Consider the following 57671-nt stretch of genomic DNA (forward strand, 5'->3'; position numbering starts at 1 on the left):
GCTGAAATCGTGGAAAAGGGGCTATCGAATCGTGAATAAACGTGCATTAATCAGTGTGTCTGACAAAGAAGGACTCGTACCATTTGTCCAAGAATTGACCAATTTAGGATTTGAGATTATCTCAACTGGCGGGACAAAAACGGCCTTGGAACAAGCGGGGCTTCAACCGATCGGCATCGAATCGGTCACAGAATTTCCTGAAATGATGGATGGTAGGGTCAAGACGCTACATCCACGGGTGCATGGTGGTCTGTTAGGACGGCGTGATCTGCCTTCTCATATGGAGGCAATGGCTGAGCATGGCATTTTACCGATCGACCTTGTTGTCGTCAATCTTTATCCATTTAAAGAAACCATCAGTAAGCTTGACGTCACAGAAGCCGACGCAATCGAAAATATCGACATCGGCGGACCAAGCATGCTACGTTCTGCGGCGAAAAATCATGCCTCAGTAACTGTTGTCGTTGATCCCGAGGATTACGACTGGGTTTTAACTGAGCTGAAGGAAGGCAATACGACGTTGGCATCAAGAAAGAAATTAGCTGCCAAAGTCTTCCGCCATACCGCCGCTTACGATGCCTTGATTGGTGAATACTTGACCAAAGCGGTGGCTGAAACAGAAACAGAGACCTTGACGAAAACCTATGTTTTGAAACAAACATTGCGTTATGGTGAAAATAGTCATCAGAAAGCTTCCTTCTATCAAGATGCATTACCCGTGCCCTATTCGATTGCCAGCGCAAAACAAATCCACGGCAAAGAATTGTCTTACAACAACATTAAAGATGCTGACGCTGCCTTGCGGATCGCAGAAGAATTTACAGAGCCAACTGCAGTAGCCCTCAAGCACATGAATCCCTGTGGAATCGGAAGTGGAGAAACGATTGCTGAAGCTTTCCAAGAAGCTTACGAAGCAGACCCAGTGTCGATTTTTGGCGGGATCATTGTTTTGAATCGTCCAGTTGATGTGGCAACTGCGGAGCAACTGCAGCGGATTTTTCTTGAGATCATTATTGCACCTGCATTTGAAGAAGAAGCACTAGAAATCTTAACGAAGAAAAAAAATCTGCGCCTGCTGGTTGTTGATTTCGAAAAAGCAGCCAAACAGCCAGAAGTTGTCTCTGTCCTTGGAGGCTTATTGGTGCAAGAACCAGATGATCAAATGGAAACACCAGAAGATTGGACCGTGGTGACAAAGAGAAAGCCAACAACAGAAGAAAGCGCAGCTTTGGCTTTTGCTTGGAAAGCGGTGAAACACGTGAAATCTAATGCCATCGTTTTAGCCAATCAACAGCAAACCGTCGGGATCGGCGCTGGTCAAATGAACCGCGTGGGTTCGGTGAAAATCGCCGTCGAACAAGCCCGTGAAAACAATAAACTGGCTGGTTCAGTGCTGGCAAGCGACGCCTTTTTCCCAATGGATGACAGTGTTGAATATGCAGCGCAACAAGGAATCAAAGCGATTATTCAACCTGGTGGCAGTATCAAAGATCAAGAGTCGATCGACATGGCAGATAAATACGGTGTGGCGATGGTCTTTACTGGTGTTCGTCATTTTAAACACTAAGAAATAGGAGAAGACGATGAAAATACTTGTTATTGGTAGTGGCGGTAGAGAGCATGCCGTCGCAAAAAAGTTTCTGCAGGATCCTCAAGTGGAAACAGTCTTTTGTGCGAAGGGCAATCCCGGTATGCGAAAAGACGGGATTAAGACAGTCGCAATTGAAGAGTCCGATCATGAAAGTCTAATTGCTTTTGCTCAAGAGCAGGAGGTTGATTGGACCTTCGTTGGTCCGGAAGTTCCGTTGCTAAATGGCATCGTAGATGATTTTCAGGGGGCGGGCTTGGAAATTTTTGGCCCCAATCGCCAAGCAGCGATGATTGAAGGATCAAAAGAGTTTGCCAAAGAATTGATGCGAACCAATCACATTCCAACAGCAGACTATCAAAGCTTTACAGATAGTGCCCAGGCAAAAGCCTATATCCAACGTAAAGGTGCGCCAATCGTCATCAAAGCAGATGGTTTAGCGGCGGGCAAAGGCGTGGTTGTCGCGGAAACCATTGAAGAAGCAAACGCAGCAGTCGAAGCGATGCTGGAGCAAAATGCTTTCGGTGAAAGTGGTGCAAAAGTGGTGATCGAAGAGTTTTTGGCTGGCGAGGAGTTTTCGCTATTGGCATTTGTGAAGGGCGAAGCCGTCTATCCAATGGTCATTGCCCAAGACCATAAACGTGCCTTCGATGGCGATTTAGGTCCGAATACAGGAGGTATGGGGGCTTATACGCCGGTACCGCAGATTCCGCAAGAAATGGTCGATCAAGCGGTAGCAGAAGTTTTACTTCCTGCAGCAAAAGGGATGATTCGCAACAATACACCGTTTACGGGGATTCTCTATGCAGGTCTGATTGCTACCAATGATGGACCGAAAGTCATCGAATTCAATGCGCGTTTCGGCGATCCAGAAACACAAGTCGTGTTAAGTCGTTTAGAAAGCAGTCTAGCCCAGATCATTGATGATCTCTTACAGGACCAAGTACCTACGATCCAATGGAATCAATCGGCTTCGATCGGTGTCGTGATTGCATCGCAAGGATATCCTGGCAAGTATCAGCAAGGAATGCTTGTTCCATCTCCTCAAGGAGAAGGAACACAATTCTTTTATGCAGGAGTGGAGGAGACTGCTGATCAAGGCGATTTGACGGCAGCTGGTGGGCGCGTTTTTCTTGTGGAAGCTTCAGCTGAGGATTTAGCTACTGCACAAAAGAACGTCTATGAAGCAATCAGCAAGTTGTCGTTATCTGGCTTGTATTATCGAAACGATATCGGTGATAAAGTCTTGCAAAATAGCAACTCATCAAAGGCGATGAAGTAAAGAACCTTTCTGTGTGTAACGCAAACTGTAATGATAGGAGGACTGCCAGTAGAACCGATCGGTTGTGCTGGTGGTTTTCGTTTTATGGGAGGTTTTTTTGACGTTGGTATAGCGTTTTCATCTTGTTGTGCTAAAATAGGAGTGTAGTTTAAATAAGGAGGAACTTTACGTGAAAAAAATTAAATTCGGTCCCACTGATTTAGAAGTATCTAGCGTGATTTTAGGCTTGATGCGAATCAACAATGCCAAAGATCCTGTGAAGGTCTTGACGACTGCGATTGAAAATGACATTACCTTTTTTGACCATGCCGATATCTATGGACGCGGGGAGTGTGAAACGATTTTTGCGGAAGCATTAGCAAAAACGGATGCCAAAAGAGAAGAGTTGTTCATTCAATCAAAATGTGGCATCGTTCCTGGTGAAATGTTTGATTTTTCGAAAGAGCATATTATCTCTTCTGTGGAAGGCAGTTTGCAACGATTGAAAACTGATCATTTAGATGCGTTATTATTGCATCGCCCTGACACTTTGTTTGAACCAGAAGAAGTGGCAGCAGCCTTTGACCAATTAGAAAAAGACGGTAAAGTGAAATACTTCGGTGTCAGCAATCAAAAACCTGGTCAAATCGAGCTATTGAAAAAATATGTTTCGCAACCTTTAGTAGCGAATCAACTGCAATTCGGGATCATGCATACAGGGATGATCGATCAAGGGATTCATGTCAATATGACGGATGCTGGCAGTGTCGACCATGATGGAGAAATTTTGGAATATTCTCGTTTGCATGAGATGACGATCCAAGCTTGGTCTCCGTATCAGTATGGTTTCTTTGAAGGGGTCTTTATCGGCAACGAGAAATTCCCAGAGTTAAACGAAAAATTAACCGAACTAGCGAACAAGTATCAAACAACGCCGACTGGCATCGCATCTGCGTGGATCTTACGTCATCCAGCAAATATGCAAGTGATTGCCGGAACGATGACCCCGCATCGAATTGAAGAAATTGCGCAAGCTTCTTCGATCGTATTGACCCGCCATGAATGGTATGAAGTGTATAAAGCAGCAGGGAACATCTTACCTTAATTTATACGTAAATTCCGTTTTATTCAGTTGTTATAAGGATGAATGTTCGCGAAAGACGAACATTCATCCTTTTTTTTCAAAAAGTATTTCTAAAAAGCTTGTATTTCATTTCCAGGTGGTTTAAATTGTTGTGGGCGTTAAAAATAGGCTGATGCCATTTGATGCTTGCTTCACTCTTAGTAAGATTTGGAGGATATTTTTATGTTTGACATGAAAGTTTTTGATTACGAAGATATACAACTGATTCCTAACAAGTGTATCGTGAACAGCCGTTCAGAATGTGATACCACGGTGACATTAGGCGGACACTCGTTTAAAATGCCTGTTGTTCCTGCAAATATGCAAACAATTATTGATGATTCAATCGCAGAATTTTTAGCTGAAAATGGCTATTTTTATATTATGCACCGCTTTGATGAAGAAGCACGGATTCCATTCATCAAAAAAATGAAAAGCCGCGGCTTGATTGCTTCTATCAGCGTGGGTGTCAAAGAAAATGAATATGCCTTTGTAGAAGAACTAGCTGAGAAAGAGCTTGTTCCTGATTTTATCACGATCGATATTGCCCATGGTCACTCAAACGCCGTGATCAATATGATTCAACACATCAAGAAGCATTTACCAGCAACGTTTGTGATCGCTGGAAATGTTGGAACGCCAGAAGCAGTTCGTGAATTGGAAAACGCTGGCGCAGATGCAACAAAAGTCGGTATTGGACCAGGGAAAGTTTGTATCACAAAAATCAAAACTGGTTTCGGGACTGGCGGATGGCAATTGGCAGCATTACGCTGGTGTGCCAAAGCTGCTCGCAAACCAATCATTGCAGATGGTGGCATTCGGACACACGGCGATATCGCTAAATCTGTCCGCTTTGGTGCAACCATGGTCATGATCGGTTCATTGTTTGCAGGTCATGAAGAATCACCAGGGGAAACCAAGGTAGAAAATGGCGTTGTAATGAAAGAATACTTTGGTTCTGCATCAGAATTTCAAAAAGGTGAAAAGAAAAACGTAGAAGGAAAGAAAATTTGGATTCAATACAAAGGTTCTTTAAAAGATACATTAGTTGAAATGCAGCAAGACTTGCAGTCATCGATCTCTTATGCAGGTGGAAAAGATTTAGAATCGATTCGTAAAGTGGATTACGTAATCGTGAAAAATTCGATTTTCAATGGAGATACTATTTAAGCTGGATACTGAAGAAACGGCCTTTTAGCGGTCGTTTCTTTTTTTGTTGGAACAACCATTTTGTTTTTCTGTTTTCTTCGTTATAATAGAAGCAATGAGAAGTAGAGGAGCGGGTGACCAAATGACAATCAAAGTGATGTCTGTGTTCGGTACCAGACCGGAAGCCATCAAAATGGCGCCACTAGTAAAGGAATTGGAAAACGACCCGCGTTTTGAATCGATCGTTGTGGTGACGGCGCAGCATCGAGAAATGTTGGATCAAGTTTTAACGGTTTTTGAAATCATACCAGATTATGATCTGGATATTATGACTTTAGGGCAAACTTTGACAGGAATCACTACCAAAGTTTTGCTGGATCTGGAACCTATCTTGCAAAAAGAAACCCCTGATATCGTACTCGTTCACGGGGATACGACCACAGCTTATGCAGCCGCGACGGCAGCTTTCTATCAGCAGATTCCTGTGGGGCATGTGGAAGCCGGTTTGCGTACATGGAACAAAAAATCTCCTTATCCGGAGGAAGCCAATCGTCAGCTGATCGATGTATTAGCGGATTTTTATTTTGCGCCAACTGTCCAAAGCAAAGAAAATTTATTAGCGGAAAATCGCAATAAAGCTGCAATTTTTGTAACGGGAAATACCGCCATTGATGCGATGCGTTATACGATCTCGGAGGACTATCAGCATCCAGAACTTTCTGCAGCAGATCAAACCATGATTCTTCTGACAATGCACCGTCGCGAGAACTTAGGTGTTCCGATGCAGCAAGTCTTCCGCGCTTTAGCGAAGATCGCTAAGGAGAAACCAACCATCAAAGTGGTTTTTCCTATGCATAAAAATCCTCAAGTCCGAGGGATTGCTTTGGAGATACTTGGGGAACTAGAAAATGTCACGCTGATTGAGCCTTTAGATGTCATTGATTTTCACAATGTTGCCAATCAAAGCACATTGATTTTGACGGATTCTGGTGGTGTCCAAGAAGAAGCACCGTCGTTAGGCGTTCCTGTTTTGGTCTTGCGAGATACAACAGAGCGCCCAGAAGGAATTGCTGCAGGTACGTTAAAACTGATCGGTACGTCTGAAGCTGCGGTTTATCAAGAAACGAAGCGACTACTAGAGGATCCAGAAGCTTACAATGCCATGGCACATGCAGAAAATCCCTATGGCGATGGGAAAGCTAGTCGGCGAATCTTGAAAATTTTAGCAGATCATTTTTCGTGAGAGCTGGATCGAAAGAATATAGAAAAAATCATTTTTCAGAATCGGATATGAAAGAGAAATAGGCAGCTGTTTATTTAAATGGCTGTCTATTTTTTATTCGAGTTCGGAAATTTATTACATTCTCTCCTTCAATGGGATAGCCGAAGTGACTTGATGAATTCTGGGTTTTGCCCTGAGAGGATTTCTCTCTATCTGTTCGTGTAAAAAAAGTTTTGTCACATATAAAATCACACCAGTTCTTTAACGTTGTTATTTTATTGTAAGACCTTTCATTTGAAAACCAACGAAAATCTATGAAAAAAGGGTGCTTTTTTCCATTGTTGCGGTTGACATTGGCTAGGATAGCAGTTATTATGTGGGTAGTTGGAAGATAGACTTCCGGCGAACTGACATTTTATACAAATAATTGTTAGGTGAGGCTCCTATATGGACACAAGCTGCTGCCGCAAAAGTATCGAGAGATACTTAGTTGGTAGGACAGGTCTAATCGTGAAGGTTAAACCCAAAGTAGCTGATAGCAGATTTGCTATCTACGCCCTATAGTGCTAAAGCTCTACAATGATCATGAGTTTTTTACGCATGCTTATTGGGAGCGTGCGTTTTTTTGTGTCTTTTACGCATGTTCCACAGTGACTTACCTAATAAAAAGAAAGGAAGATTCACATGGAATACCCCAGTCCCCAGATGAAACAGCGGAGTAATTATCGAATCGCTAGGGGTGGCGTAAGCAACTCCTAAGTGCTAGGAGGAAAAAAAGATGTTAAAAAAACTATCGAAAGATCAAGAACTAAAATTACTGGCAAAATTGACCGAAAGAGAACTGCTGATGGAAATGCGGACATCCTTCCAAGGGTTATCGGAAGAAGATGCTGCAGAACGTTTGGCAGAGTATGGTCCAAACAAAGTAGATGCGCAAAAACCAACACCTGCTTGGTTGATGATCCTAGGTGCTTTCAAAGATCCTTTTGTGTTAGTTTTGGCATTATTAATGGTTATTTCTTTTGTAACAGGCGATATTGAAGCAGTGATCGTGATGGGAATCATGATTTTAGCCAGTGTCATGATTACTTTCGTCCAAGAATACCGTTCCCAAAAAGCAAGCTTAGCGTTAAAAGAACTTATTGAAAATACTTGTTCCGTCACTCGAGATGGAATCACGAGAGAAATTCCAATGGATGAAGTCGTTCCAGGAGACATCGTCACCTTAGCAACAGGCGATATGATTCCTGCGGATGCGATCTTGATTTGGACCAAAGATTTATTTATCAATCAATCTTCATTAACAGGCGAATCAATGCCAGTTGAAAAATTTGTCGATGCTGGGATCAAAGAAAGCGATGAACAAATTTCTGCACTAGATATGCAAGATCTTGTTTTCATGGGTACCGATGTCTTAAGTGGTCAAGGGAAAGCCATTATTTTGAAAACCGGTCAAAGTACTTTCTTCGGTGATATTGCCAAAAATGCGACCACGAAACGGGGCAAAACAACCTTTGAAGATGGCTTAACAAAAGTCAGCAAGCTATTGTTGCGAATGGTTATGGTTCTTTTCCCAATCGTTTTATTGATCAATGGTTTGACCAAGGGTGATTGGGGCGAAGCGTTGTTCTTCGCGATTGCAGTAGCAGTTGGTTTGACGCCAGAAATGCTACCAATGATCGTCACCAGTAACTTAGCCAAAGGGGCGATCTCTTTATCAAAAGAAAAAGTGATCGTCAAAGAATTGCCTTCGATTCAAAACTTAGGTGCAATGGATGTACTATGTACCGATAAAACGGGTACGATCACCGAAGATCGTGTTGTACTGGTACAGCATTTAAACCCATTTGGCGTAGAAGATAAACAAGTCCTTGATATGACGTATTTAAATTCTTACTATCAAACAGGGTGGAAAAACCTGATGGATATTGCTGTCTTAAACTACTATGAAGAAGAAGGCTTGGCAGCGCCATTTAACGATGTGACAAAAATCGATGAGATTCCGTTTGACTTCTCACGTCGCCGCTTGACGGTTGTTGTCAATGCAGATGGTCATCAACTGATGGTCACTAAAGGTGCCGCCGAGGAAATGGAACAAGTCTGCAAGTACGTAGAAGTTGATGGCAAAGTGATGGAATTGACTCCTCAATTGAGAAAACAATTGCGTCAAGTGAATTTGCGCTTGAACAAACAAGGAATGCGCGTATTGACTGTTGCTGTAAAACGAGATGCCCACGCAGATGCCGTTTATTCTGTAGAAGATGAACAAGATATGATCATGATTGGCTTTATGGGCTTCTTAGATCCAGCAAAAGAAACAGCAAAAACAGCGATTGCTTCTTTACACGGTCATGGCATCAATGTCAAAGTGTTAACGGGAGATAATGCGATCGTTGCGCAAAAAGTTTGTCGAGATGTTGGTATTGATGCAGATGAATACTTGTTAGGAACCGATATAGATCATCTGTCAGATGAAGAGTTAGCAGAGAAAGCTGCAAAAACTAATCTGTTTGCAAAATTAAATCCAATGCAAAAATCCCGAATCATTGAAACCATTCAAGCGGCAGGCCATACGGTCGGCTTTATGGGAGATGGCATCAACGACGCGCCTGCTTTACGTACAGCAGATGTTGGTATCTCGGTTGATACCGCAGCAGATATCACCAAAGATGCCAGCTCGATCATTTTATTAGAAAAAAGTTTGAATGTCCTTGATAAAGGGGTCATCGAAGGCCGCAAAGTATTTACCAATATGATGAAGTACATCAAAATGACTTTGAGTTCGAATTTCGGGAATGTGTTCTCGATCTTAGTTGCTAGTGCCTTTTTACCTTTCTTACCAATGTTGTCCATTCAACTGTTGGTTCAAAACTTGGTGTACGATATGGCCCAATTGACGATCCCATGGGACAACGTAGATAAAGAAGAGTTAGAAAAACCAGTTAAATGGCAAGTGGGTGGACTATTGAAGTTTACCGTCGGCATTGGACCTGTCAGCAGCATCTTCGATATTTTGACTTTCTTTATGATGTGGCATGTCTTTAGTGCAAATACCATCCAAGAGCAAGCCTTGTTCCAAGCAGGATGGTTTATGATTGGCTTGACGACACAAACCTTAGTCGTTCACATGATCAGAACGAGAAAATTACCATTTATCAAAAGTATCGCATCACCTGCAGTTTTGATTTCAAGTGTTCTAGCGATTGCAGTTGGCTTCTTGGTCATCTTGACGCCATTGCATACCGTCTTTGATTTTGCAGCACTGCCATCAAGTTACTGGCCATGGTATGTCGGTATCAATCTAGCTTATTTAGTAACAGTTGAGTTTGCGAAACGCATTTACATTCATGTCACGAGAGAATGGATTTAAAAAAACAGGTCGGCGTTCTTCCTAACAGGGGGAGAATCGCCGATCTGTTTCTTTTTATCCGTTCTCTGTATTATTTTTTTCTCATATTAAGAAATTTCTCTTTGATTCAAGTCGAATCCTTCACAAGTGATAAAAGGAGGTTAATGATAAATCTGTTTAGCGGAATGGTGGATGCTGTACTATTCTTAAATAAAAAAAAGAATCTGAAAAGAAAAAATTGAAGAAAGCGATTGCTTTAATGTGATTAATTTCACTAATGTTTTCTTAAGAGTTGCTACAGTGGGAATTCTTTTATTAAAAAAAATACCCTTTTCACTTGTCATTTTCGAAGTTAAATGATAATTTATAAGAGTAAATGAAATTTCGATAGTACAGATTTAAACCCTGTTACATACGAAAGTGAATTTTTATATCAGAGAGGAAAGTGTGTCAAGATGGCAAAAAAACAAAAAGCACTTGATTTCCAAGCGATTTTGGAGCAAGTCAATGCGGATTTTCCAACTTACCAAGCTTTGGACAAAGACGGGAAAATTGTAAATCAAGAGTTAGTACCAGATTTAAGTGACGACGAATTAGTTGAATTGATGACTCGTATGGTATGGTCTCGTGTATTAGACCAACGCTCAACTGCGTTAAACCGTCAAGGTCGTCTAGGTTTCTTCGCGCCAACTGCTGGACAAGAAGCAAGCCAATTAGCAAGTCAATTTGCTTTTGAAAAAGAAGACGTTTTATTACCTGGTTACCGTGATGTACCACAATTGATCCAACACGGTCTGCCATTGAAAGAAGCTTTCTTATGGTCACGTGGCCACGTTGCTGGGAACCTTTATCCAGAAGATTTAAAAGCATTGCCACCACAAATCATTATTGGTGCACAATACGTCCAAGCAGCCGGCGTTGCTTTAGGATTGAAAAAACGCAACAAGAAAAATGTTGTATTCACTTATACAGGTGATGGCGGTTCTTCACAAGGGGACTTCTATGAAGCAATCAACTTTGCAGGGGCTTACCATGCAAACGCTGTATTCTATATCCAAAACAATGGTTTTGCGATCTCTACACCTCGTGAAGTACAAAGTGCGGCACCAACATTGGCACAAAAAGCTGCAGCAGCTGGGATCCCTGGTATCCAAGTTGACGGTATGGATCCATTGGCAGTGTACTATGTTTCTAAAGCAGCTCGTGAATGGGCAGCAAACGGCAACGGTCCTGTATTGATTGAAACCTTGACTTACCGTTACGGTCCACATACATTGTCTGGTGATGATCCAACCCGTTACCGTTCAAAAGACATGGACAGCGAATGGCAACAAAAAGATCCATTGGTACGTTTCCGTACTTACCTAACTGAAAAAGGACTTTGGTCTGAAGAAAAAGAAGAACAAGTCATTGAACAAACAAAAGAAGAAATCAAAGCAGCGATCGCTGAAGCGGACCGCGTGCCAAAACAAAAAGTTTCAGATTTCTTGAAAAACATGTTTGAAGTACAACCACAAAACATTAAAGAACAAATTGCAACTTACGAAGCGAAGGAGTCGAAATAGTCATGGCACAAAAAACAATGATTCAAGCAATTACAGATGCCTTAGCTGTTGAAATGGAAAATGACAAAGAGATTTTAGTCTTTGGTGAAGATGTCGGTAAAAACGGCGGGGTTTTCCGTGCAACAGAAGGTTTACAAGAAAAATTCGGCGAAGATCGTGTCTTCGATACCCCTCTTGCTGAATCTGGTATCGGCGGCTTGGCTTTCGGTTTAGCATTAGAAGGTTTCCGTCCAGTTCCAGAAATCCAATTCTTTGGTTTCGTATTTGAAACATTTGACGAAATCGTTGGTCAAATGGCGCGTACTCGTTACCGTATGGGTGGTACACGTAATTTACCAATCACTATTCGTTCACCATTTGGTGGCGGTGTGCACACACCAGAATTGCACTCAGATAACTTGGAAGGATTGATCGCTCAATCACCTGGTATCCGTGTCGTTATTCCATCAAACCCATATGATGCAAAAGGATTATTGATTGCTTCTATCCGCAGCAATGACCCAGTTGTTTTCTTAGAGCACATGAAACTTTACCGTTCATTCCGTGAAGAAGTGCCAGAAGAAGCATACGAAGTTCCTTTAGACAAAGCAGCAGTAACTCGTGAAGGTTCTGATGTTTCAATCATCACTTATGGTGCAATGGTTCGTGAAGCAATCAAAGCTGCTGACAACTTAGCGAAAGAAAACATCAACGCTGAAATTATCGACTTGCGTACAGTTGCTCCTCTTGATGTTGAAACGATCATCAAATCAGTTGAAAAAACTGGTCGTGTGGTTGTCGTTCAAGAAGCACAAAAACAAGCAGGTGTTGGCGCTCAAGTCGTTTCTGAAATTTCTGAACGTGCGGTTCTATCACTAGAAGCTCCAATCGGACGCGTGTCTGCACCAGATACGATCTTCCCATTCGGTCAAGCTGAAAACATTTGGTTGCCAAATGCAAAAGACATCGAAGACAAAGTGAAAGAAATCGTGAACTTTTAATAGTTGAAGAAGGGAAGAATAGAAAATGGCATTTCAATTTAAATTACCGGATATCGGTGAAGGAATTGCAGAAGGCGAAATCGTAAAATGGTTCGTCAAAGCAGGGGATACCATCAATGAAGATGATACCTTACTAGAAGTTCAAAATGATAAATCAGTGGAAGAAATTCCATCTCCAGTAACAGGAACAGTGAAAAACATCGTTGTCCCTGAAGGTACAGTCGCAAACGTTGGAGATGTCCTTGTTGAGATCGATGCACCAGGACATGAAGACAACGAAGGCGATGCAGGTGTAGCAGCAGAGTCTCAAACACCAGCAAAACCAGCAGCAGAACCTACAACGGAAACGGCTGAAGCATCAGCTGGTTCTTCTGAAGGCGCAGGCGTTTTCCAATTCAAATTACCGGATATCGGTGAAGGAATTGCAGAAGGCGAAATCGTAAAATGGTTCGTTAAAGCAGGAGATACCATCAATGAAGACGATACGTTGCTTGAAGTTCAAAACGACAAATCAGTCGAAGAAATCCCATCTCCAGTAACAGGAACAGTGAAAAACATCGTTGTTGCTGAAGGAACAGTTGCAAATGTTGGTGATGTTTTAGTTGAAATCGACGCACCTGGTCACAACAGTGCGCCTGCTTCATCAAGCGCACCTGCAGAAGCACCAAAAGAAAAAGTGGAAACTTCTGGTTCAGCAAGTGTTGTTGAAGCAGCAGATCCTAACAAACGTGTCTTGGCTATGCCTTCTGTCCGTCAATTCGCTCGCGAAAAAGATGTGGATATTTCCCAAGTATCTGCAACAGGTAAAGGCGGACGTGTAACAAAAGAAGACATCGAAAACTTCCTATCAGGTGGCGGACAAGCTGCAAAAGCTGAAACTCAAGCTCCTGCGAAAGAAGAAACAAAAGCTGCAGCAACTGAAAGCAAACCAGCAGCTCCAGCAAAAGCCTTCAAATCAAACTTAGGTGATTTAGAAGAACGTGTTGCCTTAACACCTACACGTAAAGCAATCGCTAAAGCGATGGTAAACAGCAAACAAACAGCACCTCATGTAACCTTGCATGATGAAGTTGAAGTAACAAACCTTTGGGATAACCGTAAGAAATTCAAAGAAGTTGCTGCTGCAAACGGCACAAAACTTACTTTCTTACCATATGTTGTGAAAGCATTGACTGCAACAGTGAAAAAATTCCCTATCTTGAATGCGTCGATCGATGATGCAAAACAAGAGATTGTATACAAAAACTATTACAACATCGGTATCGCAACAGATACTGACCATGGGTTGTATGTACCAAACGTAAAAGATGCAGATCGTAAAGGCATGTTTGCTATCGCTGATGAAATCAACGAAAAAGCAAAACTTGCTCATGACGGCAAATTGGCTGCAGATGATATGCGTAATGGTACCATCACAATCAGTAACATCGGTTCAGTTGGTGGCGGCTGGTTCACTCCAGTAATCAACTACCCTGAAGTAGCTATTTTGGGTGTAGGTACAATCGCGCAACAACCAATCGTAAACGCTGAAGGCGAAATCGTTGTCGGACGTGTGATGAAACTTTCATTAAGCTTCGACCACCGTATCGTTGATGGCGCAACAGCGCAACAAGCAATGAATAATATCAAACGTCTATTAGCTGATCCAGAGCTATTAATGATGGAAGGATGATTAACAAATGGTAGTTGGAGATTTTGCTGTTGAATTAGATACAGTTGTAATCGGTGCGGGACCTGGCGGCTATGTAGCTGCCATCCGCGCTGCTGAAATGGGACAAAAAGTAGCAATCATTGAAAGAGAATACATCGGCGGCGTTTGTTTGAACGTTGGTTGTATCCCTTCAAAAGCCTTGATCGCTGCAGGTCATCATTATCAAGAATCTTTGGATTCAACAATGTTTGGTGTAACAAGTGAAAATGTTTCCCTTGATTTTACCAAAACTCAAGAATGGAAAGACAACAAAGTCGTTAAAACATTAACTTCAGGTGTTGGTTTCCTATTGAAAAAACACAAAGTAGAAACGATTGAAGGAGAAGCTTTCTTCGTTGATGATCACACATTGCGTGTCATCCACCCAGATTCAGCACAAACATACTCTTTCAACAATGCAATCATCGCAACAGGTTCTCGTCCAATTGAAATCCCTGGTTTCAAATTCGGCGGACGTGTTCTTGATTCAACTGGCGGATTGGCATTAAAAGAAGTTCCTAAAAAATTCGTTGTTATCGGTGGCGGTGTCATCGGTTCTGAACTAGGTGCAGCTTATGCAAACCTAGGGGCAGAAGTAACGATCCTTGAAGGCTCTCCTCAAATCTTGCCAACCTATGAAAAAGACATGGTCAAATTGGTTGAAGAAGACTTTGCGAAAAAAGGTGTAACAGTCGTTACGAACGCAATGGCGAAAGAAGCAATTGACAATGGCGATAGCGTAACTGTCAAATATGCCGTAGATGGTAAAGAAGAATCAGTTACTGCTGATTACGTGATGGTTACTGTTGGTCGTCGTCCAAATACTGATGACATGGGCTTAGAACAAGCAGGTGTTGAAGTAGGCGAACGCGGATTGATCACGGTTGACAAACAAGGCCGTACCAACGTATCAAACATCTACGCAATTGGTGACATCGTTCCTGGTGCTGCGTTAGCACATAAAGCTAGCTACGAAGCAAAAATCGCTGCTGAAGCAATCTCTGGTAAAAAAGTTGCCGTTGATTACAAAGCAATGCCAGCAGTTGCCTTTACTGACCCAGAATTGGCTTCTGTCGGTATGACGATTAAAGATGCCAAAGATGCTGGAATTGAAGCAAAAGCATTCAAATTCCCATTCTCAGGTAACGGTCGTGCGTTATCTCTAGGAAAAACTGAAGGATTCATCCGCTTAGTAACAACGGTTGAAGACAATGTGATCATCGGTGCGCAAATTGCTGGTCTAGGAGCAAGCGATATGGTTTCAGAACTTGCTCTTGCTATTGAATCTGGCATGAACGCAGAAGATATCGCGTTAACGATCCATCCACATCCATCTCTAGGTGAGATCACAATGGATGCTGCTGAGTTAGCTCTAGGATTACCAATCCACATTTAAGCTTTGTGAAACTCGTTCATCATTTGGTGAACGAGTTTTTTTATCACCAGAAATAAAGCGATCCTATGCTATTGACAGAATCTTCTGGAAATGATACGATGCTCTTAATATTTCAACCGTTGATGAGGAAAGTAAATTGATTTGGCAAGCCTAGAGAGTCTTCGTAAGGTGCAAGAAGAACTTGTAGGATCAATCGAAAATGGCCTCTAAGGTGATCTTCTGAACTTGTACGAAAGATAAGGAGATCCGGGTGCGCCCGCTATCGCGTCAGAGTATAACGACGTTTATTTGTCGCGTACTTGCTGAGAAGCATGCTGGAAAGTCTGCTTGAATAAAGGTGGTAACACGTAAACACGTCCTTTGATATCTCGATATCAGAGGGCTTTTTTATTTGCATTATTAAGGAGGAATAGTATGACAGAAAGATTTGAGACGATTCAATTACACGGAGGACAAATACCAGATCCTACCACAGGAAGTCGCGCCGTACCCATTTATCAAACCACATCCTATGTGTTTGATGATGCTGACCAAGCGGCAGCGAGATTTAGTCTTAGTGAGAGCGGCAATATCTATACCCGTATTACCAATCCGACGACCGCGGTTCTAGAAGAGCGATTAGCCCTATTAGAAGGTGGTATCGGTGCGTTAGCTACGGCTTCTGGCTCAGCGGCGATCACCTATGCAATTTTAAATCTCGCGCAAGCAGGAGATCATATCGTTTCTGCTGCTTCAATTTATGGCGGTACCTATAATTTGTTCGCCCATACATTGCCAGATTTTGGCATCACCACAAGCTTTGTCGATAGTGAAGATCTACCAGCACTAAAAGCAGCCATCCAAGAAAATACCAAAGCAGTTTTTCTAGAGTCTTTAGGCAATCCAGATATTGATATTGCCGACTTTAAAAAGATTGCAGCGATTGCTCATGAAGCCGGGATTCCCCTCATCATTGACAACACCTTTGCGACTCCCTATCTGTTTCGAGGGTTTGAGCACGGGGCGGACATCATCGTTTATTCCACGACAAAATACCTCGGTGGTCACGGGGCTGCTTTAGGAGGGGCTATTATTGATAGTGGCAACTTTGATTGGACAAACGGCAAATTTCCCAAGCTGGTCGATCCCGATCATAGTTACCATGGAATCTCATGGGTAGAAGCCGCTGGTAACGCTGCCTATATCACTCGGGCCCGAACGATTCTTTTACGGGATACAGGTGCTGCGATTTCTCCCTTCAATTCATGGGTGTTGCTTTTAGGCATCGAGACCCTCTCGTTGCGGATGGAACGTCATGTAGAAAATGCGCAACAAGTTGCTGAATTTTTAGCCAAGCACCCGGAAGTTTCTTGGGTTCATTTCCCAACCCTGCCGGACAGTCCTTATTTTAAGCGGGCGCAGGAGTATTTCCCCAAAGGGACCAGTTCGGTCCTTTCCTTCGGATTAAAGGGTGGGGCAGAAGCAAGCAAAACCTTTTGTGGCGCAACTAAGCTCTTCTCGCTACTGGCGAACGTTGGCGATGCAAAGTCCTTGATCATCCATCCAGCTTCGACGACCCATTCTCAGCTTAGCGTAGAAGAACTTGCAGCAGCCAAAATTCGTCCAGAGACGATTCGCTTATCCATTGGATTGGAAAACATCGACGATCTATTGGAAGATCTCACGCAAGCCTTCCAACAGCTCTAAATAGTTGAAGCAGTAGGAAAAGCGCAGGATACTATGCTGCGCTTTTTTGTTGTGGGTTAGTGTTTCAAATAAAACTGCGGTTTCTGTTGTTAGAAGGATAGTAAATCCATCGGTTCTATGCTATATTTAGTTGCTAAGGAATATGGATAAGGTGGGGGATGTATGCGTAATCATGCAAGTGACAAGCGGATTCGGTTTTACTACACAAGTTTGCAATTTCTTTATTGGATGATGTTTTGCTCAATCTATGGCTTTGCGACCCTTTTTTTGATTTATTTCAAGGTCGATCCAGCAAAAATTGGCGGTATTTTAGCCTTAGTCAATATTGCGTCTACGATTTTGCAGCCCTTCATCAGTCAAATCATTATCAAAAAAAGTAAAGTACCGCTGATCGTTGTCTTGAAAACGATGACAATCGGCGTGGTCGCGGTGCTCTTAGCAGGTGTGATTTTCCCTGGATTATCAATACTGACCTATGTTTTAGGAGGGATTTTGCTCGTTTCCATGCAGTCCTTTCTCAACGCCTTGGCGTTTGAATACACGAATAGCGGCAACAAAATCAATTTTGGCTTTTCTCGTGCGGGTGGGTCACTAGGATTTGCGGGGACCTCCTTTTTACTGGGGCAGCTCTTGGAGGAGTTTTCGGCAGCCCTTTTGCCAATGATCGCTATCGGGCAGGCCGTTTTGTTTCTCATTATTTTGCTTTTGCTGCCAGCGATCAAGAAGCCAGAAATGCCCGTGATGCTTACAGAACAAAGTCATTCAGGTGCCTTTTTGAAGAAATATCCTTTTCTACTCTTTCTCTTTGTCGGGTTTAGCTTTCTTTTCAGCTTCCACACGATGATCAACAGTTTTTTGGCACAAATTTTTGCCGATATTGGCGGTGGCAGTAAGGAAGTTGGCATCGCCCTGATGATTGCGGCGTTATGCGAATTGCCGGGCATGATTTTCTTTGAACAGTTAGTGAGGATACGGTCTAGCCGTTTTTGGCTGTTGCTGTCCAGTGTTGCCTTTGCCATTCGTGGGGTGCTGATGCTGTTGATCAGCTCCATCATCCTGATGGAAATGAGCCATTTGATGCAAGGGGTTAGTTTTGCCTTGTTTATTCCTGCTTCTGCTTATTTGTTCAACCATAGTTTGGCAGATGAAGACCGGGTTTTTGGACAAACGATTATCATTATCGCTACCACGATCGGTGGCGTGATCGGCAACCTTTTAGGGGGGATGCTGATCCAAAGCTTTGGTGTCTGGGAAATGCTTTTGATTGGGACTGGGTTTGCCGTTTTGGGTGCTACATTGACCTTTATCGGTGTGAAAAAAATCCCTAAAAGCAACAAAAAATTAGCGATCATAAGCGAATGATCGATAGGTAGAAAAAAGAGTTGCGGCCGTATTTCCTTCGGTCGCAACTCTTTTGAATCTGATCAATGGGTACTATTTCTTTTCTAAAACAGCAATAAATTCCCGCATAAAGTCTGGTAGATCTGGGGGACGGCGGCTGGAAACGATATGTCCATCCGTAACCACAGGTGTATCGACCCATGTGGCTCCAGCATTTGTCATATCATCTTTGATGCCTGGTGTACTGGTAACCGTCTTGCCTTGCAGGATATTCGCAGAAATCAAGACCCAGCCTGCATGACAGATTTGTCCAATGATTTTTTGGTCTTTGTCCATCGTTCGCACGAAAGAGATGACCTCTGGGAAACGCCGTAATTTATCAGGTGCCCAACCACCCGGAACTAAGATCGCATCGTAGTCATCGGCGTGAATATCAGAAAAAGCATAGGCTGATTCTGCGGGTACACCATATTTGCCAATATACGTTTTATGCGCTTCTTCACCGACTAAATCGACTTGTGCGCCTTCTTCCCGTAACCGATGGACCGGATACCAAAGTTCTAAATCTTCGAAATCATTGTCGACTAAGGCAATGATTTTTTTGTTTTCTAAACGCAAGAGAATTCCTCCTTTTTCTTGTTATTCTTACTGTAACATCATGCCAAGGGAAACACCAAAAGTATGCTTCCTGAAAAATGCCAAGAAGCTATTCTGAGAATGGTCGTTCAGAGAAATGATATTGATGTAAGCGTTGTAATCATTAGGGGAGTAAGCGATAATAAAAGAAAGCCAAAGGAGGCGAAGATATGGAAGCATTCGAAAAAGCACGAAAATTTATTTACAAAAACGCGCGCCCTTTAGACCTTGCTCGTTGGCAGTACCATTTTGAAAATGGATCTCGCGAGGCTGTATTACAGGCGTTACAAGACTACCAAAATGAAGATGGTGGTTATGGGCATGGTTTGGAACCTGATTATTGGAATCCCAATAGTACACCGATTGCAGTGTGGGAGGCATGTCGAATTTTACGAGAGCTTGAATGCCTTCATTCGTCAAATCCACAAGTCCAAGGGATTCTAAGGTATTTAGCTAGTGGAAAAGAATTTTCTGAAGGGAAATGGCTCAACCAAGTGCCGTCAACGGTATCCTATCCGCATGCGATTTGGTGGGAGAGTCCTGTGGGCGTGCCAGCAGACAACCCAACGGTCAGTCTAGCTGGTACGATCTTAAGAACAGGGGAAACGACCCTCTATCAAAAAGCACAAGAAATCGCCGAAACAGCAGTTGCAAGTTTTCTTAAGGAGCCAACCAGTGAAATGCACACATTAGTCGTCTATCTAGAATTATTACAAGACTGTGAAGAAATCCAGTATCAGCCTGTTTTAGCAAATGACCGCTTTCGCGAGATCTTATTCCAGCAAATTCGCCATACTGTCTCAAACGAGCCAGAAGAGTGGTTCACGTCTTATGTCAGTAAACCTTCAAATTTTTTCTTTACAAGAGAGCAGCTGCTTGGGATCTTTAGTGAAGAATTATGTAAAAAAGAAGCCCAAGAAATTTTAAAATACCAACAAGAAGATGGATCATTTGTCATTCCATGGCAATGGGGAACGGATTATCCAGAGTTTTTCATAAGTAAACAGTGGTGGAAATCAATTACTATCATTAAAAATTTTTTGTTTTTGCGGGCTTTTCTAGACGAACCTTTTTGAAATCGGTCATCTTTTACTAAGCAATCTCGTTGGAAGAAAAAAGGAATTTCCTTCTTATTTGAGATTCACGGATTTCAGCTTTTAAAAATCTCAATAGTTTGTATACAAGAGGTACATTCATTGCTAGGATGTACCTTTTTTGCAGCGGAGGCTCTGACCTATTTTCAATTTTGTGGTACACTGAATAAGATGAATAGGAGTGGTAATATGCGGGATTATCAATATCCTCTTGACTTAGATTGGTCGACAGATGAAATGGTCGTCGTCATGAAGATGTGGGAACGATTAGAACAAGCCTATGAAAAAGGCCTTCCTAGTAGTACGTTTCTTGAGGCGTATCAAGCCTTTAAGAAAGTCGTTCCTAGCATTGGCGAGGAACGCCGTTTAGGCAGAGAATTTGAAGAACTATCAGGCTATTCGCTGTACCATGCTGTGCAGGCAGCGAAAAAGACTGAGGGAAAACTAAAAATGAAAGGGTAGATCAACGAATGCATGAAATCGTTAATGAAGTTCGCCAGTGGATGATCGCTGCAGGTGAAAGGATCAAAGACAATTTAAATAAAGAAGACTTAGTGGTCGAGACAAAATCAGGACGGAAAGACTTAGTGACAGAATTGGATAAAGCCACGCAAGATTTTCTGATTGGTAAGATCCAATCCTATGATCCGGATGCCAAAATTTTAGGTGAAGAAAACGGACTGGACACACTTGCCGACATGAGTGGGCGGGTCTTCATCATTGATCCGATCGATGGAACGATGAATTTCGTGTTAGAAAAAGAAAACTTTTGTATCATGATCGCGATTTACGAAGAGGGCAAAGGGCGCTTTGGCTTTGTCTATAATGTTATGAAAGATGAATTCTTATGGGGTGGTCCAGAGATTGGTGTCTATAACAATGGCGAGAAGATCGAACCGCCGAAAGATATTGCCTTATCCGAAGGTCTCGTTGGCTTGAATTCGCCCATGTTGATCCATAACCGCCACCACGAAACCGAGGTCAGTGACAAAGCATTAGGCATTCGTATGACTGGCTGTGCTGGGGTAGAGCTGATCGCCCTCGCTAAAGGACAAAGAGCAGGCTATCTTTCTCATCTTGCGCCATGGGATTATGCGCCAGGGGGCGTTTTGTTAGAAACCCTTGGATTAAAGATGGCAAACATCAAAGGAGAGCCGCTATCCTTGAATGGACGGGAATTGTTCGTAGGCGGTACACCGAAAGCTTTTGAAGAATTATTGGCGATCGTTAATCAATAAGAAAAAAACCAGATATTTTATTAATATCTGGTTTTTTCTGTAAAAATGAAAACTTTGCACTATATTTCAGAAAGAAATTCTGGTATAATGGCTTGTCGAGTGCAATGTCACCAAAAAAGGAGTTTATAAATTGAATATTAGAAATGATATCCGCAACGTCGCTATTATTGCCCACGTTGACCACGGAAAAACTACATTAGTTGATGAATTATTGAAACAATCCCAAACGTTAGATAGCCATACCCAATTACAAGAACGGGCGATGGATTCAAATGCGATCGAAAAAGAACGTGGCATCACGATCTTAGCGAAAAATACAGCGGTTGAATACAACGGTACAAAAATCAATATCATGGATACCCCAGGACACGCGGACTTTGGTGGTGAAGTAGAGCGGATCATGAAAATGGTCGATGGTGTTGTTTTGGTTGTTGATGCTTATGAAGGAACGATGCCTCAAACACGTTTCGTATTGAAAAAAGCGTTGGAACAACACTTAGTGCCAATCGTAGTTGTCAACAAAATCGACAAACCATCTGCTCGTCCTGAGCATGTTGTCGATGAAGTCTTAGAACTATTTATCGAATTAGGTGCCGACGATGACCAATTGGACTTCCCAGTGATCTACGCTTCTGCGATTAACGGAACTTCAAGTGAATCAGATGATCCTGCTGATCAACAAAAAACGATGGCACCATTGTTTGATACGATCATCGAACATATTCCAGCGCCAATCGACAACAGCGACGAACCATTGCAATTCCAAGTATCATTGCTTGATTACAATGACTACGTTGGACGTATCGGTATTGGCCGTGTCTTCCGCGGATCAATCAAAGTCGGCGACCAAGTTGCATTGATGAAATTAAACGGAGAAGTTAAAAAATTCCGTGTGACGAAACTTTTCGGTTTCTTCGGTTTGAAACGTTTGGAAATCCAAGAAGCCAAAGCCGGTGATTTGATTGCCGTTTCTGGGATGGAAGATATCTTCGTTGGTGAAACTGTTACACCAATCGATCATCAAGATTCATTACCTGTTTTACACATTGATGAACCAACTTTGCAAATGACCTTTATCGTGAACAATTCACCATTTGCGGGTCGCGAAGGAAAATTCGTAACCGCTCGTAAAATTGAAGAACGCTTAATGGCGCAATTGCAAACAGACGTTTCATTGCGTGTGGATCCAATCGGACCTGACTCATGGATCGTTTCTGGACGTGGCGAACTTCATTTGTCAATTTTGATCGAAAATATGCGTCGTGAAGGCTTTGAATTGCAAGTTTCTCGTCCAGAAGTTATCGAACGCGAAATCGATGGCGTGAAATGCGAACCATTTGAACGGGTGCAAATCGATACCCCAGAAGAATACATGGGATCAGTAATCGAATCATTGGGAATGCGTAAAGCAGAAATGCAAGATATGATCAATACAGGGAATGGACAAGTACGGATCATTTTCTTGGCACCAGCTCGTGGCTTGATCGGTTACACGACAGAATTCCTATCAATGACTCGCGGCTACGGCATCATGCACCACACCTTCGATCAATATTTGCCAATGATCCAAGGACAAATTGGTGGCCGTCATCAAGGCGCACTTGTATCGATCGATACAGGAAAAGCAACGACTTACTCGATCATGAGTATTGAAGAACGTGGAACGGTCTTCGTTGAACCAGGTACCGAAGTGTACGAAGGAATGATCATTGGTGAAAACTCTCGTGACAAAGACTTAACGGTCAATATCACGAAAGCAAAACAAATGACCAACGTCCGTTCTGCAAACAAAGACCAAACCTCAGTTATCAAGAAACCTCGTATTCTTTCTTTGGAAGAATCACTGGAATTCTTGAATGATGATGAATACTGTGAAGTAACACCAGAAAGCATTCGTTTAAGAAAACAAATCTTGAACAAGAGCGAACGGGAAAAATCACAGAAAAAGAAAAATAACTGATAACTAAAACAGTGATCAAAAGTTTTAAACACTTCTGATCTGTTCGATTTTCCGAAGGATGGAAAAGGGATTGCTCCTGTGTTGCAGCGGCTCTTCGCCGCAGGACCCAGAAAAAGCAATCAGCCGATTTCCCTCCTTCGGTTCTTTTTTGCTCGAAGTCAAGTTGAACCGTTAGAATAAGCACCGCTTGCAATTTCGGCCATTCCTTTTTAAAATGAAGAAAGCAAGCACAAAGGAGAAATCTATGAAAAATTATCCTGTTAAAAAGAATCAGGAACTTGAAGTTGATATTTTGGATCTTTCCCATGAAGGAAATGGGATCGCCAAAGTCGATGGGTACTTATTATTTATTGAAAACACCCTGCCAAATGAACGTGCCTTAGTCAAAGTGTTGAAAGTCGGCAACAAATTTGGTTTTGCCAAAGTGATGAAATTGTTGCAAGCAAGTCCTGATCGGCAAGAATTGCCGAATGAAGCATTGTTGCGCACCGGTATCGCTCCATTGAGTCATTTGAGCTATGACAAACAATTAGCCTTCAAACAGCAGCAAGTAGAGAATGTTTTGGCTAAAATCGCCAAATTGCCTGAAATCACAGTCAATGCGCCAATCGGAATGGAAAAACCATTTGGTTACCGCAACAAAGCGCAAATCCCTGTGCAAAAAATCCATGGGGAATTAACGACTGGATTTTACCGCAAAAACAGCCATACTCTGGTACCGATCGAAGACTTTTATATTCAAGATCCAAACATCGATCAAGCAATCATCAAAGTCAGAGATATTTTGCAGCGGTTCAATGTCAAAGCCTACAATGAAGAAGCCCATGAAGGGTTCTTACGCCACATTGTCGTTCGTCGTGGGCATCACTCAGGTGAAATGATGGTCGTATTAGTGACACGTAAACCGAAATTCTTCAAAGGAGAAGAAATCGCGGAAGTGATCCACGAAGAGATTCCAGAAGTTGTTTCTGTCATTCAAAACATCAATGAAGAAAAAACCAATGTGATCATGGGGGAATTCGAGCGTGTGTTGTATGGCAAGTCATCGATCGATGATCAATTATTAGGTAAAACCTTCCAAATCTCAGCGAAATCTTTCTACCAAGTCAACACAGCGCAAACAGAAGTCTTGTATCAAACCGCCTTCGAGATGGCGCAACTGTCTGAAAATGATGTCGTTGTGGATGCTTATGCAGGAATCGGAACGATCGGGATTAGTTTGGCTGATCGCGTGAAAGAAGTGTTAGGGATGGAAGTCATTCCTGAAGCAGTGAACGATGCCAAAGCCAATGCCAAAAGAAATGGTGTCGAAAATGTGCATTATTTTATCGGTAAAGCCGAAAAAATCATGCCGCAATGGCTACGCGAAGGCATTCAACCGACAGTCGTCTTCGTTGATCCACCTCGCAAAGGTTTAGATGCTAGCTTTATCGAAACGACTGCTGCGGTTAAACCAGAGCGCATCGTCTACATTTCCTGCAATCCAGCAACCTTGGCTCGTGACCTCGCGTTATTTGCGGAAGAAGGGTATGTGACAAAAGAAGTCCAACCTGTTGATTTGTTCCCACAAACGACCCATGTGGAGTGTGTCGTGTTGTTAGAACGTCGTTAAGAAACAACAAGTTTTTTTTAGCAATTTTGATCTTGAATTCTTTTTATGGTAATTGTCATAAAATCTTACGATAGCAAAGTTATTAGAGAAAGCAAGTCAATTGAGAAATAAGCAACTAAAACCCATCTGTCTATCTAATTACGTCGATTGTGACGTTTAGAATGGATGAAATATAAAACCAGAAACTGGAACTGAAAGATACTCTTTCTGTGCCAGTTTTTTTGTTCTTTCTCACTATTGATGAGCGGGGAAAAAATCAATGCAAAAAGCAGTGAAGCTTCAAATATGCAGACATCCCAATCCTTTAACAAAATGGTTTATCGGCAATTTATAGTTAATGTGTATAAAAATATGGCGTGTGGTGATTAGAAAGTATTATAATAAACGTAGTGAATAGAAAATTTTTGTTAGGAGGGATTACACATGGCAACGATTCGTGCATTTTCACACAAAGAGATTACACCGCAGAATACGCATTTGTCGAGTTTTAAAGTGTTGATAGAGTCAGCTTTTTATGGGAACAATGTCACTTGGATTCATGATCAAGCCACGGCCTATCGCTTAGCAAAAGAATCTTCTGGCGCTATTCTTACGGATATGCCGGTCACACACACCAAGGAGTTAGGACTACCGGAGGATGCTAAAGTCATCGTGTTTAATGACGGAAAAGTTGTTGGACGGACAGCGGCAGCTCGACGCATCATCGGACATCCCGGGATTGATCGAAAATTGTATGAAGGGATTTTAAGAGATGCTTTATTTCAAGGGACACGTAAAAAATTCTATGGCGGTGAAGTTGTTGTAGGGTTAGACGAAGCGTTTATGGTCAAAGCACACCTGTTGCTACCAGAGTACTATGAAACCAATTTTTACTCTTATTTGTTGAATTTTCAAATGCTGACAAAATCATGGCAGGAAAGGTATCAACGTTCCAAAGAATATCCAGAAACGGACATTTTTTTGTACGCTGATCCAGATTGGTCTCATCCTGATTTTCCTTATGGGCTGTCTCTCTTTGATCCTGAACACAATGTTGCGGCAGTCTTAGGCTTAAACTATTTTGGTGAATTGAAAAAAGCGACATTAACTTTGGCTTGGGCTACCGCGCATCGCAATGGCTTTGTGGCGTGTCATGGGGGAATGAAGCAATATCAGTTACCGAATCGAACATTTACGATGGCTGCTTTTGGTCTTTCAGGATCAGGAAAATCGACCATCACATTGGCGGAACATGATGGCAAATATGATATCAAGGTTCTTCATGACGATGCATTTGTGATTAATCAAACAAATGGTGCGTCCACTGCTCTGGAGCCTTCTTATTTTGATAAAACGCAAGACTATCCATTAACCAACCCAAATGTCCGCTACTTTATCACCTGTCAAAATGTTGGGGTTACTTTAGACGAGGAAGGAAAAAAGGTCATCGTCACCCAAGATATTCGTAACGGGAATGGTCGAACCGTCAAATCACGGTATGTCACACCTAACCGGGTGGATCATTTAGATTCGCCGATCGATGCAGTATTTTGGATCATGAAAGATGACACGCTACCTCCTGTAGTAAAAATTGACGATCCGATTTTAGCCGCTGTTTTTGGTTTGACCTTAGCTACGAAGCGCACGACAGCTGAACATGTTGTCGAGACCACGGATATAGATAAACTGGTCATCGAGCCTTATGCCAATCCATTTAGAGTCTATCCTTTAAAAGAAGATTTTGCCCATTTCATGAACTTATTCAAAGAAAACCAAACGGCTTGTTATATTCTAAATACAGGCTTTTACAAAGACAAGAAGGTCACACCTGAAGTCACGCTGACATCGATTGAAAAAATTGTGAAAGGCGAGGCCAATTTTAAGAGGTTTGGTGAAATCACAGAAATGAGTTACCTGCCAGTAACAGGGTTCGAAGTCGATTTTCAAGATGCCTCCTATGTTGCTCATTTAAGAGAGCGGATACAAGGACGGCTGGACTTTATTTTGGCTCAAGAAACAGAAAATGATGGCTATAATAAGTTGCCTAAAGAGGTAGCAAAGGCAATGGGAAATGTGATTTCTACATTAAATGAGCTTCCTGGCTAATCCCATTGAATCAAACTTCCGCAAGCGGCTTTTCTTCCTGAAACACTTATTTTGTTAGCCAGAAAGGAGCGATTATGAACATTCAGTTTCACCATATCCAAATCACAGTCAATGATGTAAAAAAAGCAGAAGGTTTTTATGATCAATTATTTGCACTATTAGGTTTCGACCTTCAGAAGAAATATTCTGGGTATTTAGAACATGCCGATATGGAAGTAGTAGAATATATAGGGGATTCATTTGATTTCGGTATTTGTTCCCCACGAAAAGAATGGAAGAAGGAGAAAATCGATTCAAGAAAACCTGGCTCGGTTCAGCACATGGCGTTTAAGGCGGAAAGCCGCGAAGTAGTAGATGCGATCTTTCCCAAAATAAAAGCCTTAGGGGTAAAGATCCTTCACGATCGACCAATGGAGTACAAAGAGCGCATCGCTCCTAACTACTATGCCTTATTCTTTGAAAGCCCAGAAGGCATTCGTTTTGAACTATTTCATTATGCCTGATTCCTTTAACTAGAAGAGTGTGGCATTAAATTATTGCGTGAGCGCGTTCTTATTAAGGTGATCTTTCATTAAGGGGCTAGCATAATCAGGCGAGTTTAGAGAGAAACTTTTTTAGAACCTGTCATCAGGAAAATCTGAACACTCTTGTTTTAAGTACGTCCATCCTGAAAAACTCGTTGGTTCCTAAAATTTATTTGGACAATTCGAATACAAAAATCTAACTCATGTGTTGAAAAACGTCGATTTTATCTTTCTAGAAGCTGTTGCATTGTGGGTCAATAAGGATTGTTGCGTTGATTGCAGGGCACTTAAGAAATGGAGGAGGAACAATATGGATCAGACGGTTCAGCAAGATATCGAAGCGATCATTTCCCGTCAATATGATCTTGGCGCCGATTTATGGTCGACGCCAGACCATAAATTACTGAAAGGAGCACCCTTTACAACCTTAGAGTGTCCTCATTATTTGCTTGAACTTGGTATGTCGCCTGAGGAGAACTTATTAAAAGAGACCGCTGCATTGATCTTTCAAGGATGGAGAGAAGATGGCAGATTTAAAATTTCGCCATCAGGGGGGATTTATCCCTGTCATACAGCGCTGGCTTTGCGAACGCTGTGTGCTCTTGGTTACGCAAGGGACCCGCGGCTACAACAGACCTTTCACTATTTTCTTGCTACTCAGGAAACAGATGGCGGCTGGAAGTGCAATAAATACAGTTTTGGTCGCGGCCCGGAGACCCGCTATTCAACCCCGATGACGACGTTAACGGTCCTTGATGCCTTTCGATATACTCATGATCGTGAACAGATGGAAACACTTAATCAAGCAATCGAATGCTTGCTTGCTCATTGGGAGATTCGTCAGCCAATCAGTCCCTGTCATTACGGAATGGGCACATTGTTTATGCAGACAGAATACCCCTTTAGAGGGTACAATCTTTTTTATTATCTGTATGTCTTGTCTTTTTATCCTTCTGCCAGAAAAGACGCACGGTTTCTGGAGGCTTTGCAGCAGTTTGAATCGAAAGTTAAAAATGGCAATGTTATTGTAGAACGGGTTGTACCAAAACTGGGGAAACTGAATTTTTGTAAAAAAGGACAAATTAGTTCCTTCGCCACCCGACGGTACCAAGAAATCCTTGCTCACTTAGCAGAAGATTAAGGAAAAAACAGTCCTTTGGAATGTTCCTCCATCTAGACGATTCTTTTTCTTTTCTGGTACACTGTCTCTAAAGAACCGACCGAATAATCAACAGAGGGGAGAAAGACATGCAAAAAATCTATCTGGTTGAAGATGATGCGACGATCGTCTCTGTTTTAGCCGATTATTTGCAGCAGTGGGGATACGAATGCCATTCGGCCAAGAATTTTGCTGAACTCTTGCAAGAGTTTCACGACATCAAACCTGATCTCGTTCTTTTAGATATCTCCTTGCCTTATTACAATGGGTATCATTGGTGCCAAGAAATTCGCAAGGCGTCAGAAGTACCGATCATTTTTCTTTCGTCGATGGATCAGCAGATGAATCAAATCATGGCGATGAACATGGGGGCGGATGATTATTTAACAAAACCCTTTGATTTAGCCTTCGTTTTGGCAAAAATCCAAGCGTTGCTGCGGCGCAGCTATCAGTATAGCCACCAACAAGCGCTGACCTTTGACATAGGGCAAGTAACCTTTTATCCAACAGAAAATATATTAAAAAATCAGGGGGAACAGTTGCCGCTTTCTCCAAATGAAGCTCGGATTCTTTCCTTGCTTTTGCAGCATCGAGGGAAGATCGTAGCCAAAGAGACCATCATTGAAATGCTCTGGAATAGTGAAGAGTTCATCGATAACAATACATTAGCAGTCAATATGACTCGTTTGCGAAAAAAATTGAGCCAGATCGAACTATCCGATTTGATCCAAACGGTAAAGAATAAAGGCTATTTGATAGAAAAGGAACACGCCTATGACTAATGTGAAAGAATATTTCGTGTTGTATGGAAAGTTTTATCTCGTTTACCTGCTATTTAGTGCGGGTCTACTAGGGTTATTCTTTCTTCACAGCCTTCCATTAGAACCCTTCATTGACTATGCGGTTTTTTCAGGGGTGATTTTAGGAGGTCTTTCCCTTTTTCATTATTTTCGTTACGCACAAAAAAGAAAGCAGCTACAGCATTTATTAAGAAAAGAATGTATGACGGAAGCGGCGTTGGCGTTCTTGCCTGCCACTCGAAATCGTTTAGAAGACGAATACCAAGCCCTTCTAAGGCAGCTGGCAAAAGAAAAAACGCTGTCCGATTACAAAGCAACCATGAAAAATGAAGAAATTTATGAAGATTTCGGTTTGTGGCTTCATCAAATCAAAACACCTCTAGCGGCGCTAGATCTTTTGGTGCAAAGCGATTCGTTGTCACCGACGGAGGTCAAAGCGGAATTATTTAAGGTGAATGATTACTTGCAAATGATGTTGAATTATTTACGACAAAATTTAGCCAATGAAGATTTTGTCTTTGAGTCGATTGCTTTAGCGCCCCTTGTTCGTCAAACGATCAAAAAGTATGCCTTGTTTTTCTCGAAAAAGAATCTGCAACTGGACATGGCGGTGGATTTGACGGTGACATCCGATCGAAAGTGGCTCGTTTTTATTTTTGAACAGGTTCTTTTCAACAGCTTGAAGTATACCGAAACCGGTGGCATCAACGTTTTCACTAAAGACAATGCCTTGGTGATCCAAGATAGCGGCATTGGTATTCGTAAGGAAGACTTGCCGCGGGTTTTTGAGAAAGGATATACGGGACAAAATGGTCGCTTTCAGCAACGAGCGAGCGGGCTAGGCTTATATATGAGTCAACAAGCGGCTGAAAAAATCGGCTGCCGTTTAGCGATTGATTCTGAAGTGGGACAGGGAACCATCGTCACACTTCATTTTCCCACCACAAATAACCGATAGCCGCAAACTTTCAACACTGTAAGTTTGCGGTTTTTATTGTAAGTCGCTTTTTTCTGCCAGTCAGCTTATTCTAAAAAGGAAGGAGGGAACAAGATGACACTTTTAAACATTCAACAAGTAAAAAAAATCTATCAAAGCCAGCTGAATGGGCAACCCGTCGAAGCGTTGAAGAATATAACCTTTAAGGTAGAAGAAGGGGAATATGTAGCCATCATGGGGGAATCAGGTTCGGGGAAGAGTACGCTACTGAACTTGATGGCGACGTTAGACCAACCGACAGCGGGTGAGATGCAGCTGAATGGCATCGATTTGGCCACCATCAAAGAAAAAGATGCAGCAAGTTTTCGACGGGATCACTTAGGCTTTGTCTTTCAAGACTTTAATTTATTGGACACTTTTACGGTAAAGGACAATATTTTATTGCCATTAGTTTTATCGAAAGTTTCCGTCAAACAAATGGAATTGCAGCTTCAGCCTATTGTACAAACTTTAGGGATCGCCGATTTATTGCAGCATTACCCGTATGAATTGTCTGGCGGACAAAAGCAACGTGTTGCCGTCGCACGAGCGATCATCACAAAACCAGAACTGCTATTAGCAGATGAGCCAACCGGAGCGCTGGATTCGAAAACCTCTGATCAACTACTGACATTATTTCAGCAGATCAATCAAAACGGACAGACGATCGTGATGGTCACCCACAGTTCGATCGCAGCCAGTCGCGCACAACGCGTCTTGTTTATCAAAGACGGGTATGTATTTCACCAGTTGTATCGAGGAGAACGGAGTGATACCGCTTTTCTAGAAGCAATCGCCGAAACAATGACTGCTGTTTTTGCGAAGGAGGAGTAACGAATGTTCTTTCAAAAAATCGCCTTCTCCAATTTACGTAAAAATGCCAAAGCCTACACACCCTTTTTAGTATCCATGAGTTTCTTGGTAGCTGTTTTGATGATGACGCAAATCATCGTGAACAATCCGGGGATGAAGGAACTTCCTAGTAGTCAAAGCGCCATTTTCATGTTTCATTTAGGAAATATCATCCTGATGATCTTTGCGGCGATCTTTTCCTTTTACACCAATAACTTTTTGATCAAGCAGCGAAAAAAAGAATTTGGTCTCTACAATGTTTTGGGACTAGGAAAACGCGAGATAGCCTTCGTGGTCTTTTGGGAACTCTTTTACAGTTTTCTTATTAGTCTTGCGGCCGGACTGATCAGTGGCTTATTGTTTGCACGATTAGGATTTTTGATCCTGAAGAAAATCTTAGCCGTAGGCGAATTCTTTGTTTTTAAACTTTCATTTGAAAGTATCGGATTTGTGATCCTCTATTTTATGTGCGTGTTTGGTTGTCTATTTTTAATTGACCTGTTGCAAGTACGCAAAACCAACCCACTTCAACTGCTACAGGGAAGCAAGCGTAATGAAAAAGAGCCTCGTGCGAAAGGCATTTTAGCACTATTAGGTGTCCTTTGTTTAGTAGCCGGTTATACGATCTCTGTGACGATCAAGTCTCCCATCAGTGCCTTAGGCCTGTTCTTTGTCGCAGTGATCCTCGTGATTTTAGCCACCTATCTGTTGTTTATTTCTGGCAGTATCAAAGCGTTGCAGTTTTTAAGAAAACGAACGACCTATTATTATCAAACGAACCATTTTATCAATGTCTCTACCATGTTATATCGGATGAAGCAAAATGCGGCTGGTTTAGCAAGTATTTGTATTTTATCAACGATGGTGTTAGTGACAGTTGCTACGACCGCCAGTCTTTATTTTGGACAAAAGAATGTGATCGAAACCCGTTTTCCTTACGATGTTCAAATTGAGTCAGCGGCTGATTCCCAGCAAATCAACACAGTGATTGATGGACTTGAAGAGAAGCTAACGATCAAAGAGCGCCAGCAAGTCACTACAACAAGACCGTTGCTTTTTACCTTTGAGGAACCAAATTTTGTTCCCTCAACCACTTTTGAAGAAAATAGCGGTAGTTTAGATAAAGCCGTGTATCTTATTTTTCTTACCAGTTCTGAATACCATGAAATCACCGGGAAAACAGGACCCGCTGACGATGAACTATTCGTTTTTCCCGCAACTTGGACCCAACAAGCATTACCAGAAAAGACGACGATCGATGATCGTCAATTTCGCTTGCGGGAATTGAAAGAACTGCCAACATTCACGAAAACAGAAAACCCGGTTCAGCATCTTGTTCTCGTGGTGGATGATCAATGGCTTGCCGAAAAGCTAAGCTCTTGGTATCAAAATAATGATTTTCAACTTTACCAGCAACCAGTGACAACAACAGTCTTTAATTTTCAAACAGCAGAAGCAAGCGATCGCGAAGCGATCGCAAAAGAGATTCGCAGCGAACTTCTGGCAGCAGATGCTCATGCGAGCGTTCAGTCAAAAGATCTTTTTGAAGGTGAGACAAAAACCTTTACCGGCGGCTTCTTCTTCTTAGGCTTGATTTTTGGTGTGGTCTTTATTTTAGCTGCCGCATTGATCATTTATTATAAACAAGTTTCCGAAGGGATGGAGGACAAAGAACGCTTCGAGATCTTGCAAAAAGTTGGGTTAAGCCATAAGGAAGTCAAACAAGTGATCCAGCAGCAAGTCTTGATGATTTTCTCATTTCCATTGGCGGCAGCGATCATCCATCTCGCATTTGCTTTGCCGATGATTCGGAAGTTGTTGCTTCTTTTTGGTCTGACAGATCGCAACTTATTGATCACGGTATCGATTATCTCTGTTCTGCTGTTTACAATGATCTATTTACTGGTGTATTTCATCACTGCAAGAGTCTACTACCGACTTGTGGAGCGAAAACAATAGCCGTTGAAAAAAAGTTAGTCGAACGAGTCGTCACTGACAGGACCTACAGTAAAATAGAATGTGAGAACACCTCATCCGTAAAGCGACTTCCAGAAGTTAGAATTTTTGATTTAACTTTTTAGAATCACTATATGATTGAGGTGTTTTTTATAGCTACTCCTATTAGCCCACTTTTTTAGAGTTGAAAAAAAGGCATAGGTGACCTATAGTGAAAAGGAGTAAAGCACAGGTATAGATTGCCGCGAGGCTGATAGTCATTTCCAAATAAAAGAGATCATGTGAGCCAAAAAGGAGAAAGCCCTATGAAAGAGCAGCCGATAACCATTGAATTTCCCTTAAGAGGTGAGTGGCTTGCGCCGACTACACCAGCCAAGAAGATTCCTAGTCATGGCACCGATCGAATGGGATTACGTTATGCGTTTGATTTTTTACAAGTCGATTTTGAGGGGAAAACAAAAGCTTTTCACGACCGAAGCTTTCTGCGCTATTTCTTCTTAGGGGTTCCCCTTGAGAACTGTTATTGTTGGGGCAAAGAAATCTATGCGCCATGTGATGGTGAAGTGATTGTCGTAAGAGAGGGCTATCAGGAACGCAAAGTCGTTCATTGGGTTGTCGATTTTTCGATCGCTTTAAAAAATGGCTTGTTTTTTAATGAACAAAAAGATGAGTATCAACAAATAGCTGGCAACTACATTGTGATAAAAGCTTCTGAGGGCGTATATATGGCATTCGTCCATTTGCAAAAAGGATCCATCAAAGTTTACGTAGGACAAAAAATCACCAAAGGGATGGTGATTGGCAATGTCGGGCATTCCGGCAATTCGACTTCACCTCATTTGCATTTTCAAGTGATGGACAGTAACGATATCGCCCATGCAAAAGGGCTGCCTTGTCGCTTTGAAGAATACGAGGTTTACCGAGCAGGACGATGGATAAAAGTTCGGAATCAGATACCAGATAGTACAGAACGGATACGATTTTTATAGGAGCATTAGGGACTAGCTGTGAGACTTCAATAGGGGGCATCGCCGAAATGCTTAGAAGAAAGAACATTTTAACGTTTCTGAGCTTCTTTAAAAAACTTGCAACAATCTTAGGTATTCAGAAAATATATCTCAGGGGGAACAAATGAAGCAATTACCCAATATCATTACTACTTCTCGACTGATTCTAGCACCACTTTTACTATTCCTTCAGCCAATGTCTGGCTGGTTTTGGCTGCTTTATTCCTATTGTTTTTTAAGTGACCTTGTCGATGGGCTACTAGCAAGAAGGATGAATCTCACGAGTGATGTCGGTGCTTTGCTAGACAGTTTCGCAGATGTCAGCTTTTTTCTCGCCGTTTTTCTTTCTTTTCTACCACAGCTTTTGGAAACCCAAACGATCATGGTTTGGATCTTGGTGATCGCTATCATCCGCTTCGTCAGTTATCTGATTGGCTATGTAAAATTTCGGTCTTTTAGCAGTCTGCATACATGGCTCAACAAAACAGTCGGATTTCTTTTATGTATTTTTCCATTGCTGCTCATCGTATTCCATGAAAGAATTGTTGTCTTGATTTTGGGAATCATCGCCACTATTTCGGCATTAGAAGAATTGTTGATAACGATCCTCGCAAAAAAACTGGATAGAAATCAAAAATCGATATTCGAAAGTTTTATGTAAGGTACCTCTATCATTGAGGGCCTTTTTTGTTTGTTCCTCTGAAGTAGTCTTTTAAAAGTCCTTTCAAAAACAATTTTAAAAATAACATTGAAAACAATTTTTAATGGTACTATGCTTATCTTTGAAGGGAGGCTTCACAAATGAACAGACAAGAACTGCATGCATGTATCAGTAAAAACCAGCCCAATATTTGCCAAATTTCTGCCTACCAAAATGGAAAGGAAGTTTACTCGGATGAATGGCATGAGTATAAGCCAGACGATACTTGCCACCTTATGTCCGCTACGAAAAGTATCGTTTCTCTACTAGTCGGAATAGCGATAGATCAAGGCCTCATCAGGAGTGTCAATGACAAAGTACTCGATTATTTTCCAGACTATTCCGTAAAACGGGGCGAAAAAACGATTCACGATATTACCATCAAACACCTATTAACGATGCGAGCCCCGTATAAATGCAAAGGTGATCCATGGACAAAAGTTTGTTCGAGTGACGACTGGACCAGCGCCTCCCTTGATTTATTGGGAGGAAGAAAAGGAGTGACAAATGAATTCAATTATCAAACCGTTTGTCTGCAGATCCTCACTGGTTTGTTAGCGAAAGCTTCTGGAATGACGACCGTTGATTATGCGAACCATTATTTATTTCGCCCTCTTGGTGTAGCCGAAATAACCAATTATTATGCGAAAACGGCACAAGAACATAAGCACTTTACAATGAGCAAGGCACCAAAAAAACCAGTTTGGTTTTGCGATCCTTTAAATATTGGGGCGGCAGGTTACGGGCTATGCCTTTCAGCAAAAGATTTAGCCAAAATCGGTGAGCTATGCTTGAACCAAGGCATCCATCAAGGGAAACAAGTGATTTCCTCACAATGGCTCACTGAAATGGTCAATCCGCTAGAGACAAACATAGAGAAATTTCAAAACATGAGTTATGGATATTTGTGGTGGATTTTGGATACTGAGAAAAGCACCTATGCCGCCATCGGTAATAGCGGAAATGTCCTTTATATTGATCCCGAATCAGATTGCGTCATTGCTATTACGGCTTATTTTAAGCCAACTGTCTTTGATCGAATCGACTTTATCGAGACAGAGCTAAAACCGTTCTTTTTGCAATAATGAGCGTTAAGAAAAAGCAGTCTACTGTCAAAAGTTGATTGCTTTTTTTGTAGGTGAAAGCTTTATGATCCTTTTAATGACTATGGCAAGCAGGTGACTACGGATAAAGCTTGGCTGCTAGTCTTTTATGAATTTAAAATCTAGCAATTTGATCCCGCATATAGGAGGCCAAATCAATAATAAACGGAAGATAAATGAGAAATGAATAAAATGACCAAACTATCAACGGCGTAAACTTGGTATACTATAATTGAGAAGAAAATCACAAGTGAAAGGAGCGGTCGGAGTGTTTTCAGAAATCAGTATTTATCAAGTAAAACCAAGTGAAGTCGATACCTTTGAAGCAATCATGCAGGAAGCAACAGAGGCAATGAAGGCCATGGAGGGGGCTTTGTTCTTTCGATTAATGAAACGAACCCATTACATTAAAGAAATGAGCACCATCAAGGAAGGACGCCTGCCTGATCCATTGACAAGAGTCATAAAATGTGTGAAATATGCCCACTATTGGGAGTTTGATACCGAAGAAAACTATGGCAAAGCCCAAAAAAGGCTGTATGAAAGCTATTGGAAAGCAATCGAGAAATGTTTGATCGTTCCCCACGACAAGCTTCTAGGGGAAGTGATTGAGTGATCGTTTTAGTATCGGATGCTCTTCAGATGAACGGACTTTTTGTTGCAACTGTTTAGAAATTATAGGGAAAAATACAACGGGATGTTAAAAAGTCATTCGAATGTTGAATCGACGACTATTAGTTGTTTAAATGCTCTGTTTCTTGAGGGAATCGGAAAGGAGGAACACACGATGGGACAGGTTGCATTTCATAACTTATACAAATTAATAAAAGGTGCTTCAACAGCAGAATTTGTTCCAGTCGTTGAACAATTCAACCGTGAATACATTTTCAAACAAAGAGGATACCTTTCTTTTGAATGATTAGTAGATTGAGAAATTTGGGCTGACATCACCAAGTTCGAAACGAAAGAAGATGCGGAAACATTTGACCAATGCGGTATCCCAGATGCCTTTGCACAAATGTTTTTATTCATTCATCAATCGAAACAGTTGCAGCTCTCACCTATACACGATTGAAAAAATGTTCCAATAACCATTCAGTATGGAATGGACAACGCTAAAAAACAATTCATATGAAAAGAGGAACTTCTTATGACAAAAACAGCAGAATGGTATCAAGGAAAAGCTGGGCGGGCAGAACATTTGGTCTATTTAAATAAGGAAGCCAAAGAGCTTGAGAAACTGATTCATGGCGACAAAACAATGATCATTCGGGGGGCAGCTGGCAGAAAATCACCCTTAGGAGGAAGAGCCAAAATCAACGATCTTGTTTATTTTGTGGAGACCGGCGGCGATTTGACCATCACTCATCGGGGCATCATTGCCAATGTGACTGAATCTGAAAAGATGACGAAAGAAGAATCCATAGATTTTGTAGAACGCTATGAAAAAGAGTTGAATCTATCGAAAAAGCAAGTCGATCGTTGGGCAGGGAAAAAGTATCTAGCGGTCTATGAAATCGCTGAATTAGAAGAAATAACGCCATTTCAGTACAATCGTGAAAAAAATATGGACGATTGGGTCATCACTGATGATATCAACAAAATTAAATTGTAACGTAGCAAAAACCTAAAAAAAGCGCAAGGAGTTGAGCGAAAGGATGGAAGGCAAAGAGCAATTGTTTCGAGACAAAAACGTGAAACCAACAGAGCAACTGATTGCGGAATCACTGGGTGAGGGATATGCCATTTATCAACGTTTTGTCGAAACGCTTGAAAACGAGGGCATCTCTCTTATGGATTGGCGCTATTACCAAGATGGAAAAGCGTGGTTGTCCAAAGGTGAATACAAATGGACAACGACTCGTGGGACGAATAAAGTGAAACCAATTTTTTGGCTTTCGATGTGGGAGGGCTTCTTCAAAGTCTCCTTTCACTTTAGCGAGAAAGTCCGAACACAGTTATTGTCTCTACCAATCAGTGATGACACAAAAGAAAGGATTCATAAGGCGCCGACCAATGGCACGAAAATGACGTTTTTTTCTGTGATTTTTGATGTCGCTAATCCATCACTCTTTGAAGATATCACCGAATTGATCGTGTTCAAAAAAAATAAATAAAGTAAGAGTAAGATTTATTTAACTTGGATAGTCTGATTTTATTGCATCTATCAAAAAGGAATCTTTGTTATAGTTTACCCATTTTTAGGTTTAGAAAAGTAAAAGTCAATCAGAAGACTTTAAGTTTATTACATTTCATCTGATTGATTTTTAATATAAGTAACTATTGGGAAAACCAACGCTAATTTTGATTAGATTGTCGAAGGGAATTCACAATACAATAAATTTTATTCGATAAATATGCTATTATGGTTAACATATGCTTTAATTACTTTAAATAGATGAAAGACACATTCGAAAAGGAGAAAAGACAAATTGACCATTCAACGAATCACAGCTTGCGTTCAAGTCAAAGGAGACTATCAGAAGTGTTATGAATTTTATACGGAAAAAGTCGGCTTGGTACCAACTTATGGCGATGAGTCAGGTCCTTATACAAGCTTTGCATCGAAGAAAGAGGAGGCGCCTTTTTTTGGTATGTTCCAAGTGGATGCCGTGATCGATCAAATGGAGGGCTACCCGATTTCAGAGAATCGGATTTCATCTGATACGCTTTCGGCAACATTTCATACTACGGATTTTGAAGAAGATTATACGAGAATGAACAATGCTGGTGTAGTGTTTGAAGTAAGTAAAACCGTTTTGGGGGAAGGGGACCAAGCTTTTCATATTGCTTATTTCCGCGATCCAGAAGGAAATTTGCTAAGCTTGGAGGATGGCGGTGTCTAAAGAGTTCACATCCAAAATGAATCAGAAAAAACGTAAAGAAAGATTTATCTCATAGTTGTTTTGAGATAAATCTTTTTTTTTTTGAAATCATTCTACTGTAAAGCGTTCCTTCATCCGCTCCAAGAAAAGTCCAGAAGCTTTTGAAAAAACTTGAGTGTTTTTCCAAATGACGTCAAGGTTTGATTCCAGTGCTGGGCTCAATTTTCTAAAACACAATTGGCTATCTGGGGCGAAGTTGACTAATTTATCTAGAGTCAATCCGTAACCGACACCTTCTTCTACCAGCTTTGATGCATTGTAAACTAGGTTATATGTGGCGACGACCGTCAATTTTTTCAGGTCTTTTTTCAACCATTTAGAAAGTTCACTGCTGACCAAACTTTGTCGCGAAGTAATCAAGGGAACGTCCCAGAGATCTTTTGGGGTAATGACTTCGTTGACAGCTAGAGGACTGTCTTTTCGCATCAACACGCCCCAGGTATCTTTGGCAGGTAAGCGTAAGGAATGGTACTTTTTGACGTCTGCTGGACTGATTACGACACCGAAATCCAACAATCCTTTATCCAATCGTTCTTTGACCTCATCGGCGTTGCCGCTATAAAAGTGAAATTTGATGTTAGGGTATTCAGCTTGGATTTCTTTGATGATTGCTCCTAGCAACTGAATCACATAAGTTTCTCCAGCTCCGATCGATACATTGCCGGCGATCGTATCTCGAGGCGACAAAAATTCTGAGCGGGTCTTTTCTAATAATTCTACGATTTCTTCCGCCCGTTTACGAAACAACAGTCCGTCTTCTGTTAGTGTGATTTTGCGATTGCCTCGGGTGAACAACGTCACGCCTAATTCTTTTTCTAGCTCCATCAATTGTCGGGACAAGGAAGGTTGAGAAAGATGCAGATGTTTTGCGGCAGCCGAAATTGTCTCTTTTTCTGCAACTGCTAAAAAGGTGGTCAGATTTTTTAATTCCATTTAAAATGCTCCTCTTGTTATTCGTATAATGAATAGTTAGGTATTTGATATTGATATTTTACATGTAAAAGACCGCGAAGTACAATAGATTTAATCCGAGAATCACTCTTTTGATCTATGAGTTGCTGGTAACAAACAAAAGATCAAAAGAGAAAAGGAGTTGTATATGTCGCCCTAAGGTACAGGATGATTGACCATGAAAGAAGGCGAATGAAATGAAAAATTGGCAAAAAAAGGCACTTGTATCACTATTGATGCTAGCACCACTTATTTTAGGTGCTTGCAGCAGCAATAACGAGGCGGCAAACGAAGCAACACAAGCCAGTTCAGGAGGAGAAACGATGACAGAAAATGTTTCATTTACAGATGAATGGGACAAAGTTTTCCCAGAAAGTGACACGGTGAATCACCGAAAAGTAACTTTTGAAAATCGGTACGGCATCACTTTAGTTGCTGATCTTTATGAACCAATTGATGCGCAAGGACCACTTCCAGCAATCGCGGTTAGCGGACCCTTTGGGGCAGTCAAAGAACAGACATCTGGTCTATATGCCCAAACGATGGCTGAACGAGGTTTTGTTACGATCGCTTTTGATCCTTCATACACAGGCGAAAGCGGTGGGGAACCACGCTATGTGGCATCACCAGATATCAATACAGAAGACTTTCAGGCAGCAGTCGATTTTTTGTCAGTCCAAGAAAATGTAGATGAAGAAAGAATCGGCTTGATCGGAATTTGCGGTTGGGGCGGGATGGCATTGAATGCCGCAGCCATTGATACCCGTGTGAGAGCGACGGTTTCCGCCACGATGTATGACATGTCGAGAGTCAATGCTCAGGGGTATTTTGATGAGATGGGGGCTGAAGGACGTCATGAATTGCGCCAACAGCTGAACGCCCAGCGGACAGTCGATTTTGCTAACGGTAGCTACGAAAGAGCAGGTGGAGTGCCAGATACACTACCGGAGGATGCACCGGTCTTTATGCAAGATTATTTCGATTACTACAAAACGGAACGCGGCTATCATGAACGTTCGTTAAATTCTAATGACGGTTGGAACGTGACATCATCGCTGTCGTTCTTAAATATGCCGCTCTTGTCGTATATCGATGAGATCCAAAGCGCCGTTTTATTACTACATGGGGAAGAAGCCCACTCTCTTTACTTCAGTCAAGACGCCTTTGAACAATTACAAGGCGATAACAAAGAGTTGACGGTCATTCCTAATGCTTCGCACGTTGATCTATATGATCAAACAGACGTAATTCCTTTTGATCAAATGACCCAATTCTTCCAAGAACATTTGAACTAAATAGCCACAACGATCTTCACGACTGTTCGGTCACTCTGCCTCTGCTGAGCAGTCGTGTTTTTTTGAAAATACGCATTCAGTTGCCCGCTTCTACATAGAATCATCACCAGAAAGGAGCGAAGAGATGCTTATAAAATTGATATCCGCTATTTTGCTGTTCTTATTAAGTGCCTGTGGGACAAGCGAAACAGAGAGAACCAATATGCAATCCGCTAACGAAACTTCATCGGAAGCTAGCCAAGAGAATGTCCAGCAGTTTTCAGCAGCAACAGCTGTCGTCATTACGGTTGGTCAACAGGATTTTCTAGCGAAGTTTTATGAAAATGAGGTGTCTGAGCACCTAATGAATCAAATGCCCTTTACGGTGACAATGAGTGATTTGAACAACAACGAGAAATATTATCGTTTTTCTGAGAATTTGCCAGAAATGACTACAGAACGGCCGGAGATCATTCACGAAGGAGAAATCATGAGCTGGAATAGTCATACGTTGGTGCTGTTTTATCAGACCTTTACCAATTCTTATGGTGGTTATAATCGTATCGGTGTCATTGAAGATCCGACGGGGTTAAAAGAAGTACTTGGGGCGGAAGACGTAGAGGTTATTTTTTCGTTAAGAAATCCTCGTGAATAACAAATGAATAGGAGAAAAACACATGACGATCGATCAATTAAACAAACTCATGGCAAGTGGCGAACCCTTACTTGCCGGTTCGCAAGCTTCCAAACAAATGGTAGCTCTGAGTGCTAAGGCGAGAAAAATCACGATGAAAATCAATACAGTCTACCATGAGTCTGATGAGTTACAAGAACTTTTTGCCCAATTAACAGGAAAACCAGTTGAGCCGACTTTTTCGCTGTTTCCACCCTTTTATACAGATTATGGCAAGAATATCAGCATTGGCAAAGATGTCTTTATCAATGCGGGTTGTCATTTTCAAGACCAAGGAGGGATCACGATCGGTGATGATACCCTAATTGGGCATAACGTTGTTCTAGCTACCTTGAATCATGGCCTTCACCCTGAAGATCGTAGCACGCTTTATCCAGCCCCCATTACGATTGGGAAGAATGTCTGGATTGGCTCAAATGCAACGATCGTTGCCGGTGTGACCATCGGTGACCATGCGATCATTGCTGCTGGGTCGGTGGTGACCAAAGATGTCGCTGAGCGCACGATCGTGGCTGGTGTACCTGCAAAATATGTCAAAGAGGTTACTGAGTAAGCATAATAGCAATGAGTAAGAAAAAAACTGCTGTTCGCCTTGTCGCTTGTAAAGCGATGAAGACTAACAGCAGTTTTCTTATTCTTGAGGCGGCTCGCTCGTAGTGGAACCGGCGAAGTTTTCAATCAACGATTTCACATCAAGACCGAGGGTTTCTTTCAACGTTTCTTGTGTGGTCGATAAGAGATTGGTGGCGTAATTGGTGACACGATTGGCACCGCCACCTTCACCTGATCCTGTATCAACGACTGAAATTTTATCGATATTGCCTAATGGTGCGGCTGCTTCTTTGACTAATTGTGGCAGGATCTCGACGATCATGCTCAGAATGGCTGCTTCATCGTATTTCTTGAAGGCTTCAGCGACTTTTTCTTTCGTTTCGGCTTCTGCCGTTCCTTTCGCCAAAGTGGTTTCGGCTTCTGCCAAACCGATCAAACGAATCTTATCGGCTTCGGCTTTTGCCAAGGACTCTGTTCGAAATTGCTCGGCTTCAGTGGTAGCTAAGGCAGATGCTTTTTTGGCTAGCGCTTCTTGTTCAAGCGCATAACGATCCGCATCGGCTTTTTTCTTGATCTCTGAATCAAATTGCTTCTCACGACGCAAGATTTCTTTTTCTTCCAATTCGATTTGTTTTTGTCGTTCAACGACTTCGACTTCAATCTCTTGTTCTCGGACTTTTTGTTTCATGATGGCACTTTGTAGATGATAGGCTTGATCGGCATCGGCTTTGGCGATGTCTTGTTCTTTCTTATAAAGCGCCAGCTTCAATTCTTTTTCCTTCAATGCTTCAGCGATTTCGGTCATGCGTTTTGATTCCGCTGTTTGCGATTCTTGTTCCGATTGGGCTTTTTTGATGCGGGTTTCTTTCAGTGCTTCAGCTTCCGCAATTTCAGCATCCCGTTTGACTTGGGCGATTCTAGGCTTTCCAAGAGAATCCAAATAGCCATTTTTGTCTCGTACTTCTTTGATCGTAAAGGAGACAATGATCAAGCCCATTTTCGCTAGATCGACAGAGGCCACTTCTTGCACACTTTGGCTGAATTTGTCGCGATTTTGATAAATTTCTTCCACAGTCATCGAACCAAGGATCGAACGCAAATGGCCTTCTAGCACTTCCCGCGCTTCATTTTCTAATTCTTCACGGGTTTTTCCTAGAAATTGTTCCGCTGCCGTTGCAATTTCTTCCACGGATGAGCCGATCTTAATAATGGAAGTTCCGTCACACATCACGGGAACCCCTTGTTCAGTGTAGACTTCCGGCGTTGAGACATCCAGCTTGCTGGAGAGCAAACTGATTCGATTCGATCGTTGAAACACTGGCAAAACAAAGGCTCCGCCACCACGCACGATTTTGATTTTGTTGTTGCTTTCATCGGCGTGTACATTTTTGCTACCTAGATAGCTTCCGCTGATGATCAATGCTTCATCGGGCTTGGCTGTTTGATATTTCGTGACAAAGACGATCAAAAGCATTAATAAAATGAATGCCACGATGGCGATCGGGAAAACGATTGGTGATAATAGAATATCCATAGATACACCTCTTTAGTGATTTAGTTTAGTTATCCAAAAATTTTTTTGTGTAAAGAACGACGTAGCAAACTCGTTCTTTGACTTCAATAATCAAAACCTTCGATCCAGCTGCTAATGGTTCATCGATTGGTTGGAAAGCCGTAGCTGGTCGATTGCTTGAACCAGTGACACTTGTGAGTTGAATTTCGCCCATTCCTTCACAAGGAATCGGCGTCAGCACCGTTGCGATGCGACCTTCAAAATCTTTCTCAGAACTTGACAGTGTCGCTTCCGCATTTCGCATGGGAATCAGCACGTAAAAATTCAAGAGAAAAACGAGCCCTGTAGCAAGGCAGCCGCTAATGACGAAAAGTAGGAGCGAATAGCCAGACAGAAAAGTTTCTCCTAAGTAACCGAAGAGACTTGTAAAGGCAAACCATGGAATAATTAACATCGGATCGACTGGTCCGTCGAAATCGAAGATATCCCCAAACAGAAGCAGCAAAAAGGCTAAAACAGCACAGCCAATCAAAACATACAAATAAATTTGCTCAGGTGCATAAGTGTGCAGCACATATCCACCTCCTTTCAAATAGCGTGATTTGTGAGAACGACGAAAGTTAGGAGACAATCGGAAGAAGAACGAAGGAAGCAAAAGAAATGAACAGAGATTCTGTTATAATTATACCAATAAATGATAAAAATATTCGATTTAATTAGATAAAATGATAAAATAATATAATAAATGGTGGTTTGTTATTTGGGAGAAGGCAACAAAAGCACATGATTTTTTCAAGAGCCATTGACAAACAATCAAAATCAAAGTAGATTAAATCAGGGTAGTAAAAATGTCAAAAGGAACTGCTGACTCTAGACACGTCAATAGGCAGCGTTTGTTTTTTAACCCAATCGAAATAAAGTAGTTGTTCGCAAACATAAAAGAAGTCAGGAACACTTCTTTTCAACCGACAGATCGTATTGCTAAGAAATAGAGGTGGAATCGATGGATCAAAAAGAAAAAATGTTAGAACTAATCAAGAAAAAACAAGGCGGCGGCCGTTCAAAAAAGATGGAATCCCCAAAAAATGATCGGAAAAACATGCGTAAAGGCCCGAAAATTTATAATAAGTAAGGCGATGGATTATTAATACGAAATGAGCGATTAAAAAAAGAGAGAAGGACAGGGTTGCTGTCTTTCTCTCTTTTTTTTATTCCTCAGAATTCACGTACAACTCACTCAAAGCTGGCAGATCATGGACTTGGTATTTTGCTTTAAACGCTGCGATTTCTTCAGCGCTGAAGCGGTTCGGATCAAGTTTCAGTTCTTCGACAGGAAGAGGTCGTTCGTTAGCGATCTTGACATCGATCACCACAGGTCCGTTGATTTCTTTAGCTTGTGTAAAGACGGATGCTAATTCTTCTTCCTTCGTTACCGTGAAGCCTTTCGCACCTAATGCTTCCCCAACTTTACCAAAATCAGCACCGGCTAGTTGGACACCGAACTTGGTTTGCTCGGTATCTTCTTGCTCCGCTTCGATGAAGCCGAATGAGTCATTGGAAAAGACCACGTTGATGATTGGTAAATCATATTTCACTTGGGTGATGATGTCTTGCATTTGCATCGCAAAACCGCCATCCCCACTAAAGGTAAATACTTGGCGATTCGGATAGCTCAATTGAGCGGCGATCCCACCAGGTACACCATTGCCCATTGTCGCAAACCAGCCAGACGTTGTGAAACGCTGTTCACCCGTCATTTCTAAATGACGGATACTGTGGATCGTCACATTACCAACATCTGTGACAAACAGGGCATCAGGAGCTGCGATACGGTTGATTTCTCGATAGACAGGTTCAGGACGCAAGGGCTCTTGCGCATCATGGTCAAAACTATGGCGCCATGCATGCCAATTCCGAGCGTTTTCTTGATTGGCTTTTATCCAGGCATCTGCAGGACGAGGGGCTGCCATCTCTGTCCATTTTCTAAGAGCGGTCGCACCATCTCCTAAAACGGAGACATCCGTCTGATGACGACGACCAAATTTCGAGGCGTCGATATCAACTTGGACAAAGTTGGCATTAGGATTGAAAAAGCGGCGTCCAAAAGGGAAGTCACTGCCGACAAAAACGATGAGATCAGCTTCTGCCAAAGCTTCATTGGCTGGTTTTGTCGCAACCCGTCCGGCAAATCCAAGAAAGTTTTCATAAAGATCAGGCACGATGCCTTTGGCTAAGACAGAAGCCGCTACAGGCATTGAGAAATGCTTCGAGAAAGCATCGATGGCATCAAAATGACCAAAGAGACCTTGTCCGATATAAAGGACAGGTTTTTTTGCTTGTTCAAAATAAGAAAGGGCAGCTCGTAAATCGTCTTCATCCGGCTGGAGAACACCCGTCTTATGATTTTTGGCGGTTGCAATCTCCTGTTCGTCGATTTCTGCAAACCCGTAATCGACCGGGATCGTTACTACAGCAACGCCTTTAAATTTATAGGCGGCTTTAATGGCTTCATCCACCACGTGGGGCAAACTTTCAGGGGACATGACCGTGCGATTGTAGATACTGACATCAGCGAACATCGGATTTTCATTCATTTCTTGAAAATCATTGTAGTTCATCGAGCTCGAAGCTACTTGTCCTAACAAGGCAACGACGGGCACATTATCCATTTGAGCATCGTATAAGCCATTGATCAAATGGGTGGCACCCGGACCAGCAGAACCAAAAACCGCACCGACTTTTCCCGTTAGCTTGGCATCAGCCGCCGCTGCCAGCGCACCCGCTTCTTCATGACGTACTTGAACATATTTGACCGATTGCCGTTCATGGTACAAAGCATCCATCGTTGAGTTGAAAGATCCACCGGGGATTCCATAGATATGGTCGATGCCCCACGCTTCAAAAATCTTGATCATTGCTGTACCAGCATTGATTTTTGTCATTTTCTTCACTCGCTTTCTCTGTTGTCATTCGTTCTCTTTTAAGTATAAACGTTTCTCAAAAAGACAACAAAGAATGCGCCTTCTGTCACAAGGCGCATAGAAAGACTTATTTTAGGAAATGAACGACTCAGTTGCGAAGCTCTTGCACGAATCGACTGGCGATCTCTTTTGGTCGGGTGATGGCACCACCAACCACGATACCGGTCACACCCATATCCTGAATTTTTTTTGCTTGTTCCGGTGTGTGGATCTTGCCTTCGGCTATTACCGGAACCTTCGCCGCAACCAATTGCTGGATCAACTGATAGTCCGGTTCGTCATTGGTAGGACTGTTCGCCGTGTAGCCTGACAAAGTTGTACCAACAAAATCGACGCCCGCTTCAAAGGCATTGATGCCTTCCTCATAGGTGGCGATATCTGCCATGAGTAGTTGATGGGGATAAAGAGTTTTGATTTGCTTGATAAAGGCATTGACCGTCAAGCCATCATGACGTTTGCGCAAGGTGCAGTCCAAGGCGATCACCGCAATATGTAAAGCTGCTAATTCGTGTACCTCTTTGATGGTTGCTGTGATAAATGGTTCTTCCGGTGGATAGTCTTTTTTGATGATTCCGATGATCGGCAAATCAACAGCTGCTTGGATCTCGCGAATATCGCGAACGGAATTGGCACGGATGCCAACAGCACCAGCTTCTTGAGCTGCTTTTGCCAATAGGGGCATGACACCGCCGTTTTCGGTATATAGGGGTTCTCCAGGCAATGCTTGACAAGAAACGATCACTCCGTCCTTGATTTGTTGGATAAAAACTTCTTTTTCCATGTATTTGACACTTCCCATTCTTGTAAAGGTTCGTTTCTCCCTTCGACTATATCATGAGGCTTTTTCCTTGTAAATGAAACGACACCTTCTTTAAAAGGAAAGCGAACACCAAAAAAGAAGCAAGCACCGTCATCAAGGGTGCTTGCTTCATTAGGAGGTGAGGATAGGGAATCATTTATTCCGCTTGTTTTGACGTGCATTGCTTGAACTTCTCAAAATCGATCGTTTGATTAGCAGACAGCACTTCGTATTGCAATCGGTCTGTTTCTTCATCGTGAATGATATGGAGGATTTTTCCGTCTTCGTCTACTGGTCCCAGACTGATGATCGTAAACCGTTCATTGATGACTTCTAAATTCTGTAAAACCCCAGAAAACACTTTGCGAATATGATGGGCGGTCTTGATTTTTTTGTCTGCTTTTTCAACAGCCTTGGCTAACGTAAAGCCTTCATCTAAAAACGTTTTGATCATTTCCACTTTGACGACCGTGGGCAGTCGGTATTTTCGTGGGGCATTTTCTTCTTGTGGGACCGATTGAATAAATCCTTTTTGTTCCCAATAACGCAATTGGCGAGGGGAGATATCACACATTTGGCTAAGTTCGCTGATGCCGACCAACAAGTTTTCATTATCAACGAGTTTTCGAAAAAGATGAGACATACGGACTCCATTCTTGTAAAGGTATTTGTTAACATTGTAACTTGTTTTACTTTTATGTCAAGTAGGTTGACAAATGTTAGGGAAAGATTTAAAGTAAAGAAGGTTTTATGAAAAATATACTGAAAAGAGTGTGAAATATGTCAACGAGTCGTCCTTTAGATATCTACGGCAAACCTTACAATCGTTCCTTACTGGTTATGGTTTTGCTGATCGGTACGTTTTGTACTGTTTTGAACCAAACATTGTTAACAACGGCTTTTCCAACCTTGATGGATGCCTTTGACATCTCTGCATCTGATGTCCAATGGCTAACCACCGGTTTCTTGCTGGTCAATGGGATCATGATCCCGATCACCGCATGGCTGATCAACAAGTTCAGCTCAAGAAATCTTTACTTAACGGCAATGAGCATCTTCCTGGCTGGAACGATCGCTTGTTTTGCAGCACCGAACTTTTCTACATTATTGATTGGCCGCTTAGTGCAAGCTGCTGGTGTAGGGATCTCCATGCCGCTTTTGCAAAATATCATGTTGTCGATCTTCCCACCAGAAAAACGCGGTTCAGCTATGGGCATGTCTGGAATCGTTATTGGGTTGGCACCAGCCTTAGGCCCAACGTTATCTGGTTGGATCATTGATCATTATGACTGGCGTTATTTGTTCGGAATGGTCATTCCTATCGTCGTTTTAGTCTTAGTCTTAGCGCTCTTTCTAATGAAGAGTGTGATTGAATTGTCGCATCCGAAAATCGATCTTTTCTCAGCGATTTTATCAACGCTTGGTTTTGGTACATTGCTCTATGGCTTTTCAAGTGTCGGTGACAAAGGGTGGGGCAGTATTGAAGTAATCGGTTTTCTAGCAGCCGGTGTCTTTTTCATTGCTTTCTTTGCATGGCGTCAATTGCACATCGAGCATCCTTTCTTAGAGTTGCGCGTGTTCAAATCAACAACCTTTACCTTGGCATCGATCCTTTCCGGGGTCACGAATATGGCGATGATCGGTGCTGAAATGGTTCTCCCATTGTATATCCAAAACATTCGTGGTGAATCAGCGTTCCATTCAGGATTGATGTTATTACCAGGTGCGTTGATTATGGGGATCATGATGCCGATCACTGGTGCGATCTTTGATAAGTATGGTGCAAAACGTTTAGCTATCACCGGGATGTTTATCTTGACCGCCGCAACCTTACCATTTGCTTTCTTAACAAAAGATACACCGATTTTGCATATCATCATTCTTTATGGGATTCGGATGTTCGGGATCTCAATGGTGATGATGCCAGTAACGACTTCAGGAATGAATGCATTGCCTGGTAATCTGATCAGTCATGGTACCGCAGTAAACAATACGTTCCGTCAAGTAGCCAGCTCAATTGGTACGGCTATCTTGATCAGTGTCTTGACAAACGTCACCAAAGGCAACTTGCCAAGTGATTCTTTGCTGGATGCAACGCCTTTGGCATACAAAGAACAAGCAATCGAAGCGACTTTATCTGGCTACCATGCCGCTTTTTATGTGGCAGCGGTCTTTAGCTTCTTAGGATTCTTGATCGCCTTCTCCTTAAAGAAAAAAGAACCACGATTGACGGTTCTTGAAGGAGGTGCGGACAAATGATCTTGCTTTTGATCGTTCTTAGCGTGTTAGGGTTTGCGGTACTGAATGTTTTTGCCAAAAACAAGCGGCAAACAGGTTTATCATTGGTCTTAGGTCTAGTCTTCGTAGCTAGTGTCGTCGCATTGATGGCCAATTTGACTTACCATTTTGGAATGGAAAAAGAAACGACTGCTAAAACAACAGCACTGGTTTCTAGTGCCGATAACGAGAATTTTGATTTGCTATTGTATCAGCCATTAGGAGATGGTACGGAAAAAATCTACCTGTATAAAACGGATGCTGATCAAGAGGAACCAAAACAAACCGGTACTGATAAAGTGACCAATGTCGTGGAAACAGGGGCTGATTCAGCTCAATTAGAAACAAAAACGACGCGCTGGGTTTATAAAAGTGACCTATCACGCTTCTTGTTCGGAATCGCTGATAACGATGGCCAATATGTCAGCCGTACCAATACGTTCTCATTACCAGATTCATGGGAAGTCTTGAGTGTGGATCAAGCAAAAAAACTGGCTTCTTTAGCGAAAGAACAAGCGGACACCATGAAAACACAAGGACAAGCGTATGTCCAAGAAAAAATGCAAGCTGCATTAATGGCTGATCCAACTATGGACGAGGCAGCCCAAAAAGCAAAAATCGCTGAATTGACAGAAGCTTATCAAAAAGAAGCGATGGCAAAACTGCTTGAAGAAGCAAAAAAGTAAAAACGAGTAGATAGTCAGGGGATGGAAGAATCAAATCGGATTCTTCTGTCCCTTTTTCTACATGAAACTTGTGACTTAGCGAAACAGCTGCTAAATGTTGGTCGTGTCCATCAACAATAAAAATCCCACACACTAGTAGTGAGTGGGATTTTCTTTATTCAAATGAGCACGCGGCAATCCGGTCGAAAGCTTCTTTTAACAAGTCCAACGATTGGGTGGCAGCTAAGCGAACATAGCCATCGCCGGTCGTTTCTCCAAAGGCTTTCCCAGGGATCATCAGCACACTGGTTTCTTTTAATAATTTCTCTACAAAGCTGACAGAGTCCAACCCTGTTTGTTCAATGTTGATGAAGGCATACATGCTTCCTTTGACAGGGGATAAGGAAAGGAATGGGATCTCAGCAACCCGTTGTTCAATGTAAGTCAGTCGTTCCTTAAAGACAGCAACCACTTGCGGCACGAGGGTATCATAGTGATTCAATGCGTAAATACCTGCCCGTTGTGAAGGGGTTGGTGCCGAATAGGCGATCGCCTCATTGATCAGTTTTGCCGTAAGATTGATCGATTCAGGTGCGATCATGTAGCCGATCCGCCAGCCAGTCATGGCAAAGGCTTTTGAGAAACTGCTGAATGTGATGGTGTTCTCAGGTGCGAAGGCTGCCATCGGTACAAAGGTATCATCAAAGCAAAAGGCTTCATAGACTTCATCCGAGAGGACCAGCAAGTCATGGTCAATGGCAACTGCTGCGATTTTTTCAAAAGTTTCTGGAGAAAAAACAGCACCGGTAGGATTGTTTGGTGAATTGATGATGATCGCCCGAGTTTTCTCAGTGATGGCGGATTTTAAGACCTCGACATCGATTTGAAAGCCATCTTTTTCAAAGGTCGGGATAAAGACCGGCACACCACCGACTAGTTCGACTTGTTGTTTATAAGGTGAAAAGTATGGTTCATGAATAATCACTTCATCACCAGGATCAATGATGGCAGCCAAAGCTAAGTACATGCCATGCAATGCACCGACAGTTCCTCGTACTTGGCTAGGAGAAAAAGTAAGCTGGTATTGCTTTTGATAAAAATCAACGACAGTTTGGATAAAATCAGCACTACCGTCTGAAGCGGTGTATTTTGTATGACCCGCTTTGACGTCAGCAAAAGCTGCTTCAATGATCGTCGCATCTGTAATCAAATCAGGATCACCAATCGACAAATCAATCAAATTTGGGGTTTTCTTCGCAAGAGTGGCGATCTCCATTAAAAGATTTTCTTCTGGTTGTAAAAAACGTTCTGCAATCAACGGACGGTTCATTTTGTCATCTCCAATTTCTATAAAACTTTGCTTAAAAAATCCTGTGTCCGCGCATTTTGCGGATGCTCAAAGATTTGTTCGGGTGTTCCTTGTTCTTGAATGATACCGTCAGCCATAAAGATGACACGATCGGCAACTTCTTTAGCGAAGCCCATTTCGTGGGTAACGACCACCATCGTCATGCCTTTTTCTGCTAAAGCTTGCATGACCGTCAACACTTCTCCGACCATTTCTGGGTCCAAAGCCGATGTTGGTTCGTCAAAGAGCATTACATCAGGATCCATTGCCAACGCTCTAGCAATAGCGACCCGTTGCTGCTGCCCGCCAGAAAGGCTAGAGGGGTAACTATCCGCTTTTTCAGCTAAGCCAACTTGCTCCAGCAATCCTTTCGCTGTCTCTTCGGCAGCGGCTTGCTCTTGCTGTTTGACTTTGATCGGGCTGATAGTCAGATTTTCTAACACCGTTTTATGAGGGAATAGATTGAAGCTTTGAAAAACCATTCCCATTTTTTGACGAATCTGATCGATTTTCACACCTTTTGCCAATAAATCATTGCCTTCGAAGGTGATTTTCCCGCCGGTCGGCTGTTCAAGAAGGTTCAAGCAGCGTAAGAAAGTACTTTTTCCACTTCCTGATGGTCCGATGATCACAACGACTTCACCAGGTGTCACTTCAAGATCGATTTCTTTTAAGACGGTATTCTCGCCAAATGTTTTCACTAATTTTTCAACTTTAATCACTAGTTTTCATTCTCCTTTCAGCAACACCCAAGAGACGTGAGAGGGCGAAGGTCAATACAAAGTAGATCAATGATACGATAACGTATGGTAAAAACGGTTTGAAGCTGGCCCCTTGAACGACGCCTGTTTGGAAAATCAGTTCAGACACACCGATCACCGATACGACCGAAGACTCTTTAATGACCGTGACAAATTCATTTCCTAGAGCAGGCAAGATGTTTTTGATGGCTTGCGGGAAAATGATGAAGCGCATCGCTTGGATCTGATTCATTCCTAATGAACGAGCGGCTTCCAGCTGTCCTTTGTTGACGGCATTGATCCCGGCACGAATGATTTCTGCCACATAGGCGGCACTGTTTAGTGCTAAGGCAATACAGCCGGCAGCTAATTTCGAAAGCTCTAAGCCTAACACGCCTGTTCCAAAGTATACAATAAATATTTGTACTAACAAAGGTGTTCCTCGAACATATTCAATATAGACAGCGGCAATGACTTTCAGTGCTTTTGATTTAGAAAGCTTCATAAAGGCTAACAAACTGCCACCGATAGAGCCGAATAATACCCCAACCAAGGCTAGGAAGATGGTATAGCCAGTTCCGGTGATATAAAAAGGCAGATATTTTTCCCAAAAGCTTTGCTCTTCATCGATCGTGCCATCTTCGGTAAACATCAATCGATAGGCATCTTCTTTGTATTGGCTTAAAAGATCATTACTAATAATGGTTTCAATGGAGGAATTGAGTTTTTCCAGTAAAACCGGCGCTTCTTTCGAGATGGCGATGGCGGTCTCCTTCACACCGTTTTCAAACGTGACATTTTCGGCTAATGCCAATGTATCATTCGCCGTCACATATGCTTCGGCAACGGGACCTTCCATCACGATCGCATCGATCTTGCGTGATTTTAGATTGGTGATCAAATCAGGCACCCTTTGCAAAGAGGTGACAGTCGCGCCAGTCAATTCTGTATTTGCCAGCTCTTCTTGGGTGGTTTGTCGTTGTGCACCGACAGCCACACCATCAAAATCAGCCGTCGATTGGAAACGATCCGCGTCTTCCGCTCGAACCAGAACAGTTTGTTGGACTTCCATATAGGTGTCAGTGAAATTGACTTCTTTGCGGCGCTCATCCGTAGCAGCCATCCCAGAGATGACGACATCAATTTTGCCTGTTTTTAACGCCCCTAACAACGCATCAAATCCAAGTTCCTCGATTTTCAGATCGACCCCTAAGTCATCTGCAATCTTTTGGGCAATGGAAATATCGATTCCCACGATTTCATTTTTTCCGTCAACATTGGCACGGAATTCATAAGGTGCATAATCGGCAGATAAACCCACGACTAATACACCATTTTCTTTGACTTTTTCATAGATTGGATCAGTTTCTTCTGCATGTGCTTGTCCGACAAAGAAAAACGGCAGCAATGCTGTGATGATCCCTAATAAAACAGTACCCTTACTAAACCTTTTCATGTAAACGCCCCTTTAACTTTTTCTGCGCATCTATTAAAAATGCAAATAATAACTAATAAATGTATAAAAATACATATAAGTGATAGAAACTATCATAGCATAACATCAGTTGAAGTCAATAAGTCAGAGAAAAAAAGTCAAAAAATGTTGTAGAGCGTAAAACCATTTATTCAATTTTTTTGCAATCCAACCAAGAGCAATGTGAAGAAGGCACAGCGTCTTTTTTCTAAACATATATATTCGATCTTTCACTTTGAAAAAAACCGATAATAAAGAAATGTGACCACACTGAATGAACAAATGGAAAATGGTCTCAGAAGAAGCCAAAAAAAACGAAACATAAGACATTTTTTTGATTTCTTGCGATAATAAAAGTGAAGAGGAGGCGGTAGGATGAAGGTCGTATTGATTCGACACGGAGAAAGTGAAGCAAATTTCGAAAATTATTGGACAGGATGGCTGGATGTTTCGCTGACCGAGAAAGGCCGGCAACAAGCATGGGTAGCAGGGGAACAGATCAAAGCAATGGGGATTACTTTTGATTTTGCCTTTGCATCTGTGCTTCAACGAACGATCATCACGTGTGATGCCGTTTTGGAAGCTAGCAATCAGCTTTGGGTCCCTGTACACAAAACATGGCGCTTAAACGAGCGTCATTATGGGCAACTGGTTGGGGTCAATAAAGATGTGATGGTGGCACAATATGGAAAAGAACAGGTGCAAAAATGGCGTCGAGGATATGATGAACCGCCTTTATATGTGGAGGAAAATGATTTCGATCGACGCTACGATTCTTTGGATCCTCGCTTGATTCCTAAGGGAGAAAATCTGGGAATGGTCGTGGCCCGAGTGGTTCCATTTTGGCAAGATCAGGTGGTTCCGTTACTTAAAGATCATAAGAATATTCTCATTACTGGTCATGGGAACAGTTTGCGGGCGTTAGTCAAATACTTGGAGGACGTGCCCAAAGATGACATGGATACGATCGATATTCCTAACGCACAGCCGATCATTTATGAGTTTGATAGCCAAGCAAACTTGATTGAACGGGCGTAATAACGAACATTTAAAGAATAAACCACATTTTCGTTTGATGTTACATCGAAAATGTGGTTTTGTTGTGCTATAATAAGAAAAATTTAATGAAAGGCGGGAGAATATGAAAGCCGTATTAACCGTTATTGGAAAAGACAAGGTTGGGATCATCGCCGGTGTCAGCCAGAAATTAGCAGAATTAGAAATCAATATTTTAGATGTGTCCCAAACGATCATGGAAGATTACTTCACGATGATGATGCTTTTAAACATGGATGCCAATCAGGATTTTGACGGTGTTCGTGAGGAGCTTCACCAAATAGGTCAGGCATTAGGTGTGAAAATCAGCATTCAAAATCAAGAGATTTTTGATACCATGCATAAATTATAGGAGGCACTATGGAGACAAATCAAATACTTGAAACCATTCGCATGGTGGAAGAAGAAAACTTAGATATTCGTACGATCACGATGGGGATTTCATTATTGGATTGTATCGACGCCGATATTGATCGTACCTGTGAGAAAATTTTTCAAAAAATTACAACAAAAGCGAAAGATCTTGTCAAAGTCGGCGAAGAGATCGAAAGTGAATATGGCATTCCGATTATTAACAAGCGGATTTCGGTTACCCCTGTAGCGATCGTAGTGGCAGCTTGCCAGCCGACACCCGCAGACTGTATCAAAGTTGCGAAGACCTTGGATCGAGCGGCGCAAGAAGTCGGAGTAAATTTCATCGGCGGCTATAGCGCACTAGTAGAAAAAGGCTATCAAGGCGGCGACCTTGCATTGATCGAATCGATTCCAGAAGCCTTGGCTCAAACCAATTTTGTCTGTTCGTCGGTCAATATTGGATCAACGAAAGCTGGGATCAACATGGATGCAGTACGTCTGATGGGAGAAACAGTCAAGAAGACGGCTGAGGCATCAGATATGGGCTGTGCGAAGCTCGTCGTCTTTGCGAATGCAGTGGAAGACAATCCCTTTATGGCGGGGGCTTTTCATGGGGTCGGTGAAGCTGATGTGGAAATCAACGTCGGTGTCAGCGGACCTGGTGTCGTCAAACGTGCCTTGGAAAAAGTCAAAGGCGAGTCCTTTGATGTCGTGGCGGAAACAGTCAAAAAAACAGCTTTCAAGATCACGCGGATGGGGCAATTGGTCGGGCGCGTGGCTTCAGAGCGCTTGGGCGTTCCATTCGGGATCGTCGATCTTTCGCTGGCGCCAACTCCTGCTGTTGGTGATAGTGTGGCATTGATTTTAGAAGAAATGGGCTTAGAATCTGTCGGTACCCACGGAACGACAGCTGCTTTGGCATTGTTAAATGATGCAGTCAAAAAAGGCGGCGTAATGGCCTGCAACCATGTTGGTGGTCTGTCGGGTGCTTTTATCCCCGTTTCTGAAGATGCAGGAATGATCAAAGCAGTAGAAGCTGGTTTATTGAATTTAGAAAAACTTGAAGCCATGACGGCGATCTGCTCTGTCGGCTTAGATATGATTGCGATTCCGGGAGATACTTCGGCTGAGACGATCGCCGCAATGATCGCGGATGAAGCAGCGATCGGTGTCATCAACCACAAGACGACAGCTGTCCGAATCATTCCAGCGAAAGGCAAAGAAATCGGCGATCGCATCGAGTTTGGTGGGTTATTAGGGACAGCGCCAGTGATGAAAACCAATCCTGCGAAGTCTACTGATTTCATTTTGCGTGGCGGCCGTATTCCCGCACCGATCCATTCATTTAAAAACTAGCTCGTGTTCATTTTGTAAGAAAATATGATAAAGTGACCTTTAAAAGACTAATCAGAATGCTGTCTTTTAAAGGTTTTTTGGTCCTGTTACTATTTTTTTCATTCCTAAGGCGGATGTTTTTTTGTTTGGAATCGAATACAATGAAAGATAACACGATAAAAAGGGGTGGTAAAATGAAGAAAATCTTCCAACTTGGGATGTTGGTTTTTGTTGGTTTGATGGGATTTTTTGTCCTTCAACCATCAATTGCATTCGGACAGACATTTGTTCGCGATGATGCCGGGGTCCTTTCACAAGAGACGATCGAACAGATCGATGCCTTGAATAAAGAGGGGTTCCAATCATTGACTGGCGCGCCAGAATATGCTGTGATCACGATCCCTTCCTTAGATGGGCAATCGATTGAAGAGCGTAATTTGGAACTGTTCAATGAATATGGTTTAGGAAATCCAGAGGACAATAATGGACTATTGTTTCTCTTTGCCATTGATGATCGTGAATTTCGTCTGGGTTATGGCGATGGACTATCCTATGTCTTCAGTGAGCTATCGGAAGATGATTTAGTGGATGAAGATGCCAAAGACGCATTACGAGATGAAGATTATGATACAGCGATATTGGCAGCTTCTAATGAAGTCTATCAGCGAATGAAAGAAGCGGATGAAACGATTGGATTAGGGACGATTTATCAAGATGGCAA

General features: G+C 42.2%; 53 protein-coding genes, 1 riboswitch and 1 other annotated feature (2 of these 55 running past the window's edge). Of the genes, 43 read left to right on the forward strand and 10 right to left on the reverse strand.

Going from position 1 to position 57671, the window contains the following annotated elements:
* The 13 genes from purN to IGK85_RS06920 all read left to right on the forward strand — a co-directional run.
* Window positions 1-39, forward strand: partial view of a phosphoribosylglycinamide formyltransferase gene (gene purN / locus IGK85_RS06860; RefSeq protein ID WP_008381461.1) — the end only. 546 nt of this gene lie to the left of the window's left edge; the window shows 39 of its 585 coding nt (coding positions 547-585); the start codon falls outside the window, past its left edge; it ends in the stop codon at window positions 37-39.
* Window positions 32-1567 (forward strand): bifunctional phosphoribosylaminoimidazolecarboxamide formyltransferase/IMP cyclohydrolase, encoded by a 1536-nt coding sequence (gene purH / locus IGK85_RS06865; RefSeq protein ID WP_008381459.1) that lies wholly within the window; start codon window positions 32-34, stop codon window positions 1565-1567. Before purN ends, purH begins: the two co-directional genes overlap by 8 nt.
* A 16-nt stretch (window positions 1568-1583) precedes the next feature.
* Window positions 1584-2870, forward strand: coding sequence for a phosphoribosylamine--glycine ligase (gene purD, locus IGK85_RS06870; RefSeq protein WP_008381457.1), 1287 nt, complete (start codon window positions 1584-1586; stop codon window positions 2868-2870).
* A 169-nt stretch (window positions 2871-3039) separates the two neighbouring features.
* Complete coding sequence (locus IGK85_RS06875; protein WP_008381441.1) at window positions 3040-3954, forward strand: aldo/keto reductase; 915 nt, start codon at window positions 3040-3042, stop codon at window positions 3952-3954.
* A gap of 210 nt (window positions 3955-4164) precedes the next feature.
* Window positions 4165-5142, forward strand: coding sequence for a GMP reductase (guaC, locus tag IGK85_RS06880; protein WP_081487946.1), 978 nt, complete (start codon window positions 4165-4167; stop codon window positions 5140-5142).
* A gap of 121 nt (window positions 5143-5263) precedes the next feature.
* Window positions 5264-6364: a non-hydrolyzing UDP-N-acetylglucosamine 2-epimerase gene (wecB, locus tag IGK85_RS06885; protein ID WP_008381437.1), complete on the forward strand. Its 1101-nt coding sequence runs from the start codon at window positions 5264-5266 to the stop codon at window positions 6362-6364.
* 398 nt (window positions 6365-6762) lie between these two features.
* Window positions 6763-6934: riboswitch (M-box (ykoK) riboswitch) on the forward strand.
* Window positions 6935-7121: 187 nt separating this feature from the next.
* Window positions 7122-9713 carry a magnesium-translocating P-type ATPase gene (gene mgtA, locus IGK85_RS06890; RefSeq protein ID WP_005236382.1) on the forward strand — a complete coding sequence of 864 codons (2592 nt, stop codon included), beginning with the start codon at window positions 7122-7124 and terminating at the stop codon, window positions 9711-9713.
* Between the two features lie 434 nt (window positions 9714-10147).
* Window positions 10148-11257: a pyruvate dehydrogenase (acetyl-transferring) E1 component subunit alpha gene (pdhA, locus tag IGK85_RS06895; RefSeq protein ID WP_005231936.1), complete on the forward strand. Its 1110-nt coding sequence runs from the start codon at window positions 10148-10150 to the stop codon at window positions 11255-11257.
* Between the two features lie 2 nt (window positions 11258-11259).
* The gene (locus IGK85_RS06900) at window positions 11260-12237 is read left to right on the forward strand and encodes an alpha-ketoacid dehydrogenase subunit beta (protein WP_005230047.1); all 978 of its coding nucleotides are present in this window, start codon (window positions 11260-11262) and stop codon (window positions 12235-12237) included.
* Window positions 12238-12262: 25 nt separating this feature from the next.
* Window positions 12263-13909, forward strand: coding sequence for a dihydrolipoyllysine-residue acetyltransferase (locus tag IGK85_RS06905; protein WP_005236379.1), 1647 nt, complete (start codon window positions 12263-12265; stop codon window positions 13907-13909).
* A 7-nt stretch (window positions 13910-13916) separates the two neighbouring features.
* Window positions 13917-15323 carry a dihydrolipoyl dehydrogenase gene (gene lpdA / locus IGK85_RS06910; protein WP_005230052.1) on the forward strand — a complete coding sequence of 469 codons (1407 nt, stop codon included), beginning with the start codon at window positions 13917-13919 and terminating at the stop codon, window positions 15321-15323.
* A gap of 110 nt (window positions 15324-15433) precedes the next feature.
* Window positions 15434-15687: a binding site (T-box leader), on the forward strand.
* A gap of 50 nt (window positions 15688-15737) precedes the next feature.
* On the forward strand, window positions 15738-17009 hold the full coding sequence (locus IGK85_RS06915; RefSeq protein ID WP_008381431.1) for an O-acetylhomoserine aminocarboxypropyltransferase/cysteine synthase family protein: 1272 nt from the start codon (window positions 15738-15740) through the stop codon (window positions 17007-17009).
* Window positions 17010-17171: 162 nt separating this feature from the next.
* Complete coding sequence (locus IGK85_RS06920) at window positions 17172-18371, forward strand: MFS transporter (RefSeq protein WP_008381429.1); 1200 nt, start codon at window positions 17172-17174, stop codon at window positions 18369-18371.
* 72 nt (window positions 18372-18443) lie between these two features.
* On the opposite strand, the gene IGK85_RS06925 is transcribed toward IGK85_RS06920, so the two are convergent.
* Entirely contained in the window at window positions 18444-18968 is a 525-nt protein-coding gene (locus tag IGK85_RS06925) for a type 1 glutamine amidotransferase domain-containing protein (RefSeq protein WP_008381428.1), read from the reverse strand.
* A gap of 188 nt (window positions 18969-19156) precedes the next feature.
* Here IGK85_RS06925 and IGK85_RS06930 point away from each other — a divergent pair, with 188 nt between their 5' ends.
* The 20 genes from IGK85_RS06930 (at window position 19157) to IGK85_RS07025 (ending at window position 38898) form a co-directional block, all read left to right on the forward strand.
* Window positions 19157-20062, forward strand: a complete 906-nt coding sequence (locus IGK85_RS06930) for a hypothetical protein (RefSeq protein WP_008381426.1) — start codon at window positions 19157-19159, stop codon at window positions 20060-20062.
* A 207-nt stretch (window positions 20063-20269) separates the two neighbouring features.
* Window positions 20270-20542, forward strand: coding sequence for a UPF0223 family protein (locus IGK85_RS06935; protein WP_008381425.1), 273 nt, complete (start codon window positions 20270-20272; stop codon window positions 20540-20542).
* Window positions 20543-20550: 8 nt separating this feature from the next.
* The gene (locus IGK85_RS06940; RefSeq protein WP_008381423.1) at window positions 20551-21318 is read left to right on the forward strand and encodes an inositol monophosphatase family protein; all 768 of its coding nucleotides are present in this window, start codon (window positions 20551-20553) and stop codon (window positions 21316-21318) included.
* Window positions 21319-21448: 130 nt separating this feature from the next.
* Window positions 21449-23278, forward strand: coding sequence for a translational GTPase TypA (typA, locus tag IGK85_RS06945; protein ID WP_005236363.1), 1830 nt, complete (start codon window positions 21449-21451; stop codon window positions 23276-23278).
* 244 nt (window positions 23279-23522) lie between these two features.
* Window positions 23523-24890, forward strand: a complete 1368-nt coding sequence (gene rlmD, locus IGK85_RS06950; RefSeq protein WP_008381419.1) for a 23S rRNA (uracil(1939)-C(5))-methyltransferase RlmD — start codon at window positions 23523-23525, stop codon at window positions 24888-24890.
* Between the two features lie 423 nt (window positions 24891-25313).
* Window positions 25314-26975, forward strand: a complete 1662-nt coding sequence (locus tag IGK85_RS06955; RefSeq protein WP_008381417.1) for a phosphoenolpyruvate carboxykinase (ATP) — start codon at window positions 25314-25316, stop codon at window positions 26973-26975.
* A 74-nt stretch (window positions 26976-27049) separates the two neighbouring features.
* Window positions 27050-27478, forward strand: coding sequence for a VOC family protein (locus tag IGK85_RS06960; RefSeq protein WP_008381416.1), 429 nt, complete (start codon window positions 27050-27052; stop codon window positions 27476-27478).
* Between the two features lie 331 nt (window positions 27479-27809).
* Complete coding sequence (locus IGK85_RS06965) at window positions 27810-28640, forward strand: prenyltransferase (RefSeq protein ID WP_008381415.1); 831 nt, start codon at window positions 27810-27812, stop codon at window positions 28638-28640.
* Window positions 28641-28747: 107 nt separating this feature from the next.
* Window positions 28748-29440, forward strand: a complete 693-nt coding sequence (locus tag IGK85_RS06970; protein WP_008381414.1) for a response regulator transcription factor — start codon at window positions 28748-28750, stop codon at window positions 29438-29440.
* Complete coding sequence (locus IGK85_RS06975) at window positions 29433-30416, forward strand: sensor histidine kinase (protein WP_008381413.1); 984 nt, start codon at window positions 29433-29435, stop codon at window positions 30414-30416. The genes IGK85_RS06970 and IGK85_RS06975 overlap by 8 nt, the downstream gene beginning before the upstream one ends.
* Before the next feature lie 93 nt (window positions 30417-30509).
* Window positions 30510-31268, forward strand: coding sequence for an ABC transporter ATP-binding protein (locus tag IGK85_RS06980; protein ID WP_008381412.1), 759 nt, complete (start codon window positions 30510-30512; stop codon window positions 31266-31268).
* Between the two features lie 3 nt (window positions 31269-31271).
* Entirely contained in the window at window positions 31272-33245 is a 1974-nt protein-coding gene (locus IGK85_RS06985) for an ABC transporter permease (protein WP_008381410.1), read from the forward strand.
* Between the two features lie 302 nt (window positions 33246-33547).
* Entirely contained in the window at window positions 33548-34231 is a 684-nt protein-coding gene (locus tag IGK85_RS06990) for a M23 family metallopeptidase (RefSeq protein WP_008381408.1), read from the forward strand.
* A 142-nt stretch (window positions 34232-34373) separates the two neighbouring features.
* Window positions 34374-34910, forward strand: a complete 537-nt coding sequence (locus IGK85_RS06995; protein WP_008381406.1) for a CDP-alcohol phosphatidyltransferase family protein — start codon at window positions 34374-34376, stop codon at window positions 34908-34910.
* A 140-nt stretch (window positions 34911-35050) separates the two neighbouring features.
* A complete protein-coding gene (locus IGK85_RS07000; RefSeq protein ID WP_008381404.1) occupies window positions 35051-36034 on the forward strand; it encodes a serine hydrolase domain-containing protein in 984 nt (327 codons plus the stop codon).
* 268 nt (window positions 36035-36302) lie between these two features.
* Complete coding sequence (locus IGK85_RS07005; protein WP_005236340.1) at window positions 36303-36668, forward strand: hypothetical protein; 366 nt, start codon at window positions 36303-36305, stop codon at window positions 36666-36668.
* 171 nt (window positions 36669-36839) lie between these two features.
* Window positions 36840-36971, forward strand: a complete 132-nt coding sequence (locus IGK85_RS07010) for a hypothetical protein (protein WP_008381400.1) — start codon at window positions 36840-36842, stop codon at window positions 36969-36971.
* Window positions 36972-37202: 231 nt separating this feature from the next.
* Window positions 37203-37667 (forward strand): hypothetical protein, encoded by a 465-nt coding sequence (locus IGK85_RS07015; RefSeq protein WP_008381399.1) that lies wholly within the window; start codon window positions 37203-37205, stop codon window positions 37665-37667.
* Between the two features lie 43 nt (window positions 37668-37710).
* Window positions 37711-38169: a DUF3788 family protein gene (locus tag IGK85_RS07020; protein WP_008381398.1), complete on the forward strand. Its 459-nt coding sequence runs from the start codon at window positions 37711-37713 to the stop codon at window positions 38167-38169.
* A gap of 315 nt (window positions 38170-38484) precedes the next feature.
* Entirely contained in the window at window positions 38485-38898 is a 414-nt protein-coding gene (locus tag IGK85_RS07025) for a VOC family protein (RefSeq protein WP_008381397.1), read from the forward strand.
* Window positions 38899-38985: 87 nt separating this feature from the next.
* On the opposite strand, the gene IGK85_RS07030 is transcribed toward IGK85_RS07025, so the two are convergent.
* Entirely contained in the window at window positions 38986-39870 is an 885-nt protein-coding gene (locus IGK85_RS07030) for a LysR family transcriptional regulator (protein ID WP_429961848.1), read from the reverse strand.
* A 215-nt stretch (window positions 39871-40085) separates the two neighbouring features.
* Here IGK85_RS07030 and IGK85_RS07035 point away from each other — a divergent pair, with 215 nt between their 5' ends.
* From IGK85_RS07035 to IGK85_RS07045, 3 genes are all read left to right on the forward strand, one after another.
* The gene (locus tag IGK85_RS07035; RefSeq protein WP_008381394.1) at window positions 40086-41183 is read left to right on the forward strand and encodes an alpha/beta hydrolase; all 1098 of its coding nucleotides are present in this window, start codon (window positions 40086-40088) and stop codon (window positions 41181-41183) included.
* Between the two features lie 124 nt (window positions 41184-41307).
* Window positions 41308-41817 (forward strand): cyclophilin-like fold protein, encoded by a 510-nt coding sequence (locus IGK85_RS07040; RefSeq protein WP_008381393.1) that lies wholly within the window; start codon window positions 41308-41310, stop codon window positions 41815-41817.
* Between the two features lie 22 nt (window positions 41818-41839).
* On the forward strand, window positions 41840-42409 hold the full coding sequence (locus IGK85_RS07045; protein WP_005236324.1) for a sugar O-acetyltransferase: 570 nt from the start codon (window positions 41840-41842) through the stop codon (window positions 42407-42409).
* 78 nt (window positions 42410-42487) lie between these two features.
* Here IGK85_RS07045 and IGK85_RS07050 read toward each other — a convergent pair whose 3' ends face one another.
* Together IGK85_RS07050 and IGK85_RS07055 are read right to left on the reverse strand one after the other, a co-directional pair.
* Entirely contained in the window at window positions 42488-43942 is a 1455-nt protein-coding gene (locus tag IGK85_RS07050; RefSeq protein WP_008381386.1) for a flotillin family protein, read from the reverse strand.
* A 25-nt stretch (window positions 43943-43967) separates the two neighbouring features.
* Window positions 43968-44513, reverse strand: coding sequence for an NfeD family protein (locus tag IGK85_RS07055; protein WP_051013038.1), 546 nt, complete (start codon window positions 44511-44513; stop codon window positions 43968-43970).
* A 411-nt stretch (window positions 44514-44924) separates the two neighbouring features.
* Between IGK85_RS07055 and IGK85_RS07060 the strand changes: the two genes are divergently transcribed.
* Window positions 44925-45053, forward strand: a complete 129-nt coding sequence (locus IGK85_RS07060) for a hypothetical protein (RefSeq protein WP_005236316.1) — start codon at window positions 44925-44927, stop codon at window positions 45051-45053.
* Window positions 45054-45129: 76 nt separating this feature from the next.
* On the opposite strand, the gene spxB is transcribed toward IGK85_RS07060, so the two are convergent.
* The 3 genes from spxB to IGK85_RS07075 all read right to left on the reverse strand — a co-directional run bounded on the left by spxB (window position 45130) and on the right by IGK85_RS07075 (window position 48344).
* Entirely contained in the window at window positions 45130-46863 is a 1734-nt protein-coding gene (spxB, locus tag IGK85_RS07065) for a pyruvate oxidase (protein WP_008381382.1), read from the reverse strand.
* A 127-nt stretch (window positions 46864-46990) separates the two neighbouring features.
* Entirely contained in the window at window positions 46991-47683 is a 693-nt protein-coding gene (locus IGK85_RS07070; RefSeq protein ID WP_008381380.1) for an N-acetylmannosamine-6-phosphate 2-epimerase, read from the reverse strand.
* Window positions 47684-47858: 175 nt separating this feature from the next.
* Complete coding sequence (locus IGK85_RS07075; protein ID WP_008381378.1) at window positions 47859-48344, reverse strand: MerR family transcriptional regulator; 486 nt, start codon at window positions 48342-48344, stop codon at window positions 47859-47861.
* A 137-nt stretch (window positions 48345-48481) separates the two neighbouring features.
* On the opposite strand from IGK85_RS07075, the gene IGK85_RS07080 reads away from it, so the two are divergent.
* Complete coding sequence (locus tag IGK85_RS07080; protein WP_005236311.1) at window positions 48482-49960, forward strand: MDR family MFS transporter; 1479 nt, start codon at window positions 48482-48484, stop codon at window positions 49958-49960.
* Window positions 49957-50664 carry a DUF4811 domain-containing protein gene (locus IGK85_RS07085; protein WP_008381376.1) on the forward strand — a complete coding sequence of 236 codons (708 nt, stop codon included), beginning with the start codon at window positions 49957-49959 and terminating at the stop codon, window positions 50662-50664. Before IGK85_RS07080 ends, IGK85_RS07085 begins: the two co-directional genes overlap by 4 nt.
* A 154-nt stretch (window positions 50665-50818) precedes the next feature.
* Here IGK85_RS07085 and IGK85_RS07090 read toward each other — a convergent pair whose 3' ends face one another.
* The 3 genes from IGK85_RS07090 to IGK85_RS07100 are packed head-to-tail and all read right to left on the reverse strand — an operon-like array spanning window position 50819 to window position 54187.
* Window positions 50819-51973, reverse strand: coding sequence for a pyridoxal phosphate-dependent aminotransferase (locus IGK85_RS07090; protein ID WP_008381374.1), 1155 nt, complete (start codon window positions 51971-51973; stop codon window positions 50819-50821).
* 17 nt (window positions 51974-51990) lie between these two features.
* Complete coding sequence (locus IGK85_RS07095) at window positions 51991-52713, reverse strand: amino acid ABC transporter ATP-binding protein (protein WP_005230134.1); 723 nt, start codon at window positions 52711-52713, stop codon at window positions 51991-51993.
* A complete protein-coding gene (locus IGK85_RS07100; protein WP_005236308.1) occupies window positions 52706-54187 on the reverse strand; it encodes an ABC transporter permease subunit in 1482 nt (493 codons plus the stop codon). The genes IGK85_RS07095 and IGK85_RS07100 overlap by 8 nt, the downstream gene beginning before the upstream one ends.
* 393 nt (window positions 54188-54580) lie before the next feature.
* On the opposite strand from IGK85_RS07100, the gene IGK85_RS07105 reads away from it, so the two are divergent.
* The 4 genes from IGK85_RS07105 to IGK85_RS07120 all read left to right on the forward strand — a co-directional run.
* Complete coding sequence (locus IGK85_RS07105) at window positions 54581-55243, forward strand: 2,3-bisphosphoglycerate-dependent phosphoglycerate mutase (protein ID WP_008381373.1); 663 nt, start codon at window positions 54581-54583, stop codon at window positions 55241-55243.
* Between the two features lie 103 nt (window positions 55244-55346).
* Window positions 55347-55613, forward strand: a complete 267-nt coding sequence (locus IGK85_RS07110; protein WP_005236306.1) for an ACT domain-containing protein — start codon at window positions 55347-55349, stop codon at window positions 55611-55613.
* A gap of 8 nt (window positions 55614-55621) precedes the next feature.
* Entirely contained in the window at window positions 55622-56971 is a 1350-nt protein-coding gene (locus IGK85_RS07115; RefSeq protein ID WP_008381372.1) for a PFL family protein, read from the forward strand.
* Window positions 56972-57111: 140 nt separating this feature from the next.
* On the forward strand, window positions 57112-57671 hold the 5' portion of the coding sequence (locus tag IGK85_RS07120) for a TPM domain-containing protein (protein ID WP_035007134.1). The gene runs 1033 nt beyond the window's last position; only the first 560 of its 1593 coding nucleotides appear in the window; its start codon is at window positions 57112-57114; its stop codon lies off the right edge, out of view.

This window comes from Enterococcus sp. AZ015 (assembly GCF_050499225.1).
In the GTDB taxonomy this organism is placed as follows: domain Bacteria; phylum Bacillota; class Bacilli; order Lactobacillales; family Enterococcaceae; genus Enterococcus_D; species Enterococcus_D entomosocium.

Excerpts from the sequence above, each read along its gene's own strand:
- IGK85_RS07010 (WP_008381400.1), top strand. The coding sequence starts at position 36,840 with ATGGGACAGGTTGCATTTCATAACTTATACAAATTAATAAAAGGTGCT.
- IGK85_RS06905 (WP_005236379.1), top strand. The coding sequence starts at position 12,263 with ATGGCATTTCAATTTAAATTACCGGATATCGGTGAAGGAATTGCAGAA.
- IGK85_RS07040 (WP_008381393.1), top strand. The coding sequence starts at position 41,308 with ATGCTTATAAAATTGATATCCGCTATTTTGCTGTTCTTATTAAGTGCC.
- IGK85_RS06995 (WP_008381406.1), top strand. The coding sequence starts at position 34,374 with ATGAAGCAATTACCCAATATCATTACTACTTCTCGACTGATTCTAGCA.
- lpdA (WP_005230052.1), top strand. The coding sequence starts at position 13,917 with ATGGTAGTTGGAGATTTTGCTGTTGAATTAGATACAGTTGTAATCGGT.
- IGK85_RS06975 (WP_008381413.1), top strand. The coding sequence starts at position 29,433 with ATGACTAATGTGAAAGAATATTTCGTGTTGTATGGAAAGTTTTATCTC.
- rlmD (WP_008381419.1), top strand. The coding sequence starts at position 23,523 with ATGAAAAATTATCCTGTTAAAAAGAATCAGGAACTTGAAGTTGATATT.
- IGK85_RS07110 (WP_005236306.1), top strand. The coding sequence starts at position 55,347 with ATGAAAGCCGTATTAACCGTTATTGGAAAAGACAAGGTTGGGATCATC.
- IGK85_RS07015 (WP_008381399.1), top strand. The coding sequence starts at position 37,203 with ATGACAAAAACAGCAGAATGGTATCAAGGAAAAGCTGGGCGGGCAGAA.
- IGK85_RS06920 (WP_008381429.1), top strand. The coding sequence starts at position 17,172 with ATGCGTAATCATGCAAGTGACAAGCGGATTCGGTTTTACTACACAAGT.
- guaC (WP_081487946.1), top strand. The coding sequence starts at position 4,165 with ATGAAAGTTTTTGATTACGAAGATATACAACTGATTCCTAACAAGTGT.
- IGK85_RS06955 (WP_008381417.1), top strand. The coding sequence starts at position 25,314 with ATGGCAACGATTCGTGCATTTTCACACAAAGAGATTACACCGCAGAAT.
- IGK85_RS07070 (WP_008381380.1), bottom strand. The coding sequence starts at position 47,683 with ATGGAAAAAGAAGTTTTTATCCAACAAATCAAGGACGGAGTGATCGTT.
- IGK85_RS07115 (WP_008381372.1), top strand. The coding sequence starts at position 55,622 with ATGGAGACAAATCAAATACTTGAAACCATTCGCATGGTGGAAGAAGAA.
- IGK85_RS06930 (WP_008381426.1), top strand. The coding sequence starts at position 19,157 with ATGGAAGCATTCGAAAAAGCACGAAAATTTATTTACAAAAACGCGCGC.
- IGK85_RS06990 (WP_008381408.1), top strand. The coding sequence starts at position 33,548 with ATGAAAGAGCAGCCGATAACCATTGAATTTCCCTTAAGAGGTGAGTGG.
- IGK85_RS06970 (WP_008381414.1), top strand. The coding sequence starts at position 28,748 with ATGCAAAAAATCTATCTGGTTGAAGATGATGCGACGATCGTCTCTGTT.
- IGK85_RS07000 (WP_008381404.1), top strand. The coding sequence starts at position 35,051 with ATGAACAGACAAGAACTGCATGCATGTATCAGTAAAAACCAGCCCAAT.
- IGK85_RS07060 (WP_005236316.1), top strand. The coding sequence starts at position 44,925 with ATGGATCAAAAAGAAAAAATGTTAGAACTAATCAAGAAAAAACAAGGC.
- IGK85_RS07075 (WP_008381378.1), bottom strand. The coding sequence starts at position 48,344 with ATGTCTCATCTTTTTCGAAAACTCGTTGATAATGAAAACTTGTTGGTC.
- spxB (WP_008381382.1), bottom strand. The coding sequence starts at position 46,863 with ATGACAAAAATCAATGCTGGTACAGCAATGATCAAGATTTTTGAAGCG.
- IGK85_RS07030 (WP_429961848.1), bottom strand. The coding sequence starts at position 39,870 with ATGGAATTAAAAAATCTGACCACCTTTTTAGCAGTTGCAGAAAAAGAG.
- mgtA (WP_005236382.1), top strand. The coding sequence starts at position 7,122 with ATGTTAAAAAAACTATCGAAAGATCAAGAACTAAAATTACTGGCAAAA.
- IGK85_RS07080 (WP_005236311.1), top strand. The coding sequence starts at position 48,482 with ATGTCAACGAGTCGTCCTTTAGATATCTACGGCAAACCTTACAATCGT.
- IGK85_RS06985 (WP_008381410.1), top strand. The coding sequence starts at position 31,272 with ATGTTCTTTCAAAAAATCGCCTTCTCCAATTTACGTAAAAATGCCAAA.
- IGK85_RS07020 (WP_008381398.1), top strand. The coding sequence starts at position 37,711 with ATGGAAGGCAAAGAGCAATTGTTTCGAGACAAAAACGTGAAACCAACA.
- pdhA (WP_005231936.1), top strand. The coding sequence starts at position 10,148 with ATGGCAAAAAAACAAAAAGCACTTGATTTCCAAGCGATTTTGGAGCAA.
- IGK85_RS07050 (WP_008381386.1), bottom strand. The coding sequence starts at position 43,942 with ATGGATATTCTATTATCACCAATCGTTTTCCCGATCGCCATCGTGGCA.
- IGK85_RS06960 (WP_008381416.1), top strand. The coding sequence starts at position 27,050 with ATGAACATTCAGTTTCACCATATCCAAATCACAGTCAATGATGTAAAA.
- IGK85_RS06900 (WP_005230047.1), top strand. The coding sequence starts at position 11,260 with ATGGCACAAAAAACAATGATTCAAGCAATTACAGATGCCTTAGCTGTT.
- IGK85_RS07100 (WP_005236308.1), bottom strand. The coding sequence starts at position 54,187 with ATGAAAAGGTTTAGTAAGGGTACTGTTTTATTAGGGATCATCACAGCA.
- IGK85_RS06980 (WP_008381412.1), top strand. The coding sequence starts at position 30,510 with ATGACACTTTTAAACATTCAACAAGTAAAAAAAATCTATCAAAGCCAG.
- IGK85_RS07105 (WP_008381373.1), top strand. The coding sequence starts at position 54,581 with ATGAAGGTCGTATTGATTCGACACGGAGAAAGTGAAGCAAATTTCGAA.
- IGK85_RS06935 (WP_008381425.1), top strand. The coding sequence starts at position 20,270 with ATGCGGGATTATCAATATCCTCTTGACTTAGATTGGTCGACAGATGAA.
- IGK85_RS07035 (WP_008381394.1), top strand. The coding sequence starts at position 40,086 with ATGAAAAATTGGCAAAAAAAGGCACTTGTATCACTATTGATGCTAGCA.
- wecB (WP_008381437.1), top strand. The coding sequence starts at position 5,264 with ATGACAATCAAAGTGATGTCTGTGTTCGGTACCAGACCGGAAGCCATC.
- IGK85_RS07045 (WP_005236324.1), top strand. The coding sequence starts at position 41,840 with ATGACGATCGATCAATTAAACAAACTCATGGCAAGTGGCGAACCCTTA.
- purD (WP_008381457.1), top strand. The coding sequence starts at position 1,584 with ATGAAAATACTTGTTATTGGTAGTGGCGGTAGAGAGCATGCCGTCGCA.
- IGK85_RS06965 (WP_008381415.1), top strand. The coding sequence starts at position 27,810 with ATGGATCAGACGGTTCAGCAAGATATCGAAGCGATCATTTCCCGTCAA.
- IGK85_RS06940 (WP_008381423.1), top strand. The coding sequence starts at position 20,551 with ATGCATGAAATCGTTAATGAAGTTCGCCAGTGGATGATCGCTGCAGGT.
- IGK85_RS06915 (WP_008381431.1), top strand. The coding sequence starts at position 15,738 with ATGACAGAAAGATTTGAGACGATTCAATTACACGGAGGACAAATACCA.
- IGK85_RS07090 (WP_008381374.1), bottom strand. The coding sequence starts at position 51,973 with ATGAACCGTCCGTTGATTGCAGAACGTTTTTTACAACCAGAAGAAAAT.
- IGK85_RS07085 (WP_008381376.1), top strand. The coding sequence starts at position 49,957 with ATGATCTTGCTTTTGATCGTTCTTAGCGTGTTAGGGTTTGCGGTACTG.